Raw genomic sequence first — 46,264 nt, forward strand, 5'->3', positions numbered from 1 at the left:
GCCGCAGGCCGCAGGGCCGCGTTGTGCGCTCGTTGTGTGCCAGAGGCACACGGCCTCGCGCACCCTTGCCCTGCGGCCTGCGGCACCCCGGCGCGAGCCCTCCCATAGCGTTAACAGGCCCTAGGCGCCGGCAGCGACCTCGTCTGCCAGACCTTGCCGAGCCGGACGTCGGCCGCCGCGAGATCGGCATCGAACGCGACGCTGCCCAGGTACGCGAGCTCGCGCTCGCGCGCCGCAGCGATCGCATCGGCCGGGTCGCCGGCGAGGTGCGTGCCGGGGTGGCAGAACAGCAGCGCACCTTCGGCCGGCAGCTCGGCGAGCCAGCGGCGCATCAGCGACTGGTAGTTCGGCTCGACGAAATCGTAGGCGCCGAGCAAGGCCGGGTTGTGCGCGATCACGCGCTGCGCGAGTTCGGCGGCGAGCGCCCGCCCGCCCGTGCGCTCGATCACGCGGCGCTTGAACGCAGCGCCCGGGCCGAGCACGTGGCCGGTGCTGCGCACCGCCGGGATCGGCTGCACGTGCTCGACCATGTCGAGGATCACCTGGCGCAGGCCCGGCAGATGGTGCACGTGCTGGTGGCCGTCGATGAACGCCGGCGGACGGCCGAGCGCGCTGTTGAAGGCCGCGAGCTGCGCGTGCACCTCGTTGCGCACCTGCGAGAGCGGCAGCAGACGCAGGTGCGCCTGCGCGATCAGCCGCGGCAACGCGGGCAGCCGCGCCCAGCGCCGCGCGAGGCGCGCGCTGAGCGGCTGGCCTTCGGTCAGGTTGAGGTGCAGCCCGACGTCGACCGTGCGCGGCAGGTCTTTCAGCAGCCGCGCGGCCGCGTTCCAGTGCGGGCTGTTGGTGATGCACGAGACGGCGCTGAGCCGCTGCGCGTGCGCGAGCTTCGCGATGCCGGCCGAGATGCCCGGCGCAAGGCCGAAGTCGTCCGCGCAAAGGGCCAGTGTTCTTGTCATGCGTGCGGCTCGCTCGGTGCGTGAATCGCCCCGCGCCCCGCCTCGCTGCCGACCAGGTAGACCGGCCGTTGCTTGACCTCGTCGAAGATGCGGCCGACGTACTCGCCGAGGATGCCGATCGACAGCAGCTGAACGCCGCTGAAGAACATCATGCCGCAGACCAGCGTCGCCCAGCCGGGCACATCGCTGCCGTAGATGAAGTGTTCGATGACGATCCACGCGCCGAACGCGAGCGCGAACAGCGCGACAATCACGCCGATGCCGCTCCACAGCCGCAGCGGCGCGTTCGTGAACGCGGTGACGCCGGTGAACGCCAGCTTCGACAGGCTGCGCAGCGAAAAGGTGCTGGTGCCGGCGTGACGTTCGGCGGGCACGTACGGAATGATCACGTTGTGGAAGCCGACCCATGCGTACAGACCCTTCATGAAGCGGTTGCGCTCGGGCAGCGCCTTCAGCGCGTCGACGACGCGGCGGTCCATCAGGCGGAAGTCGCCCGCATCGACCGGGATCGGCACCGGCGAGTTGTGGTTCACGAGCCGATAGAAGAGGGCGGTGCCAAGGCGCTTCGGCCAGCTCTCGTCGGCGCGCGACGCGCGCGCCGCGCAGACCATGTCGGCGCCTTCGCGCCACGCCTCGACCATCTCGGGGACGAGCGACGCCGGGTGCTGCAGATCGGCGTCCATCAGCAGCACGACATCGCCGGCGGCACGGTCGATGCCGGCGGTCAGCGCCGCCTCCTTGCCGAAGTTGCGCGACAGGCGCACGTAGCGCACGCCGGGGGCCTTGACCCACGAGGCCATCGCCGCGGGGGTCGCATCGCGGCTGCCGTCGTCGATCACGATCACTTCCCAGCGATCGGTCAGCTCGGCGAGCTGCGCGGTCAGCCCGGTCAGCAGCGGGCCGAGGTTCGCGGCCTCGTTGTAGGCTGGCACCACGCAGCTGATCGCGGGGCGGGGGGAACGCGGGGCACGGTTCGTCATGGGTACTTCGGGACTGGCGCGACTTTACGCTGGCGAAGCGCCCAGACCCTGTCGTGCAGCAGCATGCCGGCCAGCATCGCAGCGACGAACAGCAGCGCCGCGCTCGAACCCGAGGCGAGCGCGACCAGCGCCGGCCCGGGGCAGAAGCCCGCGATGCCCCAGCCGACGCCGAACAGCACGCCGCCGCCGATCAACCGCGCATCGATCGCGGTCGACGCCGGCAGTTCGATCGGCGCGCCCGACCAGGCCCGCGGGCGGCGCCGCGCCCAGGCGAAAGCCCCCAGCCCGACCGCGATCGCGCCCGCCATCACGAGCGCGAGGCTCGGGTCCCAGGCGCCGGCCAGGTCAAGGAAGCCCTTGACCTTGCCCGGGTCGGTCATGCCGCCGGCGATCAGCCCGAGGCCGAACACCAGGCCGCTGACGAGTGCGATCAGCGCGGCCATCTCAAGCGCCCACGAGATGGCGCAGCACGAACACGGTCGCGGCGCCGGCGGCCATGAACGCGAGCACGTTCGCGAGCGAGCGCAGCGACAGCCGGCTCAGCCCGCAGACGCCATGCCCGCTGGTGCAGCCGTTGCCGAGCCGCACGCCGAAGCCGACCAGCAGCCCGGCGACGATCAGCCCGGCGCTCCCCACGTCGACCCGCATTCCCGGCAGCGGCGCGACGAGCCGCCAGCACCATGGCGCGAGCGCCAGCCCGGCGACGAACAGCCAGGGCAGCGCCGCCCCGCGCCGCCACGGCAGCGCCTGCACCGCGGCGGCGACGATCCCGGCGATTCCGGCGATGCGCCCGCTGCCGAGCAGGTACAGCGCGGTCGCGAGGCCGATCGCCGCGCCGCCCGCGAGGCTCGCGATCGGCGTGAAGTGGTTCCAGTCAAGCTGCATTCGGGTTCCTTCGGCGCGCCTTCGACTTCCGGACGATTGCGCCGCCCCTATTGTTCCCGATGCCGCGGGTGCCGACCCGCGCTACGCGGGATGCCACACAACGCGCCGGTGTGCGCCGGCCCAGCGCTCGAACTGCCCGGCATAGGCCTCTTCGATGCGGCTGCGCTTGACCTTGAAGGTCGGTGTGATGAAGCCGTTGTCGACCGTCCACGGCTCGCTGACGACCACCAGGCAATCGAGCTGCTCGTGCGGGTCGAGCTTCGCGTTGACCGCGTCGAGGTGCGCTGCGAGCGACGCCTCCATCGCCTGGCGCTGACCCGCGTCGTTCGCGCGCGCCGCCGATTCGGCGTTCAGCATCACGATGCCCAGCGGCTGGCCGAGGTTCGCGCCGGTGACGACGCAGGCCTCGACAGCGCCGTTCATCACCAGCTTGTCCTCGATCGGCGCCGGCGAAACGTACTTTCCCTTGCTGGTCTTGAACAGGTCCTTGACGCGGCCGGTGATGCGCAGGTTGCCTTCGGCATCGAGCTGGCCCTTGTCGCCGGTGCGCAGCCAGCCGTCCCGCGTGAACGCCTCGCGCGTCAGCTCGGGTTCCCTGTAGTAGCCGAGCATCAGGCCCGGGCTCTTCATCTGGATCTCGCCGAACTCCGGGCACAAGCGGCTTTGCACGCCGTCGTAGGCCAGCCCGACCGTGCCGGGGCGCTGCACGCCGGGCAGCGTGGCGTGCGAGACACCGCAGTTCTCGGTCATGCCGTAGACCTCGATGATCGGCAGGCCCAGGCTCGCGTACCAGCGCAGCAGCTCGGGCGGCATCGGCGCGGCGCCGCCGGCGGCGATGCTGCAGCGGTCGAGGCCGAGCGCGCCCAGCACCTTCTTCGCAACGATGCGCCCGACCACCGGGATCTTCAGCAGGCGCGCGAGCTTGTCGGCCGGCATCTTGGCGTTCACGCCCTGCTGGAACTTGACCCACAGGCGCGGCACCGAGAAGAAACAGGTCGGCCGCGCGCGCCGCAGGTCGGCGGGGAAGGTCTCCAGGCTCTCGGCGAAGAACACGTGCATCGAGGTCGCGAGCAGCCCGTGCTCGACCAGCGTGCGCTCGGCGACGTGCGCGAGCGGCAGGTACGAGAGCATCCGTGCATCGCCGCGCAGCGGCACGCGCTTCAGCGCGGTGGACAGCGACCACGCGAAGGTGTCGAAACTGTGCATCACGCCCTTGGGCAGGCCGGTCGTTCCCGAGGTGTACATGATGGTCGCGAGCTCGGCGCCGTCGCGCAGCGGGCTGCCCGGCAGCGGTGCGGTGTGCGCGACGAGCTCGGCCCACTGCGCGAAGTCGGTCGGCGGCGCCAGCGGCAGCGCGATGCACGGCAGGCCGCTCGGCACGCCGGGGCGCATCGCGTCCCAGGCGTCGAGCTTGCCGACGAACAGCAGCTTCGATTCGCTGTGCTCGAGGATCTGCCGGATCGTGCCGGCGGCCAGCGTCGGGTACAGCGGCACCGAGACGAAACCGGCCATCCAGATCGCGAAGTCGCACATCAGCCAGTGCGCGCAGTTCTTCGACAGGATCGCGATGCGGCTGCCGGGCTGGAGCCCGAGCGACTGCAGGTGCGCGGCCATGCGGCGGGTCTCGTCGAGCAGCTGGCCCCACGTGTACTCGCGCAGCGCGCCGGCACCGAGCGGCTGGGTCAGCACCGTGCGCTCGGGCGCGGTGCGCTCCCAGTGGTACAGGCGCTGCAGCGCGAGCGCATCGGCAGGCACGGGGGTCTGGATCGTCGACATGCAAGTCCTCGAGCACGAACGGCAGGATGCCCGCGGGCGGTGGCGCCGACGTTATGGCATCCCGCCGGCGGCGCCAAGAGAGGGACTACCCAAAGGCGCGGGGTCGACGCGGCGCGAGCCTTTGCGGCGATGATCGCGCGATGAAATCACCGTTCATTCGTTTGCCGTTGGCGCTGCTGTTCGTCGTGCCGGTGTTCCTCGGCCAGGGTGCGGTCTGGATGCTCGCGCGCACGCTCGGCAAGGTGCCGGTCGCCTTGCTCTCGATGTTCATCGCCTGCGTGCTCGGCTGGGCCGCCTACGCGCTGTACACGCGCCGGATCGAGCGCCGCGCCGCGACCGAGTTCGGCCGCGCCGGCGCGCTGCGCGAGCTCGGCGCCGGGCTGCTGATCGGCGCCGGGTTGTTCAGCGCGACGGTCGGCGTGCTGGCGCTGCTCGGCGCTTACCGCATCACCGGCGTGCGCGGTGAGCTCGCCATCCTGATCGTCCCGTTCTGCGTGTCGTTCGCGGCCGCGGCGATCGAGGAGATCCTGTTTCGCGGCGTGATCTTCCGGCTGCTCGAAGAATCGCTCGGCACCTGGATCGCGCTCGCGATCTCGGCCGCGCTGTTCGGCTTCGGTCACCTGCTGAGCCCGCACGCGACCGTGCTCGCCGCGCTCGCGATCGCCTTCGAGGCCGGCATCATGCTGGCCGCCGCCTACCTGCTGACGCGCCGCCTGTGGCTGGCGATCGGCATCCATGCGGCCTGGAACTTCACGCAGGCCGGCATCTTCAGCGTGCCGACCTCGGGCATCCCGATGAACGGGCTGTTCGTCGGCAGCCTGAGCGGCCCGCAGTGGCTCTCGGGCGGCGAGTTCGGCGCCGAGGCCTCGGCGGTCGCGGTCGCGCTGTGCACCGCGGCCGGCATCGCGATGCTGCGCCTCGCGCACCGCCGCGGCCACTTCATCGCGCCGTTCTGGCGCCGGGACGGCTCGGATCGAACGGCGCGGACTACGGCGCGTTCACCGGCGACTTCGGATCGAGCAGCAGCGCCATCAGGTCCCTGATCTGCGCCGGTGTCAGCACGCCGGCGTGGCCGAAGCGCGGCATGCCGGAGCAGGCGTTGTAGGCCTTCGCGTTCCACAGCTTGCCCCAGGTGTACTTGACGATCGCTTCCGCCGCCGGATCGGCCGGGTTCGCGACGCCGCGCAGCTTGCCGTACTGGTACAGGCTCGGGCCGATCGTGCCGAACGAGATCTCGGCCTTCGCGATCTGGTGGCAGTTGTAGCAATTGCCGCCGGCGGGCACGCCCGCCGGGTCGCTCCAGGTGCCGCCGCGGCCGTTCTGCGCGAGCTTCTCGCCTTCGCGCCAGTCGCCGAGGTAGAGCCCGTCCCGGGGCCACTGCACGGTCGCGAGCTGCGCGGCTTCGAGGCGCTTCGCGATCTCGTCGGTCGGCGCCGTCTCGGCCGAACAGGCCTTCTGCAATTCGTCCTGGTTCAGCCGGTCGAGCTTGGCGATGCCCTGCTCGCGGAACGAGGCCTGGATGACCTGCTGCGTGATGCGGTCGGCCTCCTGCGGGCTCGGCGCGCTGCTGCAGCCGGCGACGACGATCGCGACGGCGGTGACGGTGATGTGTCGTTGGATGTTCATCGTGAGGTCTGCATCAGCGCTTGATGGCCGGCGCGATGGACGCCGCGCCCTTCGACTGCACGCCCATGTAGACGCCGAGCGCGATCGTCGCGTCGGACGCGTAGCCCGGGAACGGGAAGCGCTGCTGGCGGTAGCAGTCGTTCAGGCGCCGCTGCATCGTCCAGAGTTCGCCGCTCGACACGCGGTACGCCGGCCAGGCCGCGAAGCCGACACCGTCGCCGGGATTCACGGTCAGGTTGGGCAGGTCCTGCAGCCGGATGCGCCTGCCGGCCTCGCTGTGGCACGAGGCGCACGCGAAGTCGTACGGGCCGCCGCGGAAGAAGAACACGCGCTTGCCGACCTCGAACATCTGGCGCTCCTCGGCGTGCGACTGCGGCAGGTTGAACTTCAGCCCGCGCGACTCGGCCGCGACATAGCTCACCAGCGATTCGATGTTGAGCTGCTCGCCCTTGCCGAACGGTGTCGCGGCGACCGCTGCGGCGTCGAACCCCTGCAGCGCCTGCAGGCAGGTCAGCAGCCGGGACTCGAGATCCTGCACGCGCTGCGTGTCGGCGAAATAGCGCGGCAACTCGACGAACGCACCTTTGACGACACCCGGGCCCTTGCCGAGGTCGCAGGCCTCGAGCGATGCATTCTTCGGCCCGCGCCTTTGCTTCCAGAGCGCTTCGCCCTTGGCTTCCCAGAGCTCGGCCGGGTTGCCGTCGGCGAGCAGCGCGCGGTACTGCGCGATGCCGTCGGCCGTGCTGCTCTGGGCTTGCGCTGCCGGCGCCAGCAGCGCGGCGGCAGCGGCGAGTGCGACGGCGCAGGCGATGCGACCGCGGGCCCGCGTCATGCGATGACGGCCTCGTCGGTGCGCCGGTCGCCGTGGTTGTCGACCCAGCTGATGCTGATCTTGTCGCCGGCTTTCGCGCCCCTCACGACGAACTCGGTGAACGGGTTCTTCGCGATCGCGGTGCCCCACTGCGCGCTCAGCACGGGCTTGCCGTTCAGCGCCGCGCTGACCTCGGTGATGTGCCACGCCGGGATCGTCTTGCCGGCGGCGTCCTTGCGCTGGCCGGTTTCCATTTCATGGCTCATCAGCACGCGCACGACGGCGCCGCTGCCTTGCACCTGGGCGCGAATGCGCATCGGGTCGGACATGTTCTGTACTCCTTCGATCGATCAGCCGCCGCAGCCGCCCAGCGTGACCTTGACTTCCTTCTGCGCGTACAGCACCTTGCCGTCGCCGGTGATCGCGACCGCGAGCACGTTCGAGGTCTGGCCCATCTTGATGCGCGTCTTGACGCTGGTCTCGACCATGTCGCTGAACTCGAACACGCCGGCCAGCGTCGTCGGATTCTTCTCGACCAGGAACGCGATGCGCTTGACGTCGGGCAGCGCGCTGCTCGCGGCGATCGGCACGACCGCGCCGTTCTCGGCGATGTCGGGTGCGGTCAACAGGATGTCCTTGCTCTCGACCGGCCTGGCGATGCCGAGGCCCTTGATCACGTCATCGACCGACTTGCCTTCGAACGCGGCCTTGTTCCACGCGCTCTGCGCGTGCGCCGGCAGCACGCCGGCGCCGGCCAGCAGCGCCGCCACCGCGGCGCTGCGGCGCATGATTTCTCGACGGGTTTGCATGTATCCGGTTCCTCGGCGCGGACACCCACGCGAACCGGAACTGTAGGGCCGATCCGGATCGATCGCCGCGCCGCACGCGCGAGACGGCGCCGACTCAGGGATATTCCCGACGCCGGTGCTCCCAGCCTGCGTGTCTCAGTCTTCGGCCGCGCGCGCCACCGCGGCCTCGATCTGCTCCTGCACCTTGCGTGCGCCGCGCAGCACCAGCGCCGGGTCGAGGCCGGCCTGCGGTGCGATCGCCTGCGCGACCTCGTCGAGCGAGTCGGGATCGGTCATCAGCGCGTACGCCAGCGCCGAGAGCGCACAGATCGCGCGCCGCGGCAGCTGCATCGGCAGCTCGCGGGTCGTGTTGACGATCACGTGGAAGCGCACGCTCGCCACGGCCGCGGGATCGAGGCCCCAGCTCTCGCACAGCGCGGCGCCGAGCGCGTCGTGGCTGACGCCGAACTCGACGTGCTCGAGCATCAGCAGTTCCTCGTCGTTGGCCGCCTGCGCCAGCAACTTGCGATAGCGATCGCTGGCATGGCGGAACAGCACCGCCTTGCCGCATTCCTCGAACAGCCCGGCCGAGTGCGCTGCCCACGGGTCGACGTTCAGCGCCGAACCGATGCGGCCCATCAGCAGCCCGCGCACGCTGGCGCGCTCCCAGATCGGACCGAGCTCGGGCGCGGCCGGGAACATCGACTTCAGGCCCATCGCGAAGGTGACCGACGCGACCTCGCGCGTGCCCAGGTGGGTGATCGCCTGCTGTACCGTCTGGACCCGGCCGCGCAGGCCGTAGAGCGAGGAGTTGACCGCCTTCAGCACCGCCGCGGCGAGTGCCATGTCGCTCGAGATCAGCGCGCTGACGGCCTGCAGGTTCACGCTCTCGTCGGCGAGCAGCGTCGACAGCCGGATCAACGCCTCGGGCTGGGCCGGAACGTCGATGTTCAGCGAGCGCAGTTGCGGGTCGACGGGCATGGCGATCTTTCGGAAGACGGAGCAGGGACCCTCGATCTTCGCGCAGCGCGCGCGCAGCCGGTGCCCCGAACAGCGGCGCCGCGACCGCGCTGTTCACGCGGCGCGCGGAAAAGCGCGCTCGAAAATGGACAAAGGGCGCCAGGTCCAGCCTGGCGCCCTTCGAATTTTGCATCGGCCCGGACTGCGGCCTGCGTGTCGTACGCGACCGTCGGTGCATGCCGCGGTGCGTTGTTTCTGTCTCCTCAGCCCCGTCCTGCACGGCACCATCGAGGTGCCTGCTGCGAGAAGCGCGACTTTAGGCCCGTCCCGCTCTCGGTGCACTAGGGGTTTCCCGGCTCGTCCGACAACCGACGACCGCGCCCTTCAGCGGCTCGTGGCGGGCAGCGAGATCAGCACGCGGGTGCCGGTGCCGTCGTTCGGGCGGCTGCTGACCGAAACCGCACCATCGTGGAGCTCGGCGATGCGCTTGACGATCGCCAGGCCCAGCCCCTTGCCGCCCTCGCCGGTGGCCGGCGCGACGCTCGCGCGGCTCTGGTAGAAGCGGTCGAAGAGCTGCGGCAGATCGACCGCCGCGATGCCCGGCCCGGTATCGGCGACCGCGACCTGCACGCGCCCGGCGTCCAGCGCCGCCGACAGCGTGACCCGGGAACCGCGCGGGCTGAACTTGAGCGCGTTGTCGACCAGGTTCGCGATCGCGCGCTCGAAGAGTTCGATGTCGACCGCCGCGAAGGGCGGCGGGCCCGCGTCGCCGCCACCCGGCTCGGCGACCAGTTCGACGCCCTGCTTCGCGGCGCGCTCGGCGAAGCGGATCGCGATGTCGTCGAGCAGCTCGCCGACGTCGACGACCTCGCGGTGCAGCCTGAACTCGGGCTCGTCGAGCTTCGCCAGGTCGCCGAGCGACTGCACCAGCCGCGCTGCGTTGCGCGTGTTGCGCAGCGCGATCTCGACCAGGCGCCGATCGTCGCCGCGCTGGGCGTCATCGGCGGCCCAGCGCCCGTCGAGCGTCTCGAGGCACGCCACCGTCGCCGTCAGCGGCGAGCGCAGGTCATGCGACAGGTTGCTGACGCCCTCGCGCCGGAAGTGATCGAGGCGGCGCAGCTCGCCCCATTGCCTGCGCAAGGTCGCGAGCATCATCTCGAACGCGCGCGTGAGCTGGCCGAACTCGTCGCGCGTGACCGGCGGCAACGCGGTCGGCGGCGCATCGGTCAGGCCCGCGTCGAGCCCGCGCTGCGAGATCGTCGCGACGGCGTCGGTCAGGCGCTGCAGCGGCCGCGTCACCGAGACCGTGATCAGCACCGCGACCAGCGTCGTGAAGGCGACGACCGCGGCGATCAGGCCCAGTGCCGGCCGCGCCAGGCTCATGCGCAGCGCGGCCCAGCGGTCCTCGGGGAGCTGCTGGTTGTGCAGCACGAGGTACAGGTAGCCGACGACCGGGTCGGCGCTGCGGGTCACCGCGCGGCGCACCGGCTGCACCGCAACGACCGCATCGGCATCCATGCGCTCGGGGTCGTCGCCCATCACATAGGCCGCGTCCGCGCGGCCGACCGCTTTCAGCACCGGCTCCAGCTTGACCTTGAAGCCCGGCGCGAGCTTCGCACTGCCGCTGGACGCGAGCACCGTGCCTTGCAGGTCGAGGAGGTAGAGCTGCGTGTCGGGCTCGAACAGCACCATGTTGCGCAGCCAGCCGCGAAACGCATCCGGGTCGCGCTCGTGCATCTCGAACAGGTTGTCGTAGTTCGAGACCACCCGGCCGAGAAACGCGGTGCCGCGCCGGTAGGTGGTCTCGTGCTCGAAGCGCTGGAACGCGTAGATCACCGCGGCGATCACGAGCAGCGCCGTGACGATGCCGGTCGCGAAGATCGTCAGCGCGAGCTTCAGGCGGACGGTCACGGGCTGTCACGCATCTTGTAGCCGGCGCCGCGCGCGGTGAGGATCAGCTCGGGACGCATCGGGTCGGCCTCGAGCTTCGCGCGCAGCCGGTTGATGTGCGTCGTCACCGTGTGCTCGTAGCCGTCGTGCGTGTAGCCCCAGACCGCGTTCAGCAGCTGCGAGCGCGAGAACACATGGCCCGGGTGCGACGCGAAGTGCAGCAGCAGGTCGAACTCGAGCGCGGTGAAATCGATCGCCTCGCCGCGGTAGCGCACCTGGCGCTTCGCCGGCAGGATTTCGAGCTCGCCGTTGCGGATCGTCGCGACGCCCTTCTGGCTCGCCGTGTTCGCTTGCGCCGCCGCGAGCAGGTCGGCACGGCGCAGCAGCGCCTTCACGCGGGCGAGCAGCTCGGCGAGCGAGAACGGCTTGGTCAGGTAGTCGTCGGCGCCGAGCTCGAGGCCGAGCACGCGGTCGAGCTCGGTCGACTTGGCGGTCAGCATCAGGATCGGCGCCGCGCTGCCTTTCGCGCGCAGCGCCTTGCAGACCTCGAGGCCGTCGATGCGCGGCATCATCAGGTCGAGCACCAGCAGGTCGGCGGGCGATTCGAGCTGGCGTGCCAGCGCCTGTTCGCCGTCGCCGACCGCCGAGACCTCGTAGCCGGCGCCGCGCAGGTTCATCACCAGCAGATCGCGGATGTCGGTCTGGTCTTCGGCGACAAGGATGTGGGCAGGCATGGGGCAAGGTCGGTTCGAGGGCGGCTTCTCTTACGCCCTCTTGATGCCATTGTGATCTTGCCGTGATCTTCGGTGAGCTCGGCGCGAGGTGCGGCGCCCAAAGTTCATCCATCGACAACAGCGATGGACCCCGCCACCATGAGCCGCACCGCCGCCAACGCCTTCGCCCCCGACTTCACACCGAGCGTGCCCTGGGCCGAGATGGTCTCGCACCGCGGCTACCTCGTGCGCTTCGCGCAGCGCCGGCTGCGCGACCCGCTGATGGCCGAGGACGCGGTTCACGATGTCTTCGAGGCCGTGCTGTCGGGCCGCGCGGTGTTCGCCGGCCGCGCCGCGCTGCGCTCGTGGTTGACGGCGGTGCTGAAGCACAAGATCGTCGACGCGGTGCGCCGCAGCGCCGGCACCGATTCGCTCGACGACGCGTTCGGCCGCGACGACGAAGGCAGCGGCGTGCTCGAGATCGAGTGCCCACAGCCGCGCCCCGACGAGATCGCCGAGCAGCAGCAACTGCTGATGCTCGCACTGCGCCGCATCGAGGCGCTGCCGCCGGGGCTGCGCGACGTGATGCGGCTGCGCGTGCTCGAGGAGCAGTCGACCGAAGCGGTCTGCCGCGAGCTCGGCATCAGCGAGGAGAACCTGTTCGTGCGGATGCACCGGGCCAGGAAGCAGCTGCTGTCCTGACGAAGACGAGCGCGTGCTCCGGTAGCATCGCGCGCCATGCGCCTGCCTCTTCCCGATCTGCTGTCGACCCGGACCGGCCGGCTGGTCGCGTTCTTCCTGCTCTACGCCACCGAGGGCATCCCGCTCGGCTTCACGGCCACCGCGATCGCGACGCAGATGCGGCGCCAGGAACTCGGCCCGGCGGCGATCGGCGCGTTCGTCGGCTCGCTGTACCTGCCATGGGCCTTCAAGTGGATCGTGGGGCCGTTCGTCGACACGCTCAGCTCCGACCGCTTCGGCCGGCGGCGCCTGTGGATCCTGATGATGCAGCTCGGCATGGTCGGCACGCTGCTGATCGCGATGCCGATCGACTTCGTCGGCCAGCTCGGCCTGTTCACCGCGATCATCTTCCTGCACAACGCCTGCGCGGCGACGATGGACGTCGCGATCGACGCGCTCGCGGTCGGCGTGCTGCCCGAACCGGAGCGCGGCACCGCGAACGGTTTCATGTTCGCCGGCGCGTCGATCGGCCAGGCGGTCGGTGGTGCCGGCGTGCTGTTCCTGTCGGGGGTCGTGCCGTTCGGCACCAGCTACCTGCTGGTGATCGCGGCGATCCTGTGCGTCACGGTGTTCGTCGTGCTGCCGCTGAACGAGCCGGCGCGTGCGCCGCAACCGAAACCCGCCGGCGGCACGGCCGCCGCGATCGGTCGCGAGCTGCTCGCGTTCGTGCACGATTCGTGGCGTGCGTTCACCGGCTCGCGCGCGGCGCTGGTCGGGCTCGTCGTCGCGCTGCTGCCCTGCGGCGCCTATGCGCTGAGCCTGGCGCTGCAATCGAACCTTGCCGTCGAGCTCGGCCTGAGCGACAACGAGATCGCGCAGCTCAACCTCGCGTCGACCGTGGTCTTCGCGGTCGCCTGCGTCGCCGGCGGCTGGCTCTCCGACCGCTTCGGCCGGCGCCGCATGCTGGCGCTGTTCATCTTCCTGACCGCGCTGCCGACGATCTGGCTGGCGTGGACCATGTGGCAGGCGCACTGGATCATGCCGGTCGAGCTGCGCCAGGCAGCGCGGCCGCAGCCTTCGGCCGCGCTGGTCGCCACCTTCTGGATCGCGAGCATCTCGTTCAGCGTGTTCCAGGGCCTGTACTACGGCGTGCGCAGCGCGCTGTTCATGGATGTCACGACAAAGGCCGTCGCGGCGACCCAGTTCACCGCGTACATGGCGCTGTCGAACCTGGTCATCACCTACACGGCCTGGTGGCAGGGGCAGGCGATCGTGCGCTGGGGCTACCCGGCGACGCTCGCGCTCGACGCGGCGGCCGGGATGATCGTGCTGCTGCTGCTGCCGCTGATGGGGCCGAAGCGTGCAGCGCCTCGCGCTGCGGCGGCACCGGCGGCGTAATCACTCCGCGTCCAGCGCGCCTTTCACGACCGCCTGCGTCAACGCCGGCGAGCACTCTTCGAGAAAGCGGTACGCATAGCCGCGCAGGTAATGGCCGCGCCGCACTGCGATGCGCGTCGTGTTCGGCGGGAACAGGTGCGAGGCGTCGAGGCTCGTCAGCCCGGCGTCGCGCACCGGGTCGAAGGCCATCGACGCGATGATGCCGACGCCCATGCCGACCTCGACGTAGGTCTTGACCACGTCGGCATCGAGCGCCGCCATCACGACGTCGGGCGCGAGGCCGGCCTCGGCGAAGCTCGCATCGATGCGCGGCCGGCCGGTGTAGCCGGCGTGGTAGGTGATCAACGGGTGTTCGGCGAGCGCCTGCAAGGTCAGCTTCGGCAACTGCGTCAGCGCATGGCCTTCGGGAACGATGACCAGGTGGTGCCAGTCGTAGAACGGGAAGCTCGCGAACGCGTTGCCGCCGGCCAGCGCCTCGGTCGCGATGCCGATGTCGGCCTCGCCCGACTGCAGCAGCGCGACGATCTCGGCCGGGCTCGCCTGGTGCAGCACCAGATGCACCTTCGGGAACGCGCGCGTGAAGCGCCGCACGACCTGCGGCAGCGCATAGCGCGCCTGCGTGTGCGTGGTCGCGATCGTCAGGCTGCCTTCGTCGCGGTTCGCGAACTGTTCGGCCAGGCGCTTGATGTTCTTCGCGTCGATCAGCATGCGCTCGACGATGCCGACCAGCTCCTTGCCCGGTTCGGTCAGCCCGGTCAGGCGCTTGCCCTTGCGCACGAAGAGCTCGATGCCGAGTTCGTCCTCGAGGTCGAGGATGTGCTTGCTGACGCCGGATTGCGACGTGAACAGCGCGTTCGCGACCTCGGTCAGGTTGAAGTTGCGCTGCACCGCCTCGCGGATGATGCGCAGTTGCTGGAAGTTCATCGCGCGATGATGCCGTTTTCGAAGACATGCAGGCGCTGCGGCACGAGCCAGACGCGCTGATCGGGCTGCAGCGCCAGCGCGTCGGCGCGTTCGCGCGCGAGCTCGACCTCGTAATGCTGGTCGTCGGTGCCGGTCAGCTCGACGCGGCTGGCAGCGCCGAAGCTCAGCACCCGGCTGACCGCCGCCGCGACGCCGTCGCCGACCGGCTGCGTCGCGATCGCGACCTCGTGCGGCCGCGCGAAGCCGAGCGCGCCCGGGGCATGCCCCGGGAAGCGGTTCGACGCGCCGAGAAAGCCGTAGACGAACGGCGTCGCGGGCCGCTCGTAGACCTCGGTCGGCGAGCCGATCTGCTCGACCCGGCCGTGGTCCATCAGCACCACGCGATCGGCGACCTCGAGCGCCTCTTCCTGGTCGTGCGTGACGAAGACGCTGGTGATGTGCAGCTCGTCGTGCAGCCGGCGCAGCCAGCGGCGCAGCTCCTTGCGCACCTTCGCGTCGAGCGCGCCGAAAGGCTCGTCGAGCAGCAGCACGCGCGGTTCGACCGCGAGCGCCCGCGCGAGCGCGATGCGCTGGCGCTGGCCGCCCGAGAGCTGCGGCGGGAAGCTGCGACCGAGCCAGTCGAGCTGCACCAGGTTCAGCAGCTCGTGCACCTTGCGCCGGATCGCCGATTCGCTCGGCCGCTGCTTGCGCGGCTTCACGCGCAGGCCGAACGCGACGTTGTCGAACACCGTCATGTGGCGAAACAGCGCGTAGTGCTGGAACACGAAGCCGACCTGGCGCTCGCGCACGTGGGTGTCCGACGCGTCCTCGCCATCGAGCAGCACGCTGCCGCGGTCAGCAGTCTCTAGGCCGGCGATGATGCGCAGCAGCGTCGTCTTGCCACAGCCCGACGGGCCGAGCAGCGCGACCAGCTCGCCGGTCGGAAAGTCGACGCTGACGTCGCCGAGCGCCGTGAAGTCGCCGAAGGACTTGTGGATGTTGCGGACCTGGATGCTCATGCCGGTGTTCCCTCGTCGATGTCGTTCTGGCTGCGGCCCTGCTGCCACTCGACCAGCGTCTTCAGCCCGAGCGTCACCAGCGCGAGCAGCGCGAGCAGCGAGGCCACCGCGAAGGCCGCGGCGAACTGGTATTCGTTGTACAGAATCTCGACGTGCAGCGGCAGCGTGTTCGTCAGCCCGCGGATGTGCCCGGAGACGACCGAGACCGCGCCGAACTCGCCCATCGCCCGCGCGTTGCACAGGATCACGCCGTACAGCAGGCCCCACTTGACGTTCGGCAGCGTCACGTACCGGAAGGTCTGCCAGCCCGACGCGCCGAGCACCGTCGCGGCCTCTTCCTCCTCGCGGCCCTGCGCCTCCATCAGCGGGATCAGCTCGCGCGCGACGAACGGGAAGGTCACGAACACGGTCGCCAGCACGATGCCCGGCACCGCGAACACGATCTTCAGGTCATGCGCCTGCAGCCACGGTCCGAACCAGCCCTGGGCGCCGAACATCAGCACGTAGATCAGGCCGGCGACGACCGGCGAGACCGAGAACGGCAGGTCGATCAAGGTGACGAGAACGCTCTTGCCGCGGAAGTCGAACTTGCTCACCAGCCACGCCGCCCAGACACCGAAGACCAGGTTCAGCGGCACCGCGATCAGCGCGGCGAGCAGCGTGAGCCGCAGCGCCGAGATCGCATCGGGCTCGGTCAGTGCCGCGAGGTAGACGGCGGCACCCTTGCGCAACGCCTCGAAGAAGACCGCGACCAGCGGCAGCAGCAGAAACAGCGCGAAGAAGGCCAGGCCGAGCGCGAGGATCGTCCACTTGACCCACGGCGTTTCGCGCGTCGCGGGGCTGGACTCGAAGCGCTGCACGCTGGCGAAGACCTTCGGCGCGGCCAGCGTGGCAACGGCGCCGGTCATCCCTTGCCCCGCCCGGCACCGACGCCGCGCGCCTTCGCGCTCCAGGCCTGCAGGCCGTTGACGCCGAGCAGCAGCGCGAACGAGACGACCAGCATCACGGTCGCGATCGCGGTCGCGCCGGCGTAGTCGTATTGCTCGAGCTTCGTGATGATCATCAGCGGCGTGATCTCCGAGACCATCGGCAGGTTGCCGGCGATGAAGATCACCGAGCCGTACTCCCCGACCGCGCGCGCGAACGCGAGCGCGAAGCCGGTCAGCAGTGCCGGCGTCAGGATCGGGAACACGACGTGCCGAAAGGTCTGCCAGCGCTGCGCGCCGAGACTCGCAGCGGCCTCCTCGAGCTCGGTGTCGATGTCTTCGAGCACCGGCTGCACGGTGCGCACGACGAAGGGCAGGCCGATGAAGACCAACGCCACCAGCACGCCGAGCGGCTTGAACGCGACCTCGATGCCGAGCGGCTCGAGCAGCCCGCCCAGCCAGCCGTTGCGTGCGTACAGTGCCGTCAGCGCGATGCCGGCGACCGCGGTCGGCAATGCGAACGGCAGGTCGATCAGCGCATCGACGAATCGCTTGCCCGGGAACGAATAGCGCACCAGCGACCAGGCGAGCAGCAGCCCGAACACCGAGTTGATCGCCGCCGCAAGCAGCGACGCGCCGAAGCTCAGCCGATACGACGCAACGACGCGCGGCGCGCTGACGATGTTCCAGAACGCCTCCCAGCCGAGGGTCGAGGTCTTGAAGAACACCGCCGACAGCGGGATCAGCACGATCAGCGACAGGTACGTGATCGTCCAGCCCAGCGACAGCCCGAAGCCGGGCAACACGCGGCGCGGCTTGCGGCGCGGCGATGCCGCTGCGGTGGCGGGAAGCGTTGGAGCGGTCAGGACGGCAGGCATGGGCCGCGCAGGTTAGTCGGCGCGCCGCAGAGACGGAACCATCGATTCGGAATTTGGATATCCGTGGAATCGAATCCAGGATTTCGGCTAAGGCCCACGCCAGCGGCGCCGCGCGGCCCGCGGCACACTGCGCGGATGAACGACGAAGAAGACTTGCGCGTGGTGTGCCTGTGCGCCGGCTGGTGCGGCGTGTGCCGCGACTACCGCGCGGCCTTCGATGCCGCCGCGGCCGAGGCCGGCACGGCGGCGACGTTCGCGTGGATCGACATCGAGGACGACGCCGAGCTGGTCGACGACCTCGATGTCGAGAATTTCCCGACGCTGCTGATCGCGCGCGGCGCGCAGGCCCTCTTCTTCGGCACGATCACGCCGCAGCCCGGCACGCTCGCGCGCCTCGTGCAGGGCGCGCTCGCCGGCGAGCTGTCGCCGCCGGCCCTCGGCGCGCCGGTCGACGCGCTGGTGCGCAGGCTGAGGGCCGTGAAGCCAGTCTCGTCTAGCGCCTGAGTGCCGCGGCCGTCTGCCCGAACAGGATCTTGCGCGACGCTTCGGTCATCGGCGTCTGGCTGCGCGCGTAGACATCCTTCGCCTCGCCGTAGGCCTTGATCGTCGCCGGGCGCTTCGCGATCGCGTCGAACCAGCGCTGCAGCGCCGGAAAGTCTTCGAGCGCCTGGCCGTGCGACGCGTGCGGAACGATCCACGGGTAGATCGCCATGTCGGCGATCGAGTACGCGCCGGCGACGAATTCGCGGCCGGCGAGCTGGTGGTCCAGCACCCCGTACAGGCGGTTCGTCTCGTTGACATAGCGGGTGATCGCGTAGCCGATCTTCTCCGGCGCGTGCGCGTTGAAATGCCCGTTCTGCCCTGCCATCGGCCCGAGGCCGCCGACCTGCCAGAACAGCCACTTCAGCACCTCGACCCGGCCGCGCAGGTCGGCCGGGATGAAGCGGCCGATCTTCTCGGCGAGGTACAGCAGCATCGCGCCGGATTCGAACATCGCGATCGGCGCGCCGCCGCCGGCCGGCTCGGTGTCGACCAGCGCGGGGATCTTGTTGTTCGGCGAGATCGCGAGGTACTCGGGCTTGAACTGATCGCCCTTGCCGATGTTGACCGGATGGATCGTGTACGGCAGGCCGGCCTCTTCGAGGAACAGCGTCATCTTGTGGCCGTTGGGCGTGGGGGCGTAGTAGAGATCGATCATCGTCGCGACACGTCGGTTGAAATGGTCGACGCACGATAAGGGATGCGCGCCGACTCTGCTGGCCGCGGTCGACAAGGCACGCCAGAATCGCCCGCATGAAGCCCTTGCTGCTGGTCCTGATCACGATGCCGCGCGCCGCCCTCGCGGCGATCGCCGCCCGATTCGAGATGCTGTACGCGCCCGACGACGCGCAGCGTGCCGCTGCGGTCGCCGCACGCGGCCCGCAAGATCGCGCAGCGCGGCGCCGGCTTCGAGATGGCGATCGGCTATTCCACGCGCACGCGCCGTGACGACGTGCCGCATCGCTGGTTCGACAGCGTCGTCGCGCTCGCGCAGTGGTGCGACTTCCTGGTCGTCGCCACGCCGGGCGGCGCGGCGACGCGCCACCTGATCGATGCGACCGTGCTGGCCGCGCTCGGGCCGACCGGCTACCTCGTCAACATCGCGCGCGGCAGCGTCGTCGACACCGTCGCACTGGCCGACGCGCTGCGCGCCGGCCGCATCAAGGGCGCCGGGCTGGACGTGTACGAGAGCGAGCCCGAGCCGCCGGCCGAGCTGCTGGGATTCGACAGCGTCGTGCTGACGCCGCACACCGCCGGCTCGTCACCCGAGGCGCATCAGGCCACGCTGGAGCGCTTCATCGAGAACGCGACGCGGCACTTCGCCGGCGAGCCGGTCGTCTCGCCGATCTGAGCCGCATGAGCGCCGGCTACACCGAGCGCGTGATGCCGCCGTCGACGCGGATGTTCTGCCCGGTCAGGTAGCCGCACCGGTCGGAGGCGAGAAAAGCGATCAGCTCCGAGACCTCTTCCATTCGTCCGTAGCGGCCCATCGGCACGCGCCGGGCGATGCCGTCCTTTTCGGGCAGGCTGTCGATGAAGCCCGGCAGCACGTTGTTCATGCGCACGTTGTCGGGCGCGTATTGGTCGGCGAAGAGTTTCGTGAACGATGCGAGGCCGGCGCGGAACACCGCCGAGGTCGGGAACGCGGCATCGGGCTCGAACGCGGCGAAGCTCGAGATGTTGACGATCGAGCCCGAGCGCTGCTGCTGCATGATCGGCGCGACCAGCCGCGTCGGCCGCACGACGTTCATCAGGTAGATCTCCATGCCGCGCTGCCAGTCGTCGTCGCCGAGCGCGAGCAGCGGACCCTTCGGGCCGTGGCCGGCGCTGTTGACGAGCACGTCGATGCGGCCCCAGCGCGCCATCGTCCGGTCGACGAGCCGCGCGAGGTCGTCGGGCGACTGGTTCGAGCCGGTCATGCCGAGCCCGCCGAGCTCGTCGGCAAGCGCCTCGCCCTTGCCGGACGACGACAGGATCGCGAGCCGGTAGCCGTCGCGCGCCAGCGTGCGCGCCGCATGCGCGCCCATGCCGCTGCCGCCGGCGGTGACGATCGCGACGCGGGGTGGTGTCGTGGACATTTCGAAACTCCTGATCTGCAAGTCGGGGCATTCTGTCAGCGGCGGCAGAATGCCGTGCTGCACACGCAGAAGAACCTCAGGAGAACCGATGACCTACATGCTGTTGATCATGGAGCCGCCTGCGCAGCGCGACGAGCGTGGGCTGGAGGCCGGCAAGGCCGTGTACGCGCAGATGCTCGGCTTCGCCGAAGATCTGAAACGCCGCGGGGTACTGCGCGCGGTCGAGTCGCTGGTGTCCAGCAAGAACGCCTCGCGCGTGCAGGTGCGCGACGGTCGCACGAGCCTGGTCGACGGCCCGTTCGCCGAAGCGAAGGAGATGATCGGCGGGTTCTTCCTGCTCGATTGCAAGACCCGCGACGAGGCGCTCGCGATCGCCGCCGAGTGCCCGGCCGCGGGCTGGTGCACGGTCGAGGTTCGCGAGACCGGCCCCTGCTGGGCCTGAAACGCGAGGCGATCGACGCGGGCCGGTGTCGATTCGCGGACCGCTCGCGCGTCGTAGCCACAGGAGCCGGATGAACCTGCTCCGCCCAGCCCTGCAAGGAGAGACGGCAATGCGCTACATGATCATTGTCCGGGCCACGCCCGAAACCGAGGCCGGCGTGTTCCCGGAAGACGACTCCGTGATGGCCGCGATGGAGCGCTATCACGAGGAGTTGCAGAAGGCCGGTGTGCTGCTCGACGCGAACGGCCTGAAGCCGAGCGCGCAGGGCTGGCGCATTCGCTACGGCAGCGACGGCAAGCGTGCGATCGTCGACGGCCCGTTCGCCGAGACCAAGGAGCTGATCGCCGGCTACACGCTGATCCAGGTGCGCTCGCGCGAAGAGGCGATGGAGTGGGCGCGGCGCTTCCCGGCACCGATGGGCGAGGGTGCGGCCTCGGAGATCGAGGTGCGTCCGCTCTACGAGATGGACGATTTCGCGCCGGCCGAATCGGTCGAATCCTCGCGCGAGGCGAACACCGGGCCGCGCAAGTAGGCCCGCTCACCACCCACCCCGAAAGGGCACACCATGCACCAGCAGATCTTCGTCAACCTGGCGGTCAACGACCTGCCGATGTCCAAGACCTTCTTCGAGCGCCTCGGCCTCACGTTCAACCCGCAATTCACCAACGACCAGGGCGCGTGCCTGGTGCTGGGCGAGAACATCTTCGCGATGCTGCTCGTCAAGGAGTTCTTCAAGGGCTTCACCGGCAAGCCGATCGCCGATGCGACCCAGACGACCGAGGCGCTGATCTGCCTGTCGTGCCAGAGCCGCGCCGAGGTCGACGCGATCGTCGCGAAGGCCGTCGCGGCCGGCGGCACCGCGCCGCGCGCGCCGCAAGACCACGGCTTCATGTACGGCCACGGCTTCGAAGACCTCGACGGCCACATCTGGGAGCTCGGCTACATGGACATGGCCGCCGCGCCGAAGGCCATGTGACCCGCACATGACGCAAGCCGCCAAGCAGGCCGCGCACCGTGCGATCGACGCCGTCTGGCGCATCGAATCGGCGAAGGTCATCGCCCACGTCGCGCGCCTGGTGCGCGATGTCGGCGTCGCCGAGGAGCTCGCGCAGGACGCGCTCGTCGCCGCGCTCGAACACTGGCCCGACGACGGCCTGCCCGACAACCCCGGCGCCTGGCTGATGGCCACCGCGAAGAACCGCGCGCTCGATCGGTTGCGGGCCGATGCGCTGCACGCGCGCAAGCGCGAGGAACTCGGCGCCGACCTCGACGCGATGCAGGCGCATGTCGTCCCCGACTTCGTCGACGCGCTCGACGCGGCCCGGCAGGACGACATCGGCGACGACCTGCTGCGGCTCGTCTTCACCGCCTGCCATCCGGTGCTCTCGACCGACGCGCGCGTCGCGCTGACCTTGCGGCTGCTCGGCGGCCTGACGACCGACGAGATCGCGCGCGCCTTCCTCGTCCCGGAGGCGACGATCGCGCAGCGCATCGTGCGCGCGAAGCGCACGCTGAGCGAGGCCGGGGTGCCGTTCGAGGTGCCGCGCGCCGACGCGCTGGCGCCGCGGCTCGCCTCGGTGCTCGAGGTGATCTACCTCGTCTTCAACGAAGGCTATTCGGCGACCGCCGGCGACGACTGGATGCGCCCGGCGCTGTGCACCGAGGCGCTGCGTCTCGGCCGCATCGTCGCCGGGCTGGTGCCCGACGCGCCCGAAGCGCACGGGCTGGTCGCGCTGATGGAGATCCAGGCCTCGCGCGCGCACGCCCGCACCGATGCACAGGGCCGGCCGGTGCTGCTGCTCGACCAGGACCGCAGCCGCTGGGATCCGCTGCTGATCCGCCGCGGCCTCGCGGCGCTGGCGCGCGCCGAGGCGCTCGGCGGCGCGCAGGGCCGCTATGCGCTGCAGGGCGCGCTGGCCGCCTGCCATGCGCGCGCGCCCGAGGCCGCGGCGACCGACTGGCCGCGCATCGTCGCGCTGTACGACGCGCTCGCGCAGGTCGCGCCGTCGCCGGTCGTCGAGCTGAACCGCGCGGTGGCGGTCGGCATGGCCGTCGGCCCCGCCGCCGGGCTCGCGATCGCCGATGCGCTGACGACCGAGCCGCGCCTGGCCAACTACCACTGGCTGCCGAGCGTGCGCGGCGACCTGCTCGCGAAGCTCGGGCGCCGCGCAGAGGCGCGCGCCGAGTTCGAGCGCGCGGCAGGGATCACGCGCAACCGGCGCGAGCGCGAGCTGCTGCTGGAACGCGCGGCCGCGATGACCGACGCCGGCGCTGCGGGCGCCTCAACGCCGCGCTGAGCGCTTCGCGGGCGGGGCAGTGCCTTCGCCCGCGCCCTGCGCGCGCAGCCCACGCTCCGAGCGCTGCAGCTCCTCGAGCAGCCACGCGCGCAATGCGCACAGCGGCGGCCACTCGCGCAGCCCGGTCGGGTAGGCGAACCACAGCGCGTAGGCCTGGTCCTTCGACAGCGCGATCGTCGACAGCCGCATCAGCCGCCCGTCGCGCAGCGCGTCGGCAACGAGCAGCTCGCGGGCCAGCGCGAGGCCCAGGTCCTGCTCGGCCGCCTGCAACATCAGCCCGGCGTCGTTGAAGCTCGCGACCGGGTTGACGCGGCAGCGCACGCCGGCGAGCGCGAACCAGCTTTCCCAGACGCTCGAGTCGCCGAGCAGCGGTTCGTCGGCGAGCGCGGCCGCCGGGTGGCCGAGCAGGCGCCGCGCCGCACTCGGCGAGCCGACCGCGATCAGCGGTGAATCGATCAGCCGTTCGGCATCGACGCCGCGCCACTGCCCGTTGCCCTGGCGCAGTGCCGCATGAAAGCCCTCGCGCTGCAGGTCGACAATCTGCTGCGAGGTGTGCAGCTCGATCGCGATCTCGGGATGGCGCTCGCGCCACGCCGCCATGCGCGGCAGCCACCAGCGCTGCGCGAACGACGGCAGCGAGGTGACGCGGATGCGGTGCTGCGCGCCGCCCGCGGCGGCTGCCGCCGCGCGCATGCCGTCGTCGATCTGCGTCAGCGCCGGCTCGATCGCGCGCAGCAGCGCCGCGCCGGCGGCATTCAGCGCGATGCGGCGGCCCGGCCGGTCGAAGAGCTGGAAGCCGAGCTGTTCTTCGAGCAGCTTGATCTGCTGGCTCACCGCGCTGTGGGTCAGGTGCAGCTCGGCGGCCGCGGCGCGCAGATTCGCAAGCCGCGCGACGGCGCGGAACGCGGGCAGGGTCTGCAGCGGAAGACGCATCGTGTTGGTAGGCATTACTGACCAGACTGTCCTGAATGAATCGATTCCATCCCAGTGGCTGGGCACCTATGCTGACCATACACGATCAGGAGCCCTCGATGAACCCTCTGACGATCAAGCTGCGCAATCCGCCGGTGTGGCCGCCTGGCGCCGGCCATTGGCCCGGCGCATCGGCGCTGCGCCAATGGTTCGCGCGGCACTGGCGGCGGGGCGCGCCGACGCCGCAGACGCATCACGACGAGTTGCTCGAACTCGACGCGCGCACGCTGGCCGACATCGGCGCGCCGGAACGGCTGCAGGCGCGCGCGCTGGCGCGCCGCGAAGCGCAGCGCCACGAGCGCGACGGGCTGCACGCGGGACACGCGTCGGGGGCATGGCATCACTGGTGAGCAGGCTTCGGATTCGGCGCGCGCGGCGCCCGCGGCGACTCGGCATGATGGTTCGACGCTGAGTCAGCGCGCTCCGATCCGCGCAGCGCCCACCAGGCCGACGACCGCCCGTCGGTCGAGGCCTACGGCACCGAGATCGACGGTGACCCGAAGACCGGCGCGTTCGCTTGCCAGCTGTGCCTGCCGGTGCGGGCGCTCTAGCCGACTCGGGCCAGCGCCGTCGATGCGTCAGGCCTCGGGGTCGACGACGCGGTCGTGCTCGGGGTCTTCCGGGATCGCCGGCGGCACCGGGCCGGTGTCGGGCTCGACCGGCAGCATGCCGGGTTCCGGATCGTCTTCCGCGAACTCCGGGAGGGTTCGGTGCGGCTTGTGCGGGGTGTGGGTCGCCATGGCGATGCTCCTTTGCCTGCGTCGATCGTCGTCGATCGGCCTGAGTCGTCGTCTCGGACTGCGACGCGACCCGCTGTCAGCGGATGCCGACAGCAGCTCCGCGAGCCGCTCGCGCAGCGCCGCAGTCGCGCGCGTCATCGGCGCGCGCAGCACGTCGTCGACCAGGCCGAGTTGCGCGAGCGCGGCCTTCACCGGCGCCGGGTTGGGCTCCGCCGTCAGTGCGCCGATCAGCGGCCCCAAGGCATGCCATGCCGCGCGCGCCTCGTGCAGGCGGCCCTCGGCGAGCGACCGATGCAGCGCGACGAACGCGTCCGGCCGCAGATGCGCCGACGCCGCGATCGCGCCGCTGCCGCCGGCGCACAGGGTCGCGAACATCTCGATGTCGTTGCCGGCCAGCACCTGCAGCCGGCCGTCGCGGATCAGCGCCAGCGTGGTGTCGATCGAGGCCGCGCAATCCTTGATCGCGACGATGTTCGGATGCGCGGCGAGCGCGAGCAGCGTGTCGAGCGCGATGCTCACGCCGCTGCGGTACGGGACGTCGTAGAGCACCAGCGGCACCGCGCTCGCGTCGGCGAGCCGCGTGAAGTGCTCGGCGATGCCGGCCTGTGAGGGCCGAACGTAGTAGGGCGCCGGCACCAGCAGGCCGGCGATCGGCAGCGCGCCGAGCTGCTTCGCGCGCGCCGCGAGGCTCGGCGCGTGGTTGCCCGCGAGGCCGACGAGCACCGGCAGCGCATCGCCCGCTGCGTCGAGGACGGTCGCGAGCACCGCGTCCTGCTCGGCCGCATCGAGCGCCGCCGGCTCGCCGGTCGTGCCGAGCGCGACGAGGCCGGCCACGCCGGCCTCCGCGCAGCGCTCGACCAGCCCGCGCAAGGCCGCGTGATCGACCGCCGCGCCGTCGGCCGCGAACGGCGTCACCAAGGGCACCCAGATGCCCGAAAAATTCATCGTCACCATCATTCCCGCTCCCAAGACGACCGAACGGAAAACCGTCAGCGGTGCGCGGGCAGAGGGGCGATGGGTCGTCGAGGAAGAGCACCTGCTGCGGTTCCGTCACACATCTGACGGAACGGCGAGCTCCGGTCAGACGAGCCGCTGTTTTTTGGATTTGGACGTGCACGCGCCCGATGCGCCGCCGCGGGCGCGATCGGGGGCAAGAGGGTGCGTGCGGTCCATGCGCTGCAGTGTAGGGCAGCCGAGTCGGATCAGACGATGCGCACCGACAGCTCGGGCAGCCCGTCGATGTGGCCGAGCAGCACGTCGCCCTTCACGACCGGGCCGACATTCTCAGGCGTGCCCGAGTAGACGATGTCGCCGGCCTTCAGCTCGAAGGCCTCGCTGAGCTTGCTGATCTGCTCGGCGACGCTCCAGATCATGTAGCTCAGGTCGGCGAGCTGCTTGGTCTGGCCGTTCACCTTCAGCTCGATGCGGCCCTTCGTGATGTGCTGGGTCAGCGCGACCGGGTGGATCGGCCCGATCGGCGCCGACATGTCGAAGCTCTTGCCGATCTCCCAGGGCTTCTTCTGGTCGCCCATGCCGCGCTGCAGGTCGCGGCGCGTCATGTCGAGCCCGATCGCGTAGCCGTAGACGTGCTGCAGTGCCTGGTCGATCGGGATGTTCGTGCCGCCCGACTTCAGCGCCGCGACCAGCTCCAGCTCGTAGTGGTAGTTCTTCGTCAGCGACGGGTACGGGTGATCGGCGACCGTGCCGATCGCGACGAACTGCACCGCGTCGGTCGGCTTCTGGAAGAAGAACGGCGGTTCGCGCGTCGGGTCGGAGCCCATCTCGCGTGCGTGCGCCGCGTAGTTGCGCCCGATGCAGTAGATGCGGCGCACCGGGAACACCTCGGTCGAGCCGGCGATCGGCAGCGTGATGCTCGCGACCTTGAACGGGCTGCGCGGCGCGCTGCCGTCGGCCGCAACCGATGCGCAGCCGGCCGCGAGGGCACCGCCGAGCGCGGCGCTGCCGGTCTTCAGGATCGAACGACGGTCCATGACACTCTCCTTCTTTCTCGGGATTCCGGATTCTCGATCGTGTCGAGCACGCGTCAATCGAACTCGAAACCACCGTCGGCGCGCATCTGCCGCGTTGCCGGCCCGGCGAGCAGATCGACGAAGCGCTGTGCGAGCACCGGCTGCGCGGCGCGTGCCGCGATGGCCGCGGTGTAGACAGTCACGAGCTCGAATTCGTCGGGCAACGCACCGACCAGCGCGATGCCGGGCGTGTACAGGATCTCGGTGATCTGCGTGCAGCCGATCGCGCCGGGCGCGCGGCTCGCCGCGAGCTCTCGCATCGCGGTCGCACCATTCGGGAAGCTGCGCAACCGCGGCGCAAGTGCCGCGCCGATCCCGAGCCGCTCGAGCACCGACGCGAAGTGAATGCCGGCAGTCGCGCGCTGCGGGTCGGGAAAGTAGATCGCGCGCGCGGCCGACAGCGCCGCCTTCAGCGCCTGCGGCGTCGCGATCTCGGGCCGCGCGGCACCGTTGCGCACCGCGATGCCGGTGCGCACGCGCCCGAGCGGCGCACGCGGCCGCAGGCCCAGCTCACCGGTCGATTGCAGCGCGACGACCATCGCGTCGGTGACGATCATCACGTCGCAAGGCTCGCCGCCGAGCAGCGCCTCCTTCATCGCGCCGACCGCGCCGAAGCGCATCTGCAGGCGCGCGCCGGTCGCGCGCTCGAAGCGCGCATGCAAGGCCTTCACGATGCCCTGCACGGCACCTGCGCACAGGACGCTGACGGTGTCGGTCACTGCTCTGCCTTCGCGCCCGAGATCTTCACGATGTGCGCCCACTTCGCGATGTCGTCGTTCAGGTAGCGCGTGAATTCGGCCACGCCCATCACGATCGGCGTCGCGCCTTGCGACTTCCAGCTTTTCGCGACCTCGGGGTTGCCGACGATCTTGCCGACCTCGGCATTCAAGCGCGTGACGATCGCCGGCGGCGTTTCCTTCGGCGCCATCAGCCCGAGCCAGATCGTCGCCTCGTACTTCGGCACGCCGGCCTCGGCGACGGTCGGCAGCTCGGGCATCACGGCCGAGCGCGTCAGGCCGGTCGTGCCGAGCGCCTTGACCTTGCCGGCGCGCACGTGCTCGCTCATCGTCGGCACCGCGTCGAACATCAGGTCGACCTGGCCGCCGAGCACGTCGGTGCGCGCGCCCGAGCTGCCCTTGTACGGGATGTGCAGGATCGACACCCCGGCCAGCGCCTTGAACAGCTCGCCGGCCATGTGGTACGGCGTGCCGGGCCCCGACGAGGCATACGTCAGCGCGCCGGGCCGGGCCTTCGCGAGCTTCAGCAGGTCGGCGAGGTTGCCGACCGGCAGCCCGCTGCGCGCGACCAGCACCAGGTCGGACTCGTTGATCGGTGCGATCGGCGTGAAGTCGCGCATCAGCTGGAACGGCTTGTTCGGGATCAGCGACTCGTTGACCGTGTGCGTGTTCGACATCAGCAGCAGCGTGTAGCCGTCGGGCGCGCTCTTCGCGACCGCGTCGGTGCCGATGATCGAACCGGCGCCGGGCCGGTTGTCGACGACGAAGCTCTGGCCCAGCGACTCCTGCAGCTTGTTCGCGATGAAGCGCGCGTAGACATCGGCCGGGCCGCCGGGCGCGAACGGCACGATCACGCGCACCGGGCGACTCGGGTACTCCTGCGCCAGCGCGCCGGACGCGCCGAGCGCGAGGCCGGCCAGCAGTGCGATCGCAGCGCGGCGCGGTGCACCGGCCCCCGGGGTAGCGATCATGGTGGTCTCCACGCGAACCGGCGGTCCGCGCGGCCAATTGGTTTCAATTGGTTCAGCGCGCGCGCCGAGCCGGGCCAATATAGCCAGCGGCCTGGCGGCGGTCAATCCGACAGCGGGTTTGTCCCTGCCGGGGCGCGGGGCCGGCGCGGCCTCAGTCGCCGAGCAGGTTGCGGCGCACGTGCGTGAGGTGCGCGAGGCAGAGTTCGGTCGCGCGCGGGCCGTCGCGGTCCTGCAGCGCGGCGACGAGCGCACGGTGCTCGTGCTGGTATTCGCGGCGCCGCTCGGGCGTCGCACTGCGGCGCTTCAGCGCGCCCCACTCGGCTTGCGCGCGCACCTGGTTCATCAGGCGGAAGACCTTCGAGATGAAGCCGTTGTGCGCAGCGTCGGCGATGGCTTCGTGCAGCAGCGCGTCCCAGTGCTCGAACTGCTCCAGCGTCTTCGCGGCCTCGGCCTTGTCGCAGCACTCGGTCATGCGCGCGAAGTCGAGCGAGGTGGCATGGCCGATCACCATCGCGACGATCGCCGGCTCGAGCACGGCCCGGGCGCTCATCAGCTCGGCGGGACTGGTCGGCAGCTGGCCGGCGCGGTTCGCGGCCGCCGCGAGCGCCTCGTTGACCTGTTCGCTGACATACGTGCCGCTGCCGACCGTCTGCGTGATCAGGCGCTTGTCCTTCATGTCGGCGAGCACGCGGCGCACCGCCGATCGGCTCAGGCCGAACTGGCCGCTCAGCTCGCGCTCGGTCGGAATGCGGTGGCCCGCCCGCCACTTGCGGGACGTGAGGTTCTCGAGAATCGCTTCTCGCAGGGCCAGCGCGGTGTCCATGGGCTCGGAATGGCGGGTCGAAACGCGGCTGCCATCGTACCAAGCCATCGGCCGGACCGCGACCCTTGCGGCTTCCACGCTTGTTCGATTGGTCCGCGATTGGTAGCATTTGGTCAAACCCATCGGGAGCGTCTCGTGCGCATCGCCACCTACCGAACGAACGGTCGCCGCGAGGTCGGCCTCGTCAGCGACGACGGCCACTGGATCACGCCACTGGCGCTCGGCGCCATCGAGGCCGAGGGCGCCGTGCAGGCCATCATCGACGCGATCGCGAACGGCGCGGCGCCGCCGACGAGCCGCGCCACGCCGATCGCGCTGGCGCGCGTGACGCTCGAAGCGCCGCTGCCGCGGCCGCGTCGCAACCTGTTCTGCGTCGGCCGCAACTACCGCGCGCATGCGAAGGAGTTGTCGGCCTCGGTCTTCAAGGCCAATGCGCCCGACACCGAGACCTGGCCGATCGTCTTCACGAAGGTGCCCGAGTGCGTGATCGGCCCGCATGACGAGGTGCGCATGCCGAGCGCCGCGGTCTCGACGCAGATCGACTACGAAGCCGAACTCGCGCTCGTGATCGGCACCGGCGGGCGCGACATCGCGCGCGCCGATGCGCTGCGCCACGTGTTCGGCTACACGATCGTCAACGACGTGACCGCGCGCGACGTGCAGATGCGCCACCAGCAATGGGACCTCGGCAAGAGCTTCGACACCTTCTGCCCGATGGGGCCGTGGATCGTCAGCGCCGACGCGTTCGACGGCGCGCGCACCCGCGTGCGCTGCTGGGTCAACGGCGCGCTGCGCCAGGACGCGCTGACGAGCGACCTGATCTTCGACATCCCGACGCTGATCGAGACCTGCTCGCGCGGCATCACGCTGTACCCCGGCGACGTGATCGCGACCGGCACGCCGGCCGGTGTCGGCATGGGCCTGGCGCCGCCCACGTTCCTGAAGCACGGCGACGTGGTCCGGATCGAGATCGACGGCCTCGGCGCGATCGAGAACCGCTTCGTCTGACGCGGCACGACGACCCCTCCCGGAGACGACCCATGTTCGATCGCCACGCGCGCCACGCGTCGTCGTTGCTGCTGTCGCTCTTGTTTGCGCTGTGCGCCGCGCTGCTGCCGGCGGCGCCGGCCCGTGCCCAGGCCGCGTACCCGGGCAAGCCGAACACGATGATCGTGCCGTTCCCGCCCGGCGGTGTCGCCGACACGGTCGCGCGGCCGGTCGCCGAGGCGCTGGGCCGGGAACTCGGGCAGGCCGTGGTCGTCGAGAACCATGCCGGCGCCGGCGGCGCGCTCGGCATCGGGCAGGCCGCGCGCGCGCCGGCCGATGGCTACACGGTGCTGCTGAGCCTGTCGTCGATCTCGATCCTGCCCGAGGCCGATCGCATCCTGGAACGCAAGCCCGCCTACCGGCTCGCCGACTTCAGGCCGATCGCGCGTTTCACCGCCGACCCGACCGTGCTCGTCGTGCGCGCCGATGCGCCGTGGCGCACGCTGGCCGAGTTCGTCGCCGACCTGCGCGGCCACCCCGGCAAGTACAACTACGGCAGCTCGGGCAACTACGGCACGATGCACGTGCCGATGGAGATGCTGAAGGCCGCGGCCGGCATCCGCATGACGCACATCCCGTACACCGGCGCCGGGCCCGCGATCGTCGCGCTGCTCGGTGGGCAGGTCGACGCGCTCGCGACCGGGCCGTCGACGGTCGTGCAGCAGATCCAGGCCGGCAAGCTGCGCGCGCTGGCGCACTGGGGCGAGCGTCCGCTCGAGTCGCTGCCCGGCGTGCCCAGCCTGACGCAGGCCGGCTACGCGGTGCGCTTCGCACAGTGGTCGGGCCTGTTCGTGCAGAGCAAGACACCCGACGAGATCGTGCAGCGGCTGCGCAAGGCGGCCGCGAAGGTCGCTTCCGATCCTGCCGTGCGCCAGGTCGTCACGAAGGCGGGCAGCCCGATCGAATACCTCGATGCACCGGAGTTCCAGAGCTACTGGGACGCCGATGCCGCGGTCATGACGCAGGCGGTGCGCCGCATCGGCAAGCTCGAATAGGTGCCGGGTCGATCGAGTGGTCGAACCTCCGCGCTACTTCCTGATTGCCAGCGAGGCCTGCAAGGCGACGCTGGCGGTCTTCTTGCCCAGCTGGCATTCGACGTCCGTGGCGACCGGGGCGAACTGCCCATTGAGATGGCTGCGAATCTTGACGATCGAATCGAAGCCTCTCGTCCTGGCTTCCTGAGCCATGGAACTCAAGGTCTTGAGCACGGCCTGCTTGCAGGCGTCTTCGTGGCGAAGCTTTCCGATGTCGGCTTCCTCCGCGTACTCGTCGGGACCATGGCGCTGGCTGTACGCCGGCGCCTTGATGCCCCAGTGGGCAGCGATGTCTGGACCGAGAATGGCCGTGGCCTCGGGAGAGCTCAGGATCGCATCCAGCGGCACGAAGACGGCTCCGGCCACCGGCGGCCGGGCGGGAGGCCTGGCCGAGCGCTCCTCCGCCTCGGCCGCGCGTTGCATCGCGGCCGATGTCATCGCGAACGCGCCGATCATCGGCACCTCGGTCGTCTTGTAGCCCGGCTTGCAACTGAAGCCTGCCGGATCGTCCGAAGGCTTCCCGTCGCGGGCGGCCCGAATGTCGATGACGGCGTCGTACCCGCGAGCGCGGGCCTCGGCGACCATGGCATTCAGGGCCTTCTCGAAGGCCTCGACACAGTGCCGCCGGGAACCCCCGAACGGGCTGATGCTGATGCTCGATCGGGTGTAGGTATCCGGGCGCGCCACTTCGGCAAAGTCCGGCGTCGGCTGCCCGCCCCAATACAGCTTCACCGAGGGATCATCCAGAAGGTCCTTCGCCGAGCCCGATTCGAGCAGTTCGCTGAACCTGAAGTAAGTCGGATCGGCCGCCTGTGCGGAGATCGTCAGAGCGCTCAGCACCACGGCGAGCAGATGGCTTCTTTGCATGCGGACGGTCCTATCTCTTGGGCGCAAGGGCGGTTCCCCAGCGATGTGCCCATTCTGACAAGGGTTGGATCGCGCGCAGCAGGTCTTGCCCGGAGCCCGTCAGGCAATAGCCGGCGCCCGCGTGTTCGACCAGTCCCGCCGTGCGGAGCTCCTTCAGCCGCGTGTTCAGCAGGCTGGGGTTCGTCTCGGCGGCTTCCTGCAGCGCCCTGAAGGTCATCGCGTCGCCCCGCAACTCCCACAGGACCCGCAACGCGCTGCGCCGCCCGAGCAGGTCGAGCGCCACCATGATGGGGCGGCCCGTCCTGGAGCCGCGAACCGGGCGACCGAGCGCCGGAACGCTTGCTTTACTTTTCATAGCAGCCTGCCTACGATGTGCTATCGAAACTGTAGCAGGCGGCAGAAATGGCGACTTCACGCATTGCGCCGGCGCAGGCGCCTTTCAGCGCGGCTGTGCAGGGTTGGCTCGACCGAACGATGCCACCCGGCGTTCCGCCTCTCGTGCTGTTCACGAGCCTGGCGCGCGACGAGCGCCTGTTCACCAAGTTCTTCGCCGCCGGGTTGCTCGACCGCGGCCACTTGACGCTCAGGCAACGGGAGATCGTCATCGATCGAACCACGGCGCTTTGCCGGTCCGAGTACGAATGGGGCGTTCACATCGCGCTCTTCGGAGGACGCATCGGGCTGACGCCGCAGCAGACCCACTCGCTCGTTCACGGCGGCCCCGACGACGCCTGCTGGAGCGCCGACGATCGGGTGCTGCTGCAGCTGTGCGACGCCCTGCATCGCGACAGCTCGATCGACGACGACCTGTGGCGATCGCTGCGCGCGAGCTTCGCCGAGGAGGCGATGATCGAGTTGCTGATGCTGGCCGGCTTCTACCGAACCGTCAGCTACCTGACGAATGGTTTGCGCTTGCCGCTGGAGCCGAACGGCGCCAGGTTTCCAGCCATTTCCCGCTGATGCGATACATGCAACGTTTCGGCGGGCGCTTCACGGTGCCCGGCTACGAGCACCTGGTCTTCAACGCGCAGATCGTCGAGATCGAACCCGAGCGCCGGCTCTCGATGCGCTGGCGACTACTCGCACGAGCCGACGACGAGCAGCATGTCGACGCCGGCTAGGGCGCCGAAGGCGGCGCTGAAGACCTCGGCGCTGCGCGTCTCGGCGGCGGTGTTCGCGGCGCTCGGCGACGAGACGCGGCCTGGGGTCGTCAATTTCAGCGCACCGTGTAGCCGCGCGCATCCATGCAGGCCGCGATGCCGCGCTGGAACACGCTGGCGTCGGTCGTCGCGTTCGGCTGCTGGCCGGCCCACTGGCTGCAGGCATTGGCATCCGCGTCGGTCTTCGCGGCGCTCTGGCCGTTGCGCGGATAGATCACCGGCTGCGCCGAGCGCGCCGGGACCGGGGTGCCGTAGATCGGGCGCACGTTCTCGTAGACGACCGGCGGATCGACGATCACGTAGCCCGGATCGACGACGTACCAGGGATAGGTGTTGTAGTAGCTCGCCAGCCCGAGCCCGAGGCCCAGCCCGAGGCCGCCCCAGACCCACCCGCTGCCGCCGTGGTGGTGACCGCCGCCGCCGTGCGCGAAATGACCGCCACCGCCATGAAAGCTGCCGTGGTGCTGCGCCTGCGCGGTGCCGGCCAGCGCCAGCGATGCGCAAGCGATCACGAGGGTTTGAACGGCGATCCGGCCGGCGGTCTTGCGGGTGATGCTGGTCATCGGAACTCTCCTCGCGGGCCGGGCACCGCGCCGCGCGGGGAGCAGCGGCCCGCAGAAGACTCTGACCGTCTTTCGCGCCCGGGGTTCCTCCAGGCTCGCTCGCTACACGCCGCGCCGGCCGGTGACGAGCTGGTAGATCAGCACGACGACCGCGGCGACGAGCAGGATGTGCAACAGGCCACCCGCGGTGAACGAGGTCACCAGGCCGAGCAGCCACAGAACCAGCAGGACGACGACGAGTGTGTAGAGCACGATGGATCTCCTTGATGTGCGTTGCCACCGCAGACGGCGCACGACCGCCCGCACCGGGTGAGCCCAGCTTCGGGTTCGCCCGGGCGGCGCAGAATCGGCCGAGTGGCCGCACGGCTGTAGGCGGCGTCCTTACCAGCGCGCCGGGCGGCGCGCCGACGTTACGAGATCAGGCCGCTCAGGCCGCGACCAGCCCGGCGCGGCTGAACGGCAGGCGCCGCACTTTCGGCCCGCCCAGGCGCGCGACCGCGTTCGCGACCGCCGGCGCGAGCGGCGGCACGCCCGGCTCGCCGACGCCGCTCGGCTCGGCCGTGCTCGGCACGATGTAGACCTCGACCTTCGGCATCTCGTGGATGCGCAGCGACTTGTAGGTGTCGAAGTTGCGCTGCGCGGCGCGGCCGTTCTTCACGTCGATCTCGCCGTAGTACAGCGCACCGAGCGCGAAGCCGATGCAGCCCTCCATCTGCGCGCGGATCACGTCCGGGTTGACCGGCACGCCGCAGTCGACCGCGCAGACGACGCGCTCGACCTTGACCTTGCCGCCCTTCATCGAGACCTCGGCGACCTGGGCGACGAACGAGCCGAAGGATTCGTGCATCGCGATGCCCTGCGCGAAGCCGGCGCGGCCCGGCTTGCCCCAGCCGGCCTTCGCGGCCGCGAGCTTGAGCACGCCGGCGGCGCGCTCGCTCTTGCCGAGCAGCGCGAGGCGGAACGCGAGCGGGTCCTTGGCCGCAGCGCGGGCGAGCTCGTCCATCATCGTTTCCATCACGTACGCGGTGTGCGTGTTGCCGACCGAGCGCCACCACAGCGGCTTGACCGCGAGCTCGGGCGAGTGCAGGTCGGCGCTCATCATCGGCAGCGCGTAGGGCGTCGGCGAGACGCCTTCGACCGAGGTCGAATCGATGCCGTCCTTGATCAGCATCGACATCGCGGTGCCGGCAAGGATCGACTGGCCGACGATCGCGTGCTGCCAGCCGCTGATGCGGCCCTGCGCATCGAGGCCGGCCTTGACCGCGTGCACGTACATCGGCCGGTACAGGCCCGCGCCCATGTCGTCCTCGCGCGAGTACTGCAGGCGCACCGGCGCGCGGCCGTCGATCGCCTTCGCGACATTGACCGCGGCAACCGTGAAGTCGCTCCACGCATTCGCGCGCCGGCCGAAGCTGCCGCCCGAGACCAGCGTGTGCAGCCTGACCTTCTCCATGGGCAGATCCGCCGCCTTCGCGGCGAACATGTGGTCGAAGGTCGGGAACTGGTGGCCGCTCCAGGTCTCGAGCTCGCCGTCGTGCAGCCACGCGACGCAGTTCATCGGCTCCATCGTCGCGTGCGCGAGGAACGGGAATTCGTAGACCGCCTCGACCGTCTTCGCGGCCGGCGCCGGCGCGGCCTGGCCCTCGGCCGGGCGCGCGAACGCCTTGCCGGGCTGCGCGGCCTGGGTGCGGTACTGCGCGAGCAGCGCGTCGGAGTCGAGCTTCGCACTCTCGGCTTCATCCCACACCACCTTCAGCGCGCGCCGCCCCTGCAGCGCGGCCCAGGTGCCCTTCGCGACGACCGCGACCCCTTCGGGCACCTGCACGACATCGGTCACGCCGTTGACCTTCTTCGCATCTGCGGCGTCGAACGACACCAGCTTCGCGCCGAACGACGGCGGCCATGCGATGACCGCGGTCAGCAGCCCCGGCAGCTTGACGTCGATCGTGTAGACGGCGGTACCGTTGCACTTCGACGGCGAATCGACACGCGGCGTCGCGCGCGCCTTGCCCATCAGCGTGAACTGCGCCGGCGTCTTCAGCACCGGCTTCTCGGGCGGCGTCTGCTGCGCGGCGGCGGCGGCCATCTCGCCGTAGCTCGCGCGCTTGCCGGAGGCGTGGCTCAGCACGCTCTTCTCGGCCTTGATCTCGCCGGCCGGCACCTGCCAGGCCTGCGCTGCGGCGGCGACCAGCATCGCGCGTGCGGTCGCGCCGGCCGTGCGCATCTGCAGGTACGAGTTCGCGATCGCCGTCGACCCGCCGGTGCCCTGCATGTCGCCGAACGCGAGGTTCGCGTAGAGCTTGGCGTTCGACGGCGCGTACTCGGTGCGCACCAGCGTCCAGTCGGCATCGAGCTCGTCGGCCGCCATCGAGGCCAGGCCGGTCGTGTTGCCCTGGCCCATCTCGTGGTGCTTGCAGACGATCGTGACCAGGTTGTCGGTGCCGACGCGCACGAACGCGTTCGGCGCGAGCGGGCCGCTGGCCGCGCCCTCGGCACCGGGCACCGCCGCCTGCGCGCGGCCGGGCAACAGGCCGCCGACGGCGATCAGCAGGCCGCTGCCGGCACCGGCGAGCACGGCGCGCCGCGTGACGCCGACACCGGCGACGGCGACCGGCGGCAGGCCCGATGCGGCGTCGAACAGCGCGCGCCGCGCCGGGGAGTTCATGGCTTGCATCAGCGGGTGCATCGTGCGTCCTCCTCAAGCGGCCAGCTGCTTCGACGCCGCGTGGATCGCGGCGCGGATGCGCTGGTAGGTCGCACAGCGGCAGATGTTGCCGGCCATCGCGTGATCGATGTCGGAGTCGGTCGGCTTCGGCTTCTGCTCGAGCAGCACGGTCGCCGACATGATCTGGCCCGACTGGCAATAGCCGCACTGCACGACATCGAGATCGACCCAGGCCTTCTGCACGGCCTTCGCGGCGCGCGACGACAACCCCTCGATCGTCGTGACCTTGCGGCCCGCGAGCGCGCCGACCGGCGCAGCGCATGAGCGCATCGTGTCGCCGTCGACATGCACGGTGCACGCGCCGCACTGCGCAACGCCACATCCGTACTTGGTTCCGGTCAGGCCGAGGTCTTCGCGGATGACCCACAGCAGCGGTGTTTCGGGGTCGACATCGAGCTCGCGGAGCTGGCCATTGACGTTGAGCGAAACAGGCATCGCAGGCTCCTGTAAAAAACCGAGAGCGGCAGTATGCTCGCGCTTCGAAAAACGTGCGGGAGACCATCGATGCGACCCACGCTACCTCCTGTTACCACTGTCGGAGTGGCCCTTCTGGCTTGCCTTGCGGCCGGCGCCGCGCTCGGCCAGACGAGCGAATTGCGCAGCCCGCAAAGCTTCGAATCGATCGCCGACAAGACCGAGCGTTCGCGCGCGTTGTTCACCGAGGCCGGCAAGGTGATCCTGAGCCCGCGCTGCCAGAACTGCCACCCGAACGGCGACCGCCCGACGCAGGGCGACGACATGCACCTGCACCAGCCGATGGTCGTGCGCGGCCAGGCGAACATGGGCGCCACCGCGCTGCGCTGCATGACCTGCCACCAGGGCGCGAACTTCGCGCCCGCCGGCGTGCCAGGCCATCCGCAATGGCACCTCGCGCCGCTCACGATGGCGTGGCAGGGCAAGTCGCTCGGCCAGATCTGCGCGCAGGTCAAGGATCGCAAGCGCAACGGCGGCAAATCGCTGGCGCAGATCCAGGAGCACATGGGCCACGACGCGCTCGTCGGCTGGGCCTGGAACCCCGGCGCCAACCGCGCGCCGGCACCCGGCACGCAGGCGCAGTTCGGCCAGCTGATCGAGGCCTGGATCGCGAGCGGCGCCGCCTGCCCGGCTTCGTGATGGGTGGGGTGCGCACATGACCGTGCTGGCGCAGCTCTACCCGGCGATCGCGCCGTTCGAGCACGGCCTGCTCGATGTCGGCGACGGCCATCTCGTCTACTGGGAGCGTTGCGGCAATCCGCGCGGCAAGCCGGCGGTCTTCCTGCACGGCGGCCCCGGCAGCGGCTGCAGCCCGGAGCAGCGGCGCCTGTTCGACCCGGCCAAATACTGCGTGACGCTGTTCGATCAGCGCGGCTGCGGGCGCTCGACACCGCATGCCTCGCTCGACGCGAACACGACCTGGCACCTCGTTGCCGACATCGAGCGGCTGCGCGTGCTGGCCGGCGTCGAGCGCTGGCTCGTCTTCGGCGGTTCGTGGGGCAGCACGCTCGCGCTCGCGTATGCACAGACGCACGCGCCGCGTGTCAGCGAACTGATCCTGCGCGGCATCTTCACCTTGCGTCGCGACGAGCTGCGCTGGTTCTACCAGGAGGGCGCGTCGTGGCTGTTCCCGGACGAGTGGGAGCACTTCGTGGCGCCGATCGCGCCGACCGAGCGGCACGACCTGATGACGGCCTACCACCGCCTGCTGACCGGCGCCGACGAAGCGGCCCGCAGCGCTGCCGCGGTCGCCTGGAGCCAGTGGGAAGGCCGCACGATCACGCTGCTGCCTGACGCGGCGATCGACACGACGCACAGCGACCCGCACTACGCGCTCGCGTTCGCGCGCATCGAGAACCACTACTTCGTGAACCGCGGCTTCTTCGACGAAGGCCAGCTGCTGCGCGATGCGCACAAGCTGCATGGCATCCCCGGCGTGATCGTGCAGGGCCGCTACGATGTCTGCACCCCGGCGAAGACCGCGTGGGAGCTGCACCGCGCGTGGCCGCAGGCCGATTTCGAGCTCGTGCTCGACGCCGGCCACGCGTTCAAGGAGCCCGGCATCCTCGACCGGCTGGTGCGCGCGACGGATCGCTTCGCCGCCGGCTGAAGCGGAAGGACCACCATGCCCAAGCAACCCTCGCCGCCCGCGGTGCTCGAGCTGATCGGGCGCACGCCGCTCGTCAAGGTCACGCGCTTCGACACCGGCCCGTGCACGCTGTTCCTGAAGCTCGAATCGCAGAACCCGGGCGGCTCCATCAAGGACCGCATCGGCGTCGCGATGATCGACGCCGCGGAGCGCGACGGCCGCCTGCGCCCCGGCGGCACCGTCGTCGAGGCGACGGCCGGCAACACCGGCCTGGGCCTCGCGCTGGTCGCGCGCGCGAAGGGCTACCGCGTCGTGCTGGTCGTGCCCGACAAGATGGCGACCGAGAAGGTGCGGCACCTGAAGGCGATGGGCGCCGAAGTGCACATGACGCGCTCCGATGTCGGCCGCGGCCATCCCGACTACTACCAGGACCGTGCCGCGGCACTCGCCCGGCAGATCCCCGGCTCGTTCTTCGCCGACCAGTTCAACAATCCGGCCAACCCGCTCGCGCACGAGACCACGACCGGGCCCGAGATCTGGGAACAGACCGGGCACGACCTCGATGCGATCGTCGTCGGCGTCGGATCGTCGGGCACGCTGACCGGGCTGACGCGCTTCTTCCGCCGCGTGAACCCGAAGCTCGCGTTCGTGCTCGCCGACCCGGTCGGCTCGATCCTCGCCGAGTACACGCGCAGCGGCGCGGTCGGCGAGGCCGGCGCGTGGGCCGTGGAGGGCATCGGCGAAGACTTCGTGCCGGCGATCGCCGATTTCTCCGGCGTGCGCGCGGCGTACTCGATCCCCGACGCCGAGAGCTTCGGCATGGCGCGCGAGCTGCTGCAGCGCGAGGGCATCCTCGGCGGCTCGTCGACCGGCACGCTGCTGGCCGCGGCACTGCAGTATTGCCGGGCGCAGACCACGCCGCAGCGCGTCGTCAGCTTCGTCTGCGACACCGGCACGCGCTACTTGTCGAAGGTCTACAACGACGCCTGGATGATCGACCAGGGCCTGCTCGCCCGGCCGCAGTACGGCGACCTGCGCGACATCGTCGCGCGCCGCGCCGAGGAGGGCGGTGTCGTCAGCGTGACGCCGGACGAGACGCTGCTGACCGCGTTCCAGCGCATGCGGCTGGCCGATGTCTCGCAGCTGCCGGTGCTCGACGGCGACCGCCTCGTCGGCGTGATCGATGAGTCCGACCTGCTGCTCAGCGTGCACGAGGATGCCGGGCGCTTTCGGTCGCCGGTCGCGAGCGCGATGACCGATGCGCCGTCGACGCTCGCACCCGGCGCGAGCCTCGCCGAACTCGAAGCGGTGCTCGATCGCGGCCTGGTCGCGATCGTCGCCGACGCGCAGGGCTTTCACGGCCTGATCACGCGCGTCGACCTGTTGAACCACCTGAGGAGGACGCTCGAATGAGCCATGAACAACACAAGAACACCGAAGGCCTGGGCTTCGACACGCGCGTGATCCACGCGGGCCAGTCGCCCGACCCGACGACCGGCGCGATCATGCCGCCGATCTATGCGACCTCGACCTATGTGCAGAGCAGCCCCGGCGTGCACAAGGGCTACGACTACGGCCGCTCGCACAACCCGACGCGCTTCGCGTTCGAGCGCTGCGTCGCCGATCTCGAAGGCGGCGCGCAGGCCTTCGCGTTCGCATCCGGCCTCGCGGCGATCTCGACCGTGCTCGAGCTCGTCGACGCCGGCTCACACGTCGTCTCCAGCGACGACCTGTACGGCGGCAGCTTCCGGCTGTTCGACAAGGTGCGCCGGCGCAGCGCCGGACTGCGCTTCGACTACGCCGACCTGACCGACCCGGAGAACCTGCTCGCTGCGCTGCGCCCCGACACGAAGCTGGTCTGGGTCGAGACGCCGACGAACCCGCTGCTGCGTCTCGCCGACCTGCACGCGATCGCCGAGATCTGCCGCGCGCGCGGCATCGTCACGGTCGCCGACAACACCTTCGCGAGCCCGTACGTGCAGCGCCCGCTCGAGCTCGGCTTCGATGTGGTCGTGCACTCGGTGACCAAGTACCTGAACGGCCACTCGGACGTGATCGGCGGCGTCGCCGTAGTTGCCAAGTCCATGGGCAAGGAGGCTGCGCGGCTGAACGAGCTGCGCGAGCGCCTGGGCTTTCTGCAGAACTCGGTCGGCGCGATCGCCGGCCCGTTCGACAGCTTCCTCGCGCTGCGCGGCGTCAAGACGCTGGCGCTGCGCATGCAGCGGCATGTCGCCAGCGCACTCGACCTGGCACAGTGGCTCGAGGCGCAGCCGCAGGTCGAGCGCGTGCACTATCCGGGCCTCGAGTCGCACCCGCAGCACGCGCTCGCGAAGCGCCAGATGCGCGGCGGCTTCGGCGGCATGATCTCGCTCGATCTGCGCACCGACCTCGCCGGCACGCGGCGCTTTCTCGAGGCGGTGCGGATCTTCGCGCTCGCCGAGAGCCTGGGCGGCGTCGAGAGCCTGATCGAGCACCCGGGGATCATGACGCACGCGACGATCCCGGCCGAGACGCGCAAGCGGCTCGGCATCGGCGACGCGCTGGTGCGGCTGTCGGTCGGCGTCGAAGACCTCGAAGACCTGCGCGCCGATCTGAAGCAGGCGCTGGCTCGGGTCTGACGAAACGCGGGCCGGCGTTTCAGCCCGGCTTCGACATCTCGTTCGCGCGGCGCGTGGTCAGCGCGCGCCGCACGCTGGCCTCGAGGACCTCCGGCTTCACCGGCTTCACGAGGTACTCGAACGCACCCAGGCTCATCGCCTTGATGATGTCCATCGACAGGCTGTCGCCGGTCAGGATCGTCACGCGCAGGTGGCGGTCGGCAATGTCGACACTCAACATGCGCACGACCTCGAGGCCGGAGATGTCGGGCAGGTGCATGTCGAGCAACACGAAGTCGGGGTCCTCGCTGCGCACCATGCGCACGCCCTCGAGACCGGTCGCCGCATGGATCAGCTGGATCCCCGGATGGCGGGCGAGGTTGGCCTCGACCATCAGGTAGTTCAACGGCACATCCTCGATGTACAAGACCTTGCCGCGCAGTTCGGCCGCAGAAGCGTCGGGACGTATCTCAGGAGGCATGACAGGCTGAATCGCGCGCGGCGCAGCCGCCGCAGCCCCGAAAGCATAGACCCGCGAACCGCGGTCGCGCTAGGTGTTACACCTGCGCTGGAAGGGCCTACTTCGCGCCCGGTGCATAGATCTGGTCGAACACGCCGCCGTCGTCGAAGTGCGTCTTCTGCGCGGCCCGCCAGCCGCCGAAATCGGCGTCGATCGTCAGCAGCTTGACCGGCGCGAACTGGCTCGCGTACCTGGCGGCGACCTTCGCGTCGCGCGGCCGGTAGTAGTTCTTCGCGGCGATCTCCTGGCCCTCGGGCGAGTAGAGGTACTCGAGGTACGCGGTCGCGGCCTTGCGCGTGCCGCGCTTGTCGACGTTCTTGTCGACGACGCTGACCGGCGGCTCGGCGAGGATCGACAAGCTCGGCGTGACGATCTCGAACTTGTCCGGGCCGAGCTCCTTGACCGACAGGTAGGCCTCGTTCTCCCATGCGATCAGCACATCGCCGATGCCGCGCTCGACGAAGGTCGTCGTCGAGCCGCGCGCGCCGGAGTCGAGCACCTTGGTGTTCGCGTACAGGCGCTTGACGAAGTTCTTCGCGCTGTCGGCGTTGCCGCCCGGCTGCTTCAGCGCGTAGCCCCAGGCGGCGAGGTAGTTCCAGCGCGCGCCGCCCGAGGTCTTCGGGTTCGGCGTGATCACGTCGACGCCGCTCCTTGCCAGATCGGCCCAGTCGGTGATCCTCTTCGGGTTGCCCTTGCGCACCAGGAACACGATCGTCGAGGTGTAGGGCGAGGCGTTGCTCGGCAGGCGCTTCTGCCAGTCGGCCGGAATCTGGTTGCCGTGGTCGTGGATCGCATCGATGTCGTAGGCGAGGGCGAGCGTGACGACATCGGCCTCGAGCCCGTCGATCACCGCACGCGCCTGCTTGCCGGAGCCGCCGTGCGACTGGCGCACCGTCAAGGTCTCGCCGGTCTTCGCCTTCCACTGCTTCGCGAACGCGGCGTTGAAGGCCTGGTACAGCTCGCGCGTCGGGTCGTAGCTGACGTTCAGCAGCGTGGTGTCGGCACGCGATGGCAGTGCGGCGAAGGCCAGCGCGAGGGCAGCCAGGGTCGGCGCGCCGAGGGAGAAGAGAGTCGATTTCGGGTTCATCGTGAGGCCAGCGTGGGATCGGAGGCTTTTCACTGTAGGCAGCGCGGGCGCTGCCGTGAACCACGAAATCCTGCTTAGCTTTTCAGCAGGGCTGGCCGAGGATCCAGCCTGCTGCGCGCTCGGCGATCATCAAGGTCGGCGAATTCGTGTTGCCGCTCGTGATCGTCGGCATCACGCTGGCGTCGACGACGCGCAGGCCGCGAATGCCGTGCACGCGCAGCCGCGCGTCGACGACGGCCATCGGGTCGGCGGCCGGGCCCATCTTCGCGGTGCCGACCGGGTGGAAGATCGTCGTGCCGATGTCGCCGGCGAGCTTCCAGAGTTCGGCGTCGGTGTCGTATTGCGGGCCGGGCTTGAGCTCCTGCGGCCGGTACTTCGCGAGCGCGGGCTGCGCGACGATGCGGCGCGTCAGGCGCAGGCTGTTCGCGGCGATCAGGCGATCGGTATCGGTCGCGAGGTAGCGCGGCGCGATGCTCGGCGCATCCTGCGGGGCCGGCGACTTGATCTGCACCGCGCCGCGGCTCGACGGGTTCAGGTTGCACACGCTCGCGGTGAAGGCGTTGTAGCCGTGCAGCGGCTCGCCGAACGCGTCGAGCGACAGCGGCTGCACGTGGTACTCGAGGTTCGGGTGCGGTTGCGACGGGTCGCTGCGCGTGAACGCGCCGAGTTGCGACGGCGCCATGCTCATCGGGCCGCTGCGCCGCAGCACGTACTCGGCGCCGATCAGCGCCTTGCCCCACCACGATGCCGACGTCGTGTTCAGTGTCTTGACACCGTCGACACCGTAGACCGCGCGGATCTGCAGGTGATCCTGCAGGTTCGCGCCGACGCCGGGCAGCGCGTGCGTGACCGGGATGCCGAGCCGGTTCAGCAACTCCGGTGCGCCGATGCCGGAGAGCTGCAGGATCTGCGGCGTGCCGATCGCACCGGCGCTGAGGATGACCTCGCCGCCGGGCGCGACGCGCGCGCGCACCGGCGGCGCGCCGTCGACCGGCAGCGCCTCGACGCCGATGGCGCTCGTGGCGCCGTCGCGCGTCTCGGTCAGCACGCGGCCGATCTGCGCGCCGGTCCAGACCTGCAGGTTCTGGCGCTTCTTCTGCGCCGGACGCAGAAAGGCCTTGGTCGCGTTCCAGCGGATGCCGGCCTTCTGGTTGACGTGGAAGTAGCCGACGCCTTCGTTGTCGCCGCGGTTGAAATCTTCGCTGTGCGGGATGCCGGCCTGCTGCGCGGCCTGTGCAAACGCGTCGAGCACGTCCCAGCGCAGCCGCTGGCGCTCGACGCGCCATTCGCCGCCGGGGCGCGCGCCGGTCGGATCGAAGCCGGGCGACGCGTGGAAGGCGTCGGCGCCCTTGTAGAAGTCTTCGTGCTTCAGGAAGTGCGGCAGGCACTCGCGCCAGCTCCAGCCGGGGTTGGCGCCGAAGCCGTCGCCGGTGCCCCAGCCGTCGTAGTCGCGCGCCTGGCCGCGCATGTAGATCATCCCGTTGATGCTGCTGCAGCCGCCGAGCACCTTGCCGCGCGGGTAGCGCAGGCTGCGGCCGTTCAGGCCCGGATCGGCGTCGGTCGAGTACAGCCAGTCGGTGCGCGGGTTGCCGATGCAGTACAGGTAGCCGACCGGCACGTGCACCCAGAGGTAGTCGTCGTTGCCGCCGGCCTCGATCAGCAGCACCTGCTTGGCCGGGTCGGCGCTCAGGCGGTTCGCGAGCAGACAGCCTGCGGTGCCGCCGCCGCAGACGATGTAGTCATAGATGGATTCGCTCATGGTGTCAGTGTGCAGCGCCGGCGAGGACCGGGAACAGCTTGACGAGGCCGTCGGACATCACCTCGACCGCGAGCGCCGCAAGCAGCAGCCCCATCAGCCGGGTCATCACGTTGATGCCGGTCTGGCCGAGCGCCTTCGCGATCCGCCCCGACAGGCTGAACGCGATCCAGACCGCCAGGCCGATCACGACGCCGTAGCCGACCAGCACGCCGAGCTGCCACCAGTGGCGGGTCTTGTCGGCGTAGATGATCATCGTCGAGATCGACGCCGGGCCGGTCAGCAGCGGGATTGTCAGCGGCACGATCGCGATGCTGGCGCCGGCGTCGGCCTTGTCGCTGCCTTGGTGCAGGTCGTCCTTGCGGCTCTCGGCCGGCTGCGCGTTCAGCATCTGGATCGCCGACATCAGCAGCAACAGGCCGCCGCCGACCTGGAACGACGCGAGCGAGATGCCGAAGAACTCGATGATTTTCAAGCCGGCGAGTGCGCTGACCGCGATCACGACGAAGGCCGAGAGCGCCGCGATGCGCGAGGTGCGCTGGCGCTGCTGGCGCGTGAAGCCCTGCGTGAAGTGGATGAAGAACGGGATCACCCCGATCGGGTTCACGATCGCGAGCAGCGCGATCAGCGGCTTGTAGATCTCCATGCGGGATTGTCGCGTGTGCGTGCGTGTCACTGGCGCGGGGCCGCGGCGAGGTCCCGCAGGTAGCGCAGGCCCGCCACGGCGCGCGCACCGTACCAGCTGAGCAGTTCGCCATCGACGAGGCGCGCGTGCGCGTTCGGGCAGAGCCGCCGCGCTTCGGCGAGGTGCGCGTCGCCGAAGCGGTAGGGCTCGGAGCTGAGCAGCACGTGCTGCACCTCGGCGAGCCAGGGTTCGCCGCCGCGCACGACCGGGTAGCGCGCGGCACCGGCTTCGCCGCCCTGCACGTCGGGCAGCGTGTGCCAGCCGACCCGGCCGAGCATGCGGGCGATGTAGGTGTCGCGCGCGACCGTCATCCACGGCTCGCGCCAGATCAGGTAGAGCACCGGCTGCGGCGGACGCCCCTCGGCCTGCGTCAGATCGAGCTCGTGGCGCAGCGCCTGCGTCAGCGCTGCGGCGCGGTCAGCCACACCGGGCAGCGTGCCGAAGTGCTCGACCAGCTGCGCGGTGAGCGCGAGGTTGTCCTCGGGGCCATTCGGGTGTGTCACGACGAGCCGCGGCGGGTTCGGCCAGGCGCGGATCGCCGCGGCCGTGTCGAGCCGGTTCTCGTCGACGTTGACGAGCACATGGGTCGGCGCGAGGCGCTGCAGCTTCGCGAGGTTCACGTCCTTCGTGCCGCCGACCTTGGGCACCGCGCGCACGGCGTCGGCCGGATGGATGCAGAAGCCGGTGCGTGCGACCAGGCGTTCGCCCAGGCCGAGCGCGAAAACCAGTTCGGTCAGGCTCGGCACCAGGCTCGCGATGCGCGGGCTCCGGGCGCTCGGCGGGTCGCGCTCGCGCATCGTGAAAGTGAGGTCGGCTTCAGATGTGGGAGGGCCCGCGGCGGCTGGCCCCAAAACAACACTTTAAACATTCGCCCTGTGCATACTTTCCTGCAATTCACTTATATTCACAAATCTGTGTATGGAAGCAGCGCCTTCGCTTGAATGGTTCACGATGGGTAGAAGCTCCACATGGTCTTCAGGAAATGGAAAGGGGCTCTCCCATGGGCAACAAACTCTACGTCGGTAATCTCTCATACAACATCCGTGACGAGGATCTGCAGCAGGCGTTCGCGCAGTACGGCAGCGTCTCGTCCGCCAAGGTCATGATGGACCGTGACACCGGCCGTTCCAAGGGCTTCGGCTTCGTGGAAATGGGCTCGGACGCCGAGGCCCAATCGGCCATCAACGGCATGAACGGCCAGGCCCTCGACGGCCGCGCGATCGTCGTCAACGAAGCCCGTCCGCGCGAAGAGCGCCCGGGCGGCTTCGGCGGCGGTGGCCGCACCGGCGGTGGTGGCGGCGGCTTCGGCGGCGGCCGCTCGGGCGGCGGCGGCTTTGGCGG

52 protein-coding genes and 3 pseudogenes are annotated in these 46,264 nt (G+C 70.2%); 20 read left to right on the top strand and 35 right to left on the bottom strand.

From position 1 onward, the window contains the following. Nucleotides 1–110: 110 nt before the first annotated feature. The 5 genes from AC1DTW_RS24920 to AC1DTW_RS24940 form a co-directional block, all read right to left on the bottom strand. Nucleotides 111–956, bottom strand: coding sequence for a ChbG/HpnK family deacetylase (locus AC1DTW_RS24920; RefSeq protein WP_477984121.1), 846 nt, complete (start codon nt 954–956; stop codon nt 111–113). Next, the gene (locus AC1DTW_RS24925; RefSeq protein ID WP_477984123.1) at nt 953–1,936 is read right to left on the bottom strand and encodes a glycosyltransferase family 2 protein; all 984 of its coding nucleotides are present in this window, start codon (nt 1,934–1,936) and stop codon (nt 953–955) included. Before AC1DTW_RS24925 ends, AC1DTW_RS24920 begins: the two co-directional genes overlap by 4 nt. After that, nucleotides 1,933–2,379: a DUF6691 family protein gene (locus AC1DTW_RS24930; RefSeq protein WP_477984125.1), complete on the bottom strand. Its 447-nt coding sequence runs from the start codon at nt 2,377–2,379 to the stop codon at nt 1,933–1,935. The genes AC1DTW_RS24925 and AC1DTW_RS24930 overlap by 4 nt, the downstream gene beginning before the upstream one ends. A 1-nt stretch (nt 2,380) precedes the next feature. Continuing rightward, the gene (locus AC1DTW_RS24935) at nt 2,381–2,821 is read right to left on the bottom strand and encodes a YeeE/YedE family protein (protein WP_477984127.1); all 441 of its coding nucleotides are present in this window, start codon (nt 2,819–2,821) and stop codon (nt 2,381–2,383) included. A gap of 81 nt (nt 2,822–2,902) precedes the next feature. Further along, nucleotides 2,903–4,597: an AMP-binding protein gene (locus AC1DTW_RS24940; RefSeq protein ID WP_477984129.1), complete on the bottom strand. Its 1,695-nt coding sequence runs from the start codon at nt 4,595–4,597 to the stop codon at nt 2,903–2,905. A 140-nt stretch (nt 4,598–4,737) separates the two neighbouring features. On the opposite strand from AC1DTW_RS24940, the gene AC1DTW_RS24945 reads away from it, so the two are divergent. Then, nucleotides 4,738–5,640 (top strand): CPBP family intramembrane glutamic endopeptidase, encoded by a 903-nt coding sequence (locus AC1DTW_RS24945; RefSeq protein WP_477984131.1) that lies wholly within the window; start codon nt 4,738–4,740, stop codon nt 5,638–5,640. Here AC1DTW_RS24945 and soxX read toward each other — a convergent pair. From soxX to AC1DTW_RS24980, 7 genes are all read right to left on the bottom strand, one after another. Continuing rightward, complete coding sequence (gene soxX / locus AC1DTW_RS24950; protein WP_477984133.1) at nt 5,585–6,223, bottom strand: sulfur oxidation c-type cytochrome SoxX; 639 nt, start codon at nt 6,221–6,223, stop codon at nt 5,585–5,587. The two genes, AC1DTW_RS24945 and soxX, sit on opposite strands and share 56 nt — an antisense overlap. A 13-nt stretch (nt 6,224–6,236) precedes the next feature. Continuing rightward, nucleotides 6,237–7,055 (bottom strand): sulfur oxidation c-type cytochrome SoxA, encoded by an 819-nt coding sequence (soxA, locus tag AC1DTW_RS24955; RefSeq protein WP_477984135.1) that lies wholly within the window; start codon nt 7,053–7,055, stop codon nt 6,237–6,239. Continuing rightward, nucleotides 7,052–7,363: a thiosulfate oxidation carrier complex protein SoxZ gene (soxZ, locus tag AC1DTW_RS24960; protein ID WP_477984137.1), complete on the bottom strand. Its 312-nt coding sequence runs from the start codon at nt 7,361–7,363 to the stop codon at nt 7,052–7,054. The genes soxA and soxZ overlap by 4 nt, the downstream gene beginning before the upstream one ends. Nucleotides 7,364–7,384: 21 nt before the next feature. Further along, nucleotides 7,385–7,843 carry a thiosulfate oxidation carrier protein SoxY gene (soxY, locus tag AC1DTW_RS24965; RefSeq protein ID WP_477984139.1) on the bottom strand — a complete coding sequence of 153 codons (459 nt, stop codon included), beginning with the start codon at nt 7,841–7,843 and terminating at the stop codon, nt 7,385–7,387. Nucleotides 7,844–7,978: 135 nt separating this feature from the next. Then, nucleotides 7,979–8,803, bottom strand: a complete 825-nt coding sequence (locus AC1DTW_RS24970) for an HDOD domain-containing protein (protein WP_477984141.1) — start codon at nt 8,801–8,803, stop codon at nt 7,979–7,981. 363 nt (nt 8,804–9,166) lie between these two features. Further along, nucleotides 9,167–10,693, bottom strand: coding sequence for a sensor histidine kinase (locus tag AC1DTW_RS24975; RefSeq protein ID WP_477984143.1), 1,527 nt, complete (start codon nt 10,691–10,693; stop codon nt 9,167–9,169). After that, a complete protein-coding gene (locus tag AC1DTW_RS24980) occupies nt 10,690–11,406 on the bottom strand; it encodes a response regulator transcription factor (RefSeq protein WP_477984145.1) in 717 nt (238 codons plus the stop codon). Before AC1DTW_RS24980 ends, AC1DTW_RS24975 begins: the two co-directional genes overlap by 4 nt. Nucleotides 11,407–11,544: 138 nt before the next feature. Between AC1DTW_RS24980 and AC1DTW_RS24985 the strand changes: the two genes are divergently transcribed. Both AC1DTW_RS24985 and AC1DTW_RS24990 read left to right on the top strand, forming a co-directional pair. After that, complete coding sequence (locus AC1DTW_RS24985) at nt 11,545–12,087, top strand: sigma-70 family RNA polymerase sigma factor (RefSeq protein WP_477984147.1); 543 nt, start codon at nt 11,545–11,547, stop codon at nt 12,085–12,087. Nucleotides 12,088–12,123: 36 nt separating this feature from the next. Beyond that, entirely contained in the window at nt 12,124–13,464 is a 1,341-nt protein-coding gene (locus AC1DTW_RS24990; RefSeq protein WP_477984149.1) for an MFS transporter, read from the top strand. Here AC1DTW_RS24990 and AC1DTW_RS24995 read toward each other — a convergent pair whose 3' ends face one another. The 4 genes from AC1DTW_RS24995 to cysT are packed head-to-tail and all read right to left on the bottom strand — an operon-like array spanning nt 13,465 to nt 17,190. Then, nucleotides 13,465–14,388, bottom strand: a complete 924-nt coding sequence (locus tag AC1DTW_RS24995) for a CysB family HTH-type transcriptional regulator (protein WP_477984151.1) — start codon at nt 14,386–14,388, stop codon at nt 13,465–13,467. Then, nucleotides 14,385–15,386 carry a sulfate/molybdate ABC transporter ATP-binding protein gene (locus tag AC1DTW_RS25000; RefSeq protein WP_477984153.1) on the bottom strand — a complete coding sequence of 334 codons (1,002 nt, stop codon included), beginning with the start codon at nt 15,384–15,386 and terminating at the stop codon, nt 14,385–14,387. The genes AC1DTW_RS24995 and AC1DTW_RS25000 overlap by 4 nt, the downstream gene beginning before the upstream one ends. After that, nucleotides 15,383–16,294, bottom strand: a complete 912-nt coding sequence (gene cysW, locus AC1DTW_RS25005; RefSeq protein WP_477984155.1) for a sulfate ABC transporter permease subunit CysW — start codon at nt 16,292–16,294, stop codon at nt 15,383–15,385. Before cysW ends, AC1DTW_RS25000 begins: the two co-directional genes overlap by 4 nt. Next, on the bottom strand, nt 16,291–17,190 hold the full coding sequence (cysT, locus tag AC1DTW_RS25010) for a sulfate ABC transporter permease subunit CysT (protein WP_477984157.1): 900 nt from the start codon (nt 17,188–17,190) through the stop codon (nt 16,291–16,293). The genes cysW and cysT overlap by 4 nt, the downstream gene beginning before the upstream one ends. Nucleotides 17,191–17,325: 135 nt before the next feature. Here cysT and AC1DTW_RS25015 point away from each other — a divergent pair, with 135 nt between their 5' ends. Next, a complete protein-coding gene (locus AC1DTW_RS25015; protein ID WP_477984159.1) occupies nt 17,326–17,694 on the top strand; it encodes a thioredoxin domain-containing protein in 369 nt (122 codons plus the stop codon). Here the strand turns inward: AC1DTW_RS25015 and AC1DTW_RS25020 are convergent. Further along, the gene (locus AC1DTW_RS25020) at nt 17,684–18,388 is read right to left on the bottom strand and encodes a glutathione S-transferase N-terminal domain-containing protein (RefSeq protein ID WP_477984161.1); all 705 of its coding nucleotides are present in this window, start codon (nt 18,386–18,388) and stop codon (nt 17,684–17,686) included. The genes AC1DTW_RS25015 and AC1DTW_RS25020 overlap by 11 nt on opposite strands. Before the next feature lie 95 nt (nt 18,389–18,483). Between AC1DTW_RS25020 and AC1DTW_RS25025 the strand changes: the two genes are divergently transcribed. Both AC1DTW_RS25025 and AC1DTW_RS25030 read left to right on the top strand, forming a co-directional pair. Further along, nucleotides 18,484–18,678 (top strand): hypothetical protein, encoded by a 195-nt coding sequence (locus AC1DTW_RS25025; RefSeq protein ID WP_477984221.1) that lies wholly within the window; start codon nt 18,484–18,486, stop codon nt 18,676–18,678. Further along, nucleotides 18,611–19,081 (top strand): annotated as a pseudogene (locus tag AC1DTW_RS25030) (NAD(P)-dependent oxidoreductase); the annotation flags it as partial. The gene AC1DTW_RS25025 and the pseudogene AC1DTW_RS25030, both read left to right, overlap by 68 nt. A 16-nt stretch (nt 19,082–19,097) precedes the next feature. Here the strand turns inward: AC1DTW_RS25030 and AC1DTW_RS25035 are convergent. After that, complete coding sequence (locus AC1DTW_RS25035) at nt 19,098–19,808, bottom strand: SDR family oxidoreductase (RefSeq protein ID WP_477984163.1); 711 nt, start codon at nt 19,806–19,808, stop codon at nt 19,098–19,100. Between the two features lie 88 nt (nt 19,809–19,896). Here AC1DTW_RS25035 and AC1DTW_RS25040 point away from each other — a divergent pair, with 88 nt between their 5' ends. The 4 genes from AC1DTW_RS25040 (at nt 19,897) to AC1DTW_RS25055 (ending at nt 22,547) form a co-directional block, all read left to right on the top strand. After that, on the top strand, nt 19,897–20,250 hold the full coding sequence (locus tag AC1DTW_RS25040) for a YciI family protein (protein ID WP_477984164.1): 354 nt from the start codon (nt 19,897–19,899) through the stop codon (nt 20,248–20,250). A gap of 109 nt (nt 20,251–20,359) precedes the next feature. Continuing rightward, nucleotides 20,360–20,782 (top strand): YciI family protein, encoded by a 423-nt coding sequence (locus AC1DTW_RS25045; protein ID WP_477984166.1) that lies wholly within the window; start codon nt 20,360–20,362, stop codon nt 20,780–20,782. 33 nt (nt 20,783–20,815) lie between these two features. Continuing rightward, a complete protein-coding gene (locus AC1DTW_RS25050; protein ID WP_477984168.1) occupies nt 20,816–21,226 on the top strand; it encodes a VOC family protein in 411 nt (136 codons plus the stop codon). 7 nt (nt 21,227–21,233) lie between these two features. Continuing rightward, nucleotides 21,234–22,547 carry an RNA polymerase sigma factor gene (locus tag AC1DTW_RS25055; RefSeq protein WP_477984170.1) on the top strand — a complete coding sequence of 438 codons (1,314 nt, stop codon included), beginning with the start codon at nt 21,234–21,236 and terminating at the stop codon, nt 22,545–22,547. On the opposite strand, the gene AC1DTW_RS25060 is transcribed toward AC1DTW_RS25055, so the two are convergent. Next, nucleotides 22,533–23,495: a LysR substrate-binding domain-containing protein gene (locus AC1DTW_RS25060; protein ID WP_477984172.1), complete on the bottom strand. Its 963-nt coding sequence runs from the start codon at nt 23,493–23,495 to the stop codon at nt 22,533–22,535. The genes AC1DTW_RS25055 and AC1DTW_RS25060 overlap by 15 nt on opposite strands. An 83-nt stretch (nt 23,496–23,578) precedes the next feature. Here AC1DTW_RS25060 and AC1DTW_RS25065 point away from each other — a divergent pair, with 83 nt between their 5' ends. After that, nucleotides 23,579–23,869 (top strand): hypothetical protein, encoded by a 291-nt coding sequence (locus AC1DTW_RS25065; RefSeq protein ID WP_477984174.1) that lies wholly within the window; start codon nt 23,579–23,581, stop codon nt 23,867–23,869. 483 nt (nt 23,870–24,352) lie between these two features. Here the strand turns inward: AC1DTW_RS25065 and dapA are convergent. The 5 genes and pseudogenes from dapA to AC1DTW_RS25090 all read right to left on the bottom strand — a co-directional run. Next, nucleotides 24,353–25,213 (bottom strand): annotated as a pseudogene (dapA, locus tag AC1DTW_RS25070) (4-hydroxy-tetrahydrodipicolinate synthase); the annotation flags it as partial. A 248-nt stretch (nt 25,214–25,461) separates the two neighbouring features. After that, the gene (locus AC1DTW_RS25075; protein ID WP_477984176.1) at nt 25,462–26,250 is read right to left on the bottom strand and encodes a fumarylacetoacetate hydrolase family protein; all 789 of its coding nucleotides are present in this window, start codon (nt 26,248–26,250) and stop codon (nt 25,462–25,464) included. Between the two features lie 53 nt (nt 26,251–26,303). Further along, the gene (locus AC1DTW_RS25080; RefSeq protein WP_477984178.1) at nt 26,304–27,008 is read right to left on the bottom strand and encodes a molybdate ABC transporter substrate-binding protein; all 705 of its coding nucleotides are present in this window, start codon (nt 27,006–27,008) and stop codon (nt 26,304–26,306) included. Beyond that, nucleotides 27,005–27,997 carry a tripartite tricarboxylate transporter substrate binding protein gene (locus AC1DTW_RS25085; protein WP_477984180.1) on the bottom strand — a complete coding sequence of 331 codons (993 nt, stop codon included), beginning with the start codon at nt 27,995–27,997 and terminating at the stop codon, nt 27,005–27,007. The genes AC1DTW_RS25080 and AC1DTW_RS25085 overlap by 4 nt, the downstream gene beginning before the upstream one ends. Nucleotides 27,998–28,148: 151 nt before the next feature. Continuing rightward, on the bottom strand, nt 28,149–28,820 hold the full coding sequence (locus AC1DTW_RS25090) for a FadR/GntR family transcriptional regulator (RefSeq protein WP_477984182.1): 672 nt from the start codon (nt 28,818–28,820) through the stop codon (nt 28,149–28,151). Between the two features lie 135 nt (nt 28,821–28,955). Between AC1DTW_RS25090 and AC1DTW_RS25095 the strand changes: the two genes are divergently transcribed. Further along, nucleotides 28,956–29,828 (top strand): fumarylacetoacetate hydrolase family protein, encoded by an 873-nt coding sequence (locus AC1DTW_RS25095; RefSeq protein WP_477984184.1) that lies wholly within the window; start codon nt 28,956–28,958, stop codon nt 29,826–29,828. Nucleotides 29,829–29,860: 32 nt separating this feature from the next. Continuing rightward, a complete protein-coding gene (locus AC1DTW_RS25100; protein WP_477984186.1) occupies nt 29,861–30,862 on the top strand; it encodes a tripartite tricarboxylate transporter substrate binding protein in 1,002 nt (333 codons plus the stop codon). A 33-nt stretch (nt 30,863–30,895) separates the two neighbouring features. Here the strand turns inward: AC1DTW_RS25100 and AC1DTW_RS25105 are convergent, their stop codons facing one another. After that, the gene (locus AC1DTW_RS25105) at nt 30,896–31,768 is read right to left on the bottom strand and encodes a hypothetical protein (protein ID WP_477984188.1); all 873 of its coding nucleotides are present in this window, start codon (nt 31,766–31,768) and stop codon (nt 30,896–30,898) included. Nucleotides 31,769–31,778: 10 nt separating this feature from the next. Beyond that, entirely contained in the window at nt 31,779–32,054 is a 276-nt protein-coding gene (locus AC1DTW_RS25110; RefSeq protein WP_477984190.1) for a winged helix-turn-helix transcriptional regulator, read from the bottom strand. A gap of 116 nt (nt 32,055–32,170) precedes the next feature. On the opposite strand from AC1DTW_RS25110, the gene AC1DTW_RS25115 reads away from it, so the two are divergent. Next, nucleotides 32,171–32,728: a carboxymuconolactone decarboxylase family protein gene (locus AC1DTW_RS25115; protein ID WP_477984192.1), complete on the top strand. Its 558-nt coding sequence runs from the start codon at nt 32,171–32,173 to the stop codon at nt 32,726–32,728. An 8-nt stretch (nt 32,729–32,736) separates the two neighbouring features. Then, the gene (locus AC1DTW_RS25120; RefSeq protein ID WP_477984194.1) at nt 32,737–32,889 is read left to right on the top strand and encodes an SRPBCC family protein; all 153 of its coding nucleotides are present in this window, start codon (nt 32,737–32,739) and stop codon (nt 32,887–32,889) included. A gap of 95 nt (nt 32,890–32,984) precedes the next feature. Here AC1DTW_RS25120 and AC1DTW_RS25125 read toward each other — a convergent pair whose 3' ends face one another. From AC1DTW_RS25125 to AC1DTW_RS25140, 4 genes and pseudogenes are all read right to left on the bottom strand, one after another. Beyond that, nucleotides 32,985–33,491 carry a hypothetical protein gene (locus AC1DTW_RS25125; RefSeq protein WP_477984195.1) on the bottom strand — a complete coding sequence of 169 codons (507 nt, stop codon included), beginning with the start codon at nt 33,489–33,491 and terminating at the stop codon, nt 32,985–32,987. A gap of 102 nt (nt 33,492–33,593) precedes the next feature. Continuing rightward, entirely contained in the window at nt 33,594–33,743 is a 150-nt protein-coding gene (locus tag AC1DTW_RS25130) for a lmo0937 family membrane protein (protein ID WP_477984197.1), read from the bottom strand. Nucleotides 33,744–33,918: 175 nt separating this feature from the next. Then, nucleotides 33,919–36,118: pseudogene (locus tag AC1DTW_RS25135) on the bottom strand (xanthine dehydrogenase family protein molybdopterin-binding subunit). 71 nt (nt 36,119–36,189) lie between these two features. Further along, nucleotides 36,190–36,651: a (2Fe-2S)-binding protein gene (locus AC1DTW_RS25140; RefSeq protein ID WP_477984199.1), complete on the bottom strand. Its 462-nt coding sequence runs from the start codon at nt 36,649–36,651 to the stop codon at nt 36,190–36,192. A gap of 105 nt (nt 36,652–36,756) precedes the next feature. On the opposite strand from AC1DTW_RS25140, the gene AC1DTW_RS25145 reads away from it, so the two are divergent. The 4 genes from AC1DTW_RS25145 to AC1DTW_RS25160 are packed head-to-tail and all read left to right on the top strand — an operon-like array spanning nt 36,757 to nt 40,896. Next, a complete protein-coding gene (locus AC1DTW_RS25145) occupies nt 36,757–37,329 on the top strand; it encodes an Isoquinoline 1-oxidoreductase subunit (protein ID WP_477984201.1) in 573 nt (190 codons plus the stop codon). A gap of 16 nt (nt 37,330–37,345) precedes the next feature. Then, nucleotides 37,346–38,299, top strand: a complete 954-nt coding sequence (gene pip / locus AC1DTW_RS25150) for a prolyl aminopeptidase (protein WP_477984203.1) — start codon at nt 37,346–37,348, stop codon at nt 38,297–38,299. A gap of 15 nt (nt 38,300–38,314) precedes the next feature. Next, nucleotides 38,315–39,691, top strand: coding sequence for a pyridoxal-phosphate dependent enzyme (locus AC1DTW_RS25155; RefSeq protein WP_477984205.1), 1,377 nt, complete (start codon nt 38,315–38,317; stop codon nt 39,689–39,691). Continuing rightward, on the top strand, nt 39,688–40,896 hold the full coding sequence (locus AC1DTW_RS25160) for a trans-sulfuration enzyme family protein (protein WP_477984207.1): 1,209 nt from the start codon (nt 39,688–39,690) through the stop codon (nt 40,894–40,896). The genes AC1DTW_RS25155 and AC1DTW_RS25160 overlap by 4 nt, the downstream gene beginning before the upstream one ends. Before the next feature lie 19 nt (nt 40,897–40,915). On the opposite strand, the gene AC1DTW_RS25165 is transcribed toward AC1DTW_RS25160, so the two are convergent. From AC1DTW_RS25165 to AC1DTW_RS25185, 5 genes are all read right to left on the bottom strand, one after another. Then, nucleotides 40,916–41,356, bottom strand: a complete 441-nt coding sequence (locus AC1DTW_RS25165) for a response regulator (protein WP_477984209.1) — start codon at nt 41,354–41,356, stop codon at nt 40,916–40,918. Nucleotides 41,357–41,453: 97 nt separating this feature from the next. Further along, nucleotides 41,454–42,482, bottom strand: a complete 1,029-nt coding sequence (locus tag AC1DTW_RS25170; RefSeq protein ID WP_477984211.1) for a sulfate ABC transporter substrate-binding protein — start codon at nt 42,480–42,482, stop codon at nt 41,454–41,456. Between the two features lie 82 nt (nt 42,483–42,564). Then, nucleotides 42,565–44,241 (bottom strand): GMC family oxidoreductase, encoded by a 1,677-nt coding sequence (locus tag AC1DTW_RS25175; RefSeq protein WP_477984213.1) that lies wholly within the window; start codon nt 44,239–44,241, stop codon nt 42,565–42,567. A gap of 4 nt (nt 44,242–44,245) precedes the next feature. Further along, on the bottom strand, nt 44,246–44,884 hold the full coding sequence (locus tag AC1DTW_RS25180; protein ID WP_477984215.1) for a MarC family protein: 639 nt from the start codon (nt 44,882–44,884) through the stop codon (nt 44,246–44,248). A gap of 26 nt (nt 44,885–44,910) precedes the next feature. After that, nucleotides 44,911–45,720, bottom strand: a complete 810-nt coding sequence (locus AC1DTW_RS25185; RefSeq protein ID WP_477984217.1) for a helical backbone metal receptor — start codon at nt 45,718–45,720, stop codon at nt 44,911–44,913. Nucleotides 45,721–45,923: 203 nt separating this feature from the next. Between AC1DTW_RS25185 and rbp the strand changes: the two genes are divergently transcribed. After that, nucleotides 45,924–46,264 (top strand): RNA-binding regulator (rbp, locus tag AC1DTW_RS25190; RefSeq protein ID WP_477984219.1); only part of this gene is annotated, 341 nt, incomplete at its 3' end.

It is taken from the genome of Rhizobacter sp. P5_A1, from assembly GCF_056400745.1.

What these genes read in the sequence shown, in the direction of transcription:
- AC1DTW_RS24920 (WP_477984121.1), bottom strand. Translation starts at nt 956, where the DNA reads ATGACAAGAACACTGGCCCTTTGCGCGGACGACTTCGGCCTTGCGCCG.
- AC1DTW_RS24925 (WP_477984123.1), bottom strand. Translation starts at nt 1,936, where the DNA reads ATGACGAACCGTGCCCCGCGTTCCCCCCGCCCCGCGATCAGCTGCGTG.
- AC1DTW_RS24930 (WP_477984125.1), bottom strand. Translation starts at nt 2,379, where the DNA reads ATGGCCGCGCTGATCGCACTCGTCAGCGGCCTGGTGTTCGGCCTCGGG.
- AC1DTW_RS24935 (WP_477984127.1), bottom strand. Translation starts at nt 2,821, where the DNA reads ATGCAGCTTGACTGGAACCACTTCACGCCGATCGCGAGCCTCGCGGGC.
- AC1DTW_RS24940 (WP_477984129.1), bottom strand. Translation starts at nt 4,597, where the DNA reads ATGTCGACGATCCAGACCCCCGTGCCTGCCGATGCGCTCGCGCTGCAG.
- AC1DTW_RS24945 (WP_477984131.1), top strand. Translation starts at nt 4,738, where the DNA reads ATGAAATCACCGTTCATTCGTTTGCCGTTGGCGCTGCTGTTCGTCGTG.
- soxX (WP_477984133.1), bottom strand. Translation starts at nt 6,223, where the DNA reads ATGAACATCCAACGACACATCACCGTCACCGCCGTCGCGATCGTCGTC.
- soxA (WP_477984135.1), bottom strand. Translation starts at nt 7,055, where the DNA reads ATGACGCGGGCCCGCGGTCGCATCGCCTGCGCCGTCGCACTCGCCGCT.
- soxZ (WP_477984137.1), bottom strand. Translation starts at nt 7,363, where the DNA reads ATGTCCGACCCGATGCGCATTCGCGCCCAGGTGCAAGGCAGCGGCGCC.
- soxY (WP_477984139.1), bottom strand. Translation starts at nt 7,843, where the DNA reads ATGCAAACCCGTCGAGAAATCATGCGCCGCAGCGCCGCGGTGGCGGCG.
- AC1DTW_RS24970 (WP_477984141.1), bottom strand. Translation starts at nt 8,803, where the DNA reads ATGCCCGTCGACCCGCAACTGCGCTCGCTGAACATCGACGTTCCGGCC.
- AC1DTW_RS24980 (WP_477984145.1), bottom strand. Translation starts at nt 11,406, where the DNA reads ATGCCTGCCCACATCCTTGTCGCCGAAGACCAGACCGACATCCGCGAT.
- AC1DTW_RS24985 (WP_477984147.1), top strand. Translation starts at nt 11,545, where the DNA reads ATGAGCCGCACCGCCGCCAACGCCTTCGCCCCCGACTTCACACCGAGC.
- AC1DTW_RS24990 (WP_477984149.1), top strand. Translation starts at nt 12,124, where the DNA reads ATGCGCCTGCCTCTTCCCGATCTGCTGTCGACCCGGACCGGCCGGCTG.
- AC1DTW_RS24995 (WP_477984151.1), bottom strand. Translation starts at nt 14,388, where the DNA reads ATGAACTTCCAGCAACTGCGCATCATCCGCGAGGCGGTGCAGCGCAAC.
- AC1DTW_RS25000 (WP_477984153.1), bottom strand. Translation starts at nt 15,386, where the DNA reads ATGAGCATCCAGGTCCGCAACATCCACAAGTCCTTCGGCGACTTCACG.
- cysW (WP_477984155.1), bottom strand. Translation starts at nt 16,294, where the DNA reads ATGACCGGCGCCGTTGCCACGCTGGCCGCGCCGAAGGTCTTCGCCAGC.
- cysT (WP_477984157.1), bottom strand. Translation starts at nt 17,190, where the DNA reads ATGCCTGCCGTCCTGACCGCTCCAACGCTTCCCGCCACCGCAGCGGCA.
- AC1DTW_RS25015 (WP_477984159.1), top strand. Translation starts at nt 17,326, where the DNA reads ATGAACGACGAAGAAGACTTGCGCGTGGTGTGCCTGTGCGCCGGCTGG.
- AC1DTW_RS25020 (WP_477984161.1), bottom strand. Translation starts at nt 18,388, where the DNA reads ATGATCGATCTCTACTACGCCCCCACGCCCAACGGCCACAAGATGACG.
- AC1DTW_RS25025 (WP_477984221.1), top strand. Translation starts at nt 18,484, where the DNA reads ATGAAGCCCTTGCTGCTGGTCCTGATCACGATGCCGCGCGCCGCCCTC.
- AC1DTW_RS25035 (WP_477984163.1), bottom strand. Translation starts at nt 19,808, where the DNA reads ATGTCCACGACACCACCCCGCGTCGCGATCGTCACCGCCGGCGGCAGC.
- AC1DTW_RS25040 (WP_477984164.1), top strand. Translation starts at nt 19,897, where the DNA reads ATGACCTACATGCTGTTGATCATGGAGCCGCCTGCGCAGCGCGACGAG.
- AC1DTW_RS25045 (WP_477984166.1), top strand. Translation starts at nt 20,360, where the DNA reads ATGCGCTACATGATCATTGTCCGGGCCACGCCCGAAACCGAGGCCGGC.
- AC1DTW_RS25050 (WP_477984168.1), top strand. Translation starts at nt 20,816, where the DNA reads ATGCACCAGCAGATCTTCGTCAACCTGGCGGTCAACGACCTGCCGATG.
- AC1DTW_RS25055 (WP_477984170.1), top strand. Translation starts at nt 21,234, where the DNA reads ATGACGCAAGCCGCCAAGCAGGCCGCGCACCGTGCGATCGACGCCGTC.
- AC1DTW_RS25060 (WP_477984172.1), bottom strand. Translation starts at nt 23,495, where the DNA reads ATGCCTACCAACACGATGCGTCTTCCGCTGCAGACCCTGCCCGCGTTC.
- AC1DTW_RS25065 (WP_477984174.1), top strand. Translation starts at nt 23,579, where the DNA reads ATGAACCCTCTGACGATCAAGCTGCGCAATCCGCCGGTGTGGCCGCCT.
- AC1DTW_RS25075 (WP_477984176.1), bottom strand. Translation starts at nt 26,250, where the DNA reads ATGGACCGTCGTTCGATCCTGAAGACCGGCAGCGCCGCGCTCGGCGGT.
- AC1DTW_RS25085 (WP_477984180.1), bottom strand. Translation starts at nt 27,997, where the DNA reads ATGATCGCTACCCCGGGGGCCGGTGCACCGCGCCGCGCTGCGATCGCA.
- AC1DTW_RS25090 (WP_477984182.1), bottom strand. Translation starts at nt 28,820, where the DNA reads ATGGACACCGCGCTGGCCCTGCGAGAAGCGATTCTCGAGAACCTCACG.
- AC1DTW_RS25100 (WP_477984186.1), top strand. Translation starts at nt 29,861, where the DNA reads ATGTTCGATCGCCACGCGCGCCACGCGTCGTCGTTGCTGCTGTCGCTC.
- AC1DTW_RS25105 (WP_477984188.1), bottom strand. Translation starts at nt 31,768, where the DNA reads ATGCAAAGAAGCCATCTGCTCGCCGTGGTGCTGAGCGCTCTGACGATC.
- AC1DTW_RS25110 (WP_477984190.1), bottom strand. Translation starts at nt 32,054, where the DNA reads ATGGTGGCGCTCGACCTGCTCGGGCGGCGCAGCGCGTTGCGGGTCCTG.
- AC1DTW_RS25115 (WP_477984192.1), top strand. Translation starts at nt 32,171, where the DNA reads ATGGCGACTTCACGCATTGCGCCGGCGCAGGCGCCTTTCAGCGCGGCT.
- AC1DTW_RS25120 (WP_477984194.1), top strand. Translation starts at nt 32,737, where the DNA reads ATGCAACGTTTCGGCGGGCGCTTCACGGTGCCCGGCTACGAGCACCTG.
- AC1DTW_RS25125 (WP_477984195.1), bottom strand. Translation starts at nt 33,491, where the DNA reads ATGACCAGCATCACCCGCAAGACCGCCGGCCGGATCGCCGTTCAAACC.
- AC1DTW_RS25140 (WP_477984199.1), bottom strand. Translation starts at nt 36,651, where the DNA reads ATGCCTGTTTCGCTCAACGTCAATGGCCAGCTCCGCGAGCTCGATGTC.
- pip (WP_477984203.1), top strand. Translation starts at nt 37,346, where the DNA reads ATGACCGTGCTGGCGCAGCTCTACCCGGCGATCGCGCCGTTCGAGCAC.
- AC1DTW_RS25155 (WP_477984205.1), top strand. Translation starts at nt 38,315, where the DNA reads ATGCCCAAGCAACCCTCGCCGCCCGCGGTGCTCGAGCTGATCGGGCGC.
- AC1DTW_RS25160 (WP_477984207.1), top strand. Translation starts at nt 39,688, where the DNA reads ATGAGCCATGAACAACACAAGAACACCGAAGGCCTGGGCTTCGACACG.
- AC1DTW_RS25165 (WP_477984209.1), bottom strand. Translation starts at nt 41,356, where the DNA reads ATGCCTCCTGAGATACGTCCCGACGCTTCTGCGGCCGAACTGCGCGGC.
- AC1DTW_RS25170 (WP_477984211.1), bottom strand. Translation starts at nt 42,482, where the DNA reads ATGAACCCGAAATCGACTCTCTTCTCCCTCGGCGCGCCGACCCTGGCT.
- AC1DTW_RS25175 (WP_477984213.1), bottom strand. Translation starts at nt 44,241, where the DNA reads ATGAGCGAATCCATCTATGACTACATCGTCTGCGGCGGCGGCACCGCA.
- AC1DTW_RS25180 (WP_477984215.1), bottom strand. Translation starts at nt 44,884, where the DNA reads ATGGAGATCTACAAGCCGCTGATCGCGCTGCTCGCGATCGTGAACCCG.
- AC1DTW_RS25185 (WP_477984217.1), bottom strand. Translation starts at nt 45,720, where the DNA reads ATGCGCGAGCGCGACCCGCCGAGCGCCCGGAGCCCGCGCATCGCGAGC.